Origin of the sequence: Psychrobacter sp. SCQQ22 (genome assembly GCF_015864605.1) — a bacterium.
GTDB lineage: Bacteria > Pseudomonadota > Gammaproteobacteria > Pseudomonadales > Moraxellaceae > Psychrobacter > Psychrobacter fozii.
The window spans coordinates 1-57,671 of record NZ_JADYWZ010000007.1; the positions used below are offsets into that span (position 1 = coordinate 1).

A 57,671-nucleotide genomic window follows, 5' to 3' on the forward strand; every position below is an offset into this window, starting at 1 on the left:
GGTTTTAATTAAGTAATTATCTCCTAATTACTGCCAGTTCTCCCTGTTGAGGGGCGTATTATAGACGCTTTAAATCTTGAGTCAAGAGGTAATTTAACTTAATTCAAATAAGCTTGGTTATCCACATCACTAATCTACTTCCCTTACGATTAAATGCATCCTACGAGATCTCAAATAGAAAACAAGGAAAGTTTTTCAGAAATCTTCTAACTTCATAGATTTAATTGATTGAGCTTACTATCAAAAACAATAGTAGGCTCAAGTATTTTTTGATTTCTTAACACTAAACGTTAGTCAAAAGTATAGCTTACGCCAACGTTACCACCATTTTGGCTGCCACTACCACCAAAAGCACTACTGATAGAAAACTGTCCGTCAGATGTGGTGTAACCGACACCAAATGCATAACCTGTCTCACCTTCCCATGTACCACCGCCCAGACCAACGCTGACTTTACCCGGTACATTGGGGTAACGTAAAGCACCGAAAGCAAGCGCGCCTGCAACTGCTGAGTAGGTCTCTCCTTCTAGATCATTTATTCTTCTATCTGTATAACCGAAGGCTTCAGCACGATTTTGATCAAGCTGAGAGACATTAACTGCATCAGTTGGACTGATACCAGCGGCGACATTGGTAATTCGGCGCTGGCTGTTTGCGTTGCCCACTGATACGGTATTGTCTGCACTGGTCTGCGACCCTGCTCCTAATGCTATAGCATTGCTATGAGTTACACTACTATTAGCACCGATAGCCACTGCATTAGCTGCTTGAATGTTCACCGACTCACCGATAGCGACGGAGTTTGAGGCATTAGTCTCGTTTTCAAAAGCTGGTGTACTATTGGTACCAACTGTTGCCGCTGTAGCACCAACAGTTGCATTGCTACCTAGTACTACAGAGTTACTAGTAGTATCACCAATGACATTGTCGTTACCAACTGCATAATTGGCGTTACCACCGACGATATTGGGATCTCCAAACGCACCTGAGCGATCACCTGAAACGACATTGCCATTACCCACGCTAGTAGATTGATCGCCAGTCACTGTATTATTAGTGCCTATAGCGACGCTGTCCTGACCTTTAGATTGAGCGTTAACCCCGATCGCTATCGCACCGTCAGCAGTAGCGCCATTACTGTTATAATTACCTGCATCTTCGCTGTTACTAGAATCATTAACGCTAAAGAAGCGAGCTTGGCTATCTTCGATTTTGTTTTCTAATTCAACTTTAGCTTCTTCACTGATACCTGAATCACCTTTATCTCCTTTAGCGCCGTCGATACCATTTGTACCATCAGCACCGTTCAAACCATCTGTTCCGTTCTGACCTGCTGGACCAACTGGACCTTGAGCACCATCAATGCCGTCTTTACCATTTGTACCATCAGCACCGTTTAAACCATCTATTCCGTTCTGACCTGCTGGACCAACTGGACCTTGAGCACCATCAATGCCGTCTTTACCATTTGTACCATCAGCACCGTTTAAACCATCTATTCCGTTCTGACCTGCTGCTGGGCCTTGAGCACCGACAGCACCATCTTGGCCGTTAATGCCATCCGTACCATTCTGACCGTCAATACCATTTGTTCCATTGATACCATCAGATCCTGCTGGACCCTGCGGACCAACCTCTCCTTTATCACCTTTAGGTCCAGGTGTTAGCTCAATCGTATTTATCTGTGTTTGTAAATCCGTTAACTTTCCGTCAACTGCGGTGAGCGCTGCACCTACATTGTTGTAGTCTGCATTGCTTATTCTATATGTGGGGGCTTGAAATACACCAGTACTGTTCACTTGCGCGCCCCCACCTAAAGCGGTTGCTACATTACTGAAATAAGAAATACCTGTTGTTTCTAATCTTTTTAATTGAGCAATATTAACTGCATCAGTATCAGATGTACCGGCCGCTACGCCTGTAATTTGACGGGTCTGCCAGTTGGCAGGATCAGCATCAGAGGTATCACCCACACTCACTGCCGCTAGCGTTGATTGCCATACTGGTGTGGTTCTGGTGTCCGCACCAAAGCCTGCTACGCCTGCATCAACTGTTGTGGTGCTCTGTGCGCCTAGAGCAATGCTGTTACGAATATCAGCCGTTGACCCTGTACCCATCGCTAGGCTGTCACGACCGCTTGCAACTGATGAGTTACCGATAGCGGTCGCGCGGATGCCGCTCGCGGTCGCGCCTGTGCCTAGAGCTTCATAGTTACTCACTGCAAACTCAAAGATCTGACCGCCATTTCCATCGTCTTTAAAGCGTCGATTGTAAGCGTCTGTCTGTATAGGCGTGGTCGCAGCGGTAAAATCAGCTTGCACCACTGCATCTACTACTGGAACTTGTGTAGAAGTACTGCCACTACCAACGGCAGTCGCGCCTGATTCTGAAGCTGTGTTACGAATACCCATCGCTGAGCTATTAAAACCTGAGGCTGTGTTACGGCTACCCATCGCTGAACTATCAATACCTGAGGCTTCATTTGCAAAACCCACTGCTGAGCTGGTAACTCCTGAGGCTCTGTTAAAATTACCTATCGCTGAACTGGTAAGTCCTAAGGCTGTATTACCACTACCCATCGCTGAGCTACCATTACCTGAGGATTCATTGTTAAAACCCACTGCCGAGCTGAAACCTCCTAAGGCTTCGTTGCCATAACCCAACGCTGAGCTGAAACTTCCTGAGGCTATGTTGCTACGACCCACTGCTGAGCTGTCATCACCCGAAGCAGTATTATCGCTACCTAGTGCTGAGCTACGGTCACCAGTTGCCTCATTGCTATAGCCCACCGCTGAACTATACAGCTTTGAGGCTGTGTTTAGACTACCTACCGCTGTACTACGTTCGTTGGCGGTTGAGTTGTCGCTACCTATTGCCAAGCTATAATCCCCTGCAGAGGTATTAATATAACCTACTGCTGAGCTAAAACGACCAGAAGCTACGTTCCTATGCCCTGCTCCCAAAGCCATTTGCCCATCTACTATATTGCTAGACCCTACCGCCGTACTATAAGTATTATCTACTTGGTTCAGTATGCCTAATGCGGAACTTCCTAGCTTATCAGCCCTATTTTGCGATCCTATAGCAGAACTGGCATTACCTAAAGCACTATTACCAGAACCTATCGAAGAGCTGCCTTCACCCGAGGCAATATTAGTGTTGCCTACCGCTGAGCTATATAGACTTGACGCTTCATTTTTATGGCCAATCGCTGAACTAGAAGAACCTGAAGCGGTATTGACATAACCTATTGCTGTTGAATTAGTATTCAAAGCTCTATTTTGAGAACCTACTGCTGAGCTAGAAAAATCTGAAGCGGTATTGACGTAACCTATTGCTGTTGAATTAGTATTCAAAGCTTGATTTCGAAAACCTACTGCTGAGCTGGATTCATTTTGCGCTTGGTTTTCAAATCCGCAAGCTATAGATGTATTTTGTGAAGCGATATTTCCACCTGGTCCATTGAATTGCGTTAAGCACACATCTGCCTGAGCAGTCATCGCTGTTAATCCTAACACTGAGCCAATTGCAGTGGCAATGGCATGTCGACGTAGTGATGCGCCTGTTTGGCTAGCTGGCACAGTACCAATTTGACCTGATGTGTTGCTAGACTTTCCACCCGACTTGCTGATTTCACTAACGGCTGTATAGCAACCCGTAGAACGATTAAAAACAACGCGGTAAACATGGTTTAACATGAGAATATCCTGTGTGTATAAAGTTGCTATCGAAGCGACCATATGATGGCTATAACAAATAGAGCAACAGTTGCACTGTCGATCAAAAATATAAACGTTAATTTGAATGAATAATTACCTGTAGAATTTGATATCCGTATCGTTTGATAAGTGATAAATCAAGCACTAGATTGACTTGCTCTTGACTTAAGCTACCTACTAAATCCGTTCTTCTGATTCTAAAAAATAATTTTATATGCAATACAGACATAAAAAGAAACGTTATAAGTACATTCTGGAATATTATGTTAAATTTGTAAAGTTCTTGTTTTTAATTTGTAACAGATGAACATATACTTTAAGGAATATATTGAAATGTTTGAATTAAAAGGTAAAAACAACTATTTGATAGCACGCATAAAAAAGCCGCTTATTAGAAAATAAGCGGCTCTCATTACATGTATTGAATAATTAGTCTAACGTGACTACTTTGATTTAGCTCCAGCCTGAAAACGACTAGTAATGGTATAAAGTAACATAAGACAGATATCTGTTTTAAATTTTAAATTTTATTTTGACCGTAGTAACAATACCAGACAACGCATAGATAATACCAATCGCTAAAAGGCCGACAGGGATATCATAGAGTATGATACTCATGACCAGCACACCGATGATAAGAACAACGAAAGGCACTTTCTTCTTATCAAATTCTTTGAAGCTATAGTACTTGACGTTACTGACCATTAGTAGACCACAAGTTACGACCCAAGCGGCAAACAAGAACATGACAGCTGTATCGTACTGACCAATCCACTCATTATGATCGACTGCGACCATGACAGCAGACGTCACTAAGATAGCGGCAAGTGGACTTGCTAGGCCAACAAAGTATTTTTTATCGACAATGCCAACCTGCACATTGAAACGTGCGAGGCGAAAAGCGGCACAAGCAGTAAAGACGAATGCACAGCCAATCCCGATACGACCTAACGGCTCTAAAGCAAAGCTATAAATCAAAATAGCAGGTGCAACACCAAACGCTAGCATATCTGCCAAAGAATCGTATTGCTCACCGAATGGGCTCTGTGCATTGAGCATACGTGCCACGCGCCCATCAGCCCCATCAAGAATAGCGGACAAAAATATAGCCAATGAGGCTTTATAAAACTCGCCTTGTGTACTGGCCAAAATTGAATAAAAGCCTGACAGTAGCGACAAAGTTGTAATTAAGTTGGGCGCTAAATACACACCGCGACTGACCACTCGCTGACCTTCTGTTACTTCAGCTTCAATCACTTCAAAGGTCAAACCGTCATAACTGTCATTTTCCGCTAGGCGGATATTGAACTCATGCTCATCGATAAATGGTGGCTGAGTTGCTGCACTGTCTTGTAGCAATCCATCATTTAGAGCCGTATCCTTTGAGGAAACGTGGTTTGATTGACCTGTAGATGATGGTGTATTGGTCATCTTAATATCCTTATTTGCCGACATTGCTACTCATTGAACCAGTTATTCACCGACTAACCAGCGCACATTGGTCGCGCTATCAGGTGTTAAGTCTGGCGCATCAGCTACTTTTAAAGCAGGCTGCAAGAAACGCACAATCTCACGCGCATGATTGTCAAACTGCCAAGGTGGATTGATAACCAGCAGACCTGTACCGTTAAGGCCAACCGCAACATCGTTTGGATAAATATTCAACTCACACACCAACTGACGGCGCATTTCAGTACGTTTCAGCTTTTTATAGAACAGTTCTACAGCTTCGACGTTCTTAATAGGGAACCAAAGCGCATAAGTGCCTTGTGGCCACTTATTATAAGAGTTAACCAACAAATTGATAAGGCGTGTAAAGTCTTTATGCTCTTGCTCATAAGGAGGATCAAGAAAAATTAGACCACGCTTCTCTTTTGGCGGAATAACTGCAGTGATACCTTCAAAGGCATCACGGTGATGGATACCGATTGGCAATTTATGTAGCTGATAGTTCAACGCATCATATTCGCTGGCTTTGGCTTCAAAAGCCTCGCCACGTACGCCCGCTTCCGGGTTTTTTTCGACATGATGGGCAATCCACCAAGGAGAACCAGGATAGACTTTACTGTCATAAGTGAATCTGGCTTGCTTGATGCCTTCCATATAATCTTTGACAGCAGCAGGTGCCTTTTCAGTATCGGCATTCAATAGGGCTTGAATACCACCTTTGGCCTCTCCAGTCTTGCGTGCTTCTTCACTGCTCAGTGAATAAAGTCCGCGACCGCCATAAGCGTCAAGCACATAAAAAGGTTTGTTTTTTTGCCCCAGTTGATTGAGCAGTTGTACCAATAAAATGTGTTTGACCACATCAGCAAAGTTACCAGCGTGGTAGGCGTGTTTATAGTTCATAATCTCAAAAGTTTAAATAAGAAAAATTGCATCTATGGTAGCATAGGCAGAGTAAAAGATAATGTGGTTTTGGTAAGTGCTTTCAATAAAAACGCATTGAATGACGGTATATCGACAGCTGATTGACAATAATGAGATGAAATGACGCAGATTATTAGCAACCTGAACGTGACAGAGTTGATAGCCGATCAGCCAATAGGTCCGGACAATCCACCATTACTGTTTCCAGACGGTCATAGTGACATCCCAGATATCCCAACCCAACATGTATTACAAGCCTCTGATTTTGCCGTGAGCTGGGAAGACAATCTGACTGAAATACAGCTTGATAAGTTCGTCAACGATGGTTGGATTATTATCGATGATGTCTTTAATAGTACCGCGTTGCTAGCCTTGCAAGCAGAAAGCGGTTTTATTGAATATCGTGATGCACAGCTCACTGCTGGTATTCGAATAAGCGATATTCGCGGTGATAAAATACGCTGGATCACCGAAAACTTCTTTGCAGGCTTTTTTTACTTAGAGAGCATTAACACCCTTGCTTCCTTATTCAATCGTAGCTTGTTCGCGGGTATTCGTCATAGTGAAGCGCATTATGCCTGCTATCCGGTAGGTTTTGGCTATCAATGGCACAGTGACAACCCTTCTGGGCGTGACGAACGTGTTATTTCAGCTGTGTTTTATCTGAATGATGAGTGGTCTACAGGCGATGGGGGTGCATTAGAAGTTGTCGATAAACATGGCGTTCATCATAATGTGATGCCTGTTGCCAATAGACTGGTGATATTTGACAGTGACTTACGACATCAGGTACAGATCGCTCATCGTCAGCGCTACTCTATCGCGACTTGGATGCGCCGAGATGGATTGGTACCGTTTGTTGAAGAAAACAATTAGAGTATCACTTATTCATAAACAATATAATTTGAGTCGTAAGCCACTATAAAAACAAACAAGTATTCCACTACTTTCGCAATATCAATCTTAAAAGTTAACTTTACACATAAAAGGTTCATTCATGTCTGACAACAATCACCAAACTACCAATAATCAATCAGCAAGCCACCAACAAGAAACCTTAGAGTTAAGCATCGAACTGCTAGAACGCCCTTCAGTGACGCCCGATGATGATGGCTGCCAAGATATATTGTCAGAGCGATTGGAACAGGCGGGCTTTAACTGTGAGTTTATGTATTATGGTGATAGACAGGCAAAGGGCGAACACGCTGAAGTCAAAAACTTGTGGGCGCGCCGCGGCACGACTGATCCAGTCATTTGCTTTGCAGGCCATACCGATGTCGTACCAACTGGGGACGAGAAAAACTGGACTTATCCTCCATTTACTCCCACCATCGCTGATGGGTATCTATGGGCGCGCGGCGCGGCTGATATGAAAACAGGTATTGCGGCTTTTACTGTCGCAGCCGAACGTTTTGTCGCCAATCACCCTGAACACAATGGTTCGATTGCTTTTTTAATCACCTCAGATGAAGAAGGCCCATCAATCAACGGCACAGTAAAAGTCATTGAAACCTTAGAAGCGCGTCAAGAAAAAATCACCTATTGCTTGGTTGGTGAACCATCAAGTACCGATACGCTAGGCGATATCATTAAAAATGGTCGTCGTGGCTCATTGGGTGCCGTGCTCACAGTGACTGGTAAACAAGGTCATGTCGCCTATCCGCATCTAGCATGCAATCCTATTCATGCTGCAATGTCAGCATTGGCTGAATTGACCTCGACTGCATGGGACAATGGCAATGACTATTTCCCAGCGACATCACTGCAAATCTCAAATATCAATGGTGGCACGGGCGCAACCAATGTCATTCCTGAAACGTTAGAAGTAGTGTTTAACTTCCGCTTTTCAACGGAAACCACTGAAGATGAGCTGAAGGCTAAAACGCATGCTATCTTTGACAAATACTTTGCCGATAGCAAGGCGAACTACGATATTCATTGGAAGTTATCTGGTCAGCCGTTTTTGACCCCTGAAGGTAAATTGGTTTCTGCCTGTCAAAAAGCAATCAAAAAGGTAACTGATACTGATACCACGCTATCTACTTCAGGCGGTACCTCTGATGGACGCTTTATCGCACCAACAGGTGCGCAAGTCGTTGAGCTAGGTGTGCGTAATGCGACAATTCATCAGGTTGACGAAAAGGTAGAAGTCGATGACTTGGGTAGATTGGCACAGATTTATGAAGGGATTTTAGAGAACTTGCTGCTAGACTAATTATTCATTGAAGAAAGCAAAAAAAGCGCTAAATCTTAATTAGATTTGGCGCTTTTTTATTATTTTTACTGATTTATTCAATACTAATTTTACTCGATACCGATATAGACATCAACTTGACCATACTCTAGATTGCCATCAATATAATGCTCAAAATCGACATCAAAAGTTCGGGTATGCTCACAGTTGCGATCATTAAAATAAGTCCAAGCTTTTTCCCAAGCGTTCATCACAGTGTAAGGCATTCTACCCTCTTCAGAGAATACCATGTACTTCCCTGCAGGAATATCTACTGTTACTAGGTTTGTAGATTTAGCAGTCTTTTCATTGTCTGATGGCTCCTGCTCACTGACTACTTTCCAACTGGCAACCACATCAAAAGCGCCGACCAAATCATCGCTCTCATAGTTATGATAGACACCATAAATATCTTCACCTTTAGGCAGATCACTGGCATGGTTTTGGTAAAACTTCTGCCATAAACGACCCAGTTTGGCAGTTTCTTCGCTAATCTCAGCGTTGTTGGTAGTACGAACGCTAATGCCACTGCAAGCTATCGCTTCTGGTAGCTCTTTAATTTGTGAAGTCATGATGCGGTATATCCTGTATATTTGTACGGTTTTTTATGTGAGATAGTATTGAAATGAGCGAGTATTAAAAAAGCCATTAACGTTGCAAAGTAACTCTAATCTGCTTCATCGATCCAATTCATCTGAATGGCTTCTAAAATGCCCTCATTTGATTTTTGTGGATCATCATCAAAGCCTTCAAGTTCAGTCACCCAACGATGCAAATCGGTAAAGCGTATATATTGTGGATCGGTCTCTGGAAACTTTTCATACAACTCAATAGCGATATCTAAGCTGTCTGTCCATTTTAATTTTTGCGGGATCATAGCGGCTCCTTATCTTTTAAACGATTTTGGTAAAATGATTTCGATAAAATAATTTTGACAATTTGATAGGTGCTATTTTACCAAAATTCATCAGATGATTATAGACAAGTTAATTTTATATGGTAGCTTATGCTATCTACGCCGACTTGGCAGACTTCAAAGCAGCTTGGTTACTATTCCATGTGGTAATAGTATCGGTCAAATGCTCTCCCACCATATCCAATACTTCTGGTGTACACTTGCCTTTTTTATCTGTAAAGATAAACTTGGTCATACCCATACTCATCAGCTGATTTTTCACAAAGAAACGATGCTCAAAATATACGTATTTCTGATCCCATCCTGCAACCTTGCTACTGAGTGTCACTTTATCCAAAAACTTGATTGGTTTCAGATAAACCATCTCTTGCATGGACATCACCCAATTCAGTTTCTTAATGCCTTTTTCATGACAGCATGCCATTACCCAGCGAGTGACATTTAATTCAATAAAAGACAGATAGCGGTAGTTAGGCAAGTGGTCACGAAACCCCATGTCATGCGGCAATACTCGATAGTTACGGACAGTCGGTGCGGTCAACGTCTCTATACTAATGCGCTCGCTCATTGATTGCTGTTTTAGTTGTTGTTTTAGCAAGCTAACCATAATAAAAAAACGGATCAACATATTCATAAGTAACTCCCTTAACTCTTATTTTGTATAGATATCGATGTCATATAAATGCTGCCTACTTTAACGCAAAAAAAGCCACCTCAGTGACTTTCTTTACTTAAAAATTTATAGGCAAAAGCTAATAGTTAAATACATATTTTAATGATTAGTGACCTGCGCCATTGATACTGCGAACCATCTCTTCGACCATTTTCTTGGCATCACCAAAGATCATCATGGTTTTGTCCATATAGAACAGACTGTTATCAAGCCCTGCATAACCCGTGTTCATTGAACGCTTGATGACCATAATCGTTTGCGCTTTGGTCACTTCTAGAATCGGCATACCAAAGATTGGCGAGGTTGGATCATCTTTCGCAGAAGGGTTTACCACGTCGTTGGCACCGATGACTAACACCACATCTGTACTCGCAAAGTCAGAGTTGATCTCATCCATCTCAAGAATATCATCATAAGGTACATCGGCTTCAGCCAATAAGACGTTCATATGTCCTGGCATACGACCCGCGACCGGATGAATGGCAAAACGCACATTCACACCTTCTTCTTTTAGCAGCTCATACAACTCTTTTACTGCATTCTGTGCACGGCCCTGTGCCATACCATAGCCCGGTACGATCACAACACTACTGGCATTGGCCATTAAGAAACCTGCATCTTCTGCCGAACCAGCTTTGTAGTTCTTCGGTGCGCCATCATCAGCGCCCGCTGCTACAGCGCCTGTACCCATACCGCCAAATAAGACGTTGAGTAATGAGCGGTTCATGGCTTTACACATGATGTAAGACAAAATTGCACCGGATGAGCCAACGAGCGACCCTGCAATAATCAGCATCGAGTTGCCAAGGGTGAAACCAATACCTGCTGCTGCCCAACCTGAGAATGAGTTCAATAGCGATACCACTACTGGCATATCACCGCCACCGATTGGCGCAATCCACATCCAACCGAAGATAACAGCAATCACAGCCATCGCATAAAATGCTGGTAATGAGTCAGTAACGAAATAAACGCCACCGAAACCAATCATCGCAATGAACAATAGTGCTTGGACAGGTTTTACCCAGCCGCCGACCAGTGTTTTCGCCCAGCTTTTAGCTGCTAATTTACCAAAGGCAAAGACCGAGGCTGAGAACGTAATCGCACCGATGAAACAACCAATAAACAGCTCAACTCGGGCAACAGCGCCATGCTGTTGTTCAGTGTGCAGTACCGTCGCTAGTGCAATGGCAACTGCTGCCAAACCGACAAAGGAGTGCATCAAGGCAACGGTTTCTGGCATTTGGGTCATCGCGACTGTTTTTGCCTTCCACATACCAACGAGGGCACCTAAAATCATCGCGCCAATAATTAACCAAAGGACAGGGCCTTCTGCTAAGAAGAACGTCGTGACGACAGCAATTGCCATCGCTACCATGCCAAAGCGGTTACCACGAATAGCCGTCTTTGGGCTGGATAAACCACGTAAGGTTAAAACGAAAAGAATCGCACCGACTAGGTAGAACCAATCTGCATTTGCCGCAATCATTGCTGAGAAATCATTCATGCGTCACCTCCGACATCAGTGGTTGCTACTGGTGCTTTTTTTACTTTCGGTTTAAACATCGCAAGCATACGCTCGGTCACGGCAAAGCCACCGAAGATATTGATACTGGCTAAAAATACCGCAAAAGCGCCAAGTATACTGGTCGGTGTAAAGATAGAACCATCAATGGTAACGGTCTGTAGCATGGCACCAACGATGACGATACTTGATAGTGCGTTGGTGACGGCCATCAATGGCGTGTGCAAGGCAGGCGTAACGCCCCAAACCACGTAGTATCCGACAAAAATAGCGAGTACAAATACGGTAAAAATCGCGACAAAGGGTGTACTGGCCATGGCGGCACCGGCGGGTGCTGACGCTAAAATAGTGGCAATCATCTAATCCTCCTAAAAATTTATTCGTGTCTGGCAAATGTGTGGTGACAACGTTAGTGGTGACAAAGTTGTAATGACAGGCTGTAAAAACTTAGCCCGTTAAAACTAGCGTTTGGCCAGTCGTACCTGACCCTCATGTGTCACTGCCAGCGCTCCTTGAATCTCGTCTTCCATGTCCAAGTTAAGTGCCAAGTTAGTTGCTGAAGCGTCATCGCCAGCAGGCGCAATTAATGTGGTGATAAAGTTGACTAAGTTATTGGCATACAAATCTGAAGACTGTGCGGCAAGCTGTGAGGGGATATTAGCTGCCCCAACGATACGTACGCCGTTGTCTGTAGTGATAGTTTCGTTGGGCACACTGCCCTCGACGTTACCGCCTGTGCCAGCAGCCATATCGATCAGCACTGAACCCGCTTTCATTTTGGCAAGGGTTGCACCGTGTACCAGACGCGGAGCATTACGACCAGGAATCTGTGCCGTGGTAATAACGATATCAGCATTGCTGAGCGCTTTATCTACGACAGCCGCTTGATCTTTGACATATTGCTCGGATGGCGTCCACGCATAACCACCAGTAGACTTAGCTGTCTCAGCTTCCTCTGCACTCATTGGCACATCAAGCCATTTACCACCGAGTGACTCCACTTGCTCACGAGCGGTCGGACGTAGATCACTGGCTTCAACGACAGCACCCAAACGCTTGGCGGTTGCAATTGCTTGCAGACCTGCCACGCCAACACCTAGGATGACCACTTTAGCGGGTTTAACCGTACCAGCTGAGGTCATAAACATCGGGAAAGGACGTGAATACTCATTGGCTGCCAGCAATACTGCTTTATAACCCGCAAGGTTGGCCTGTGATGACAGTACGTCCATATTCTGTGCGCGTGACAAGGTGCGGGGCAATAACTCCATGGCAAAGGCGGTTGCACCTTTAGCCGCATAACTATCAAGTTGAGTATTACGATAAGGGTCGAGCATGCCAATGACGATCTGACCAGAGGACAAGCCATCGATGGCTTCAGCTGATAGGTCATTGACGGTGGTAATAATCTGAGACTGGGTAATGACCTCGGCACTGCTACTGGCAATGTCGGCACCAGCAGCTTGATATAGCTCATCAGCGTAGTACGCTGCTTGACCTGCATTTGACTGAATGACAACTTCAAACCCAAGTTTACGCAACTTTTTGACTGCGTCTGGGGTTATGGCTACACGGCTCTCGCTCGCGCTATCTGCACTGATTACACCGATTTTCATACCGTCTCCTTACTTACGTCCAATGACTGTACTTATAATGACTATAATTACGTCTCACGACTACCTTTAATACCCTCAACGCACATCTAAAAAGCACAGGGGACAAAAAAACCTTTGGTTTTGATTGGATCAGTATTGCGACCAAAGGTTTATCAATTTAATAAATGATAGCGACTTTGCCATCATGCCTTTTTATTATAGGTACATCGTCCACCAACTTTCATTGTTTAATGATGACCCATAAGTAAATAAAAAGTTAATTATTTGTACCATCTATATAACTTTTATTGTTATATTAAAAAAATTTATTTTTTTAATACCCTTAATGCTTTGCAAAATATAACCTTGTATCACTAGGCCACCCCCATATCACAGACCATTACCTCAATAGACACACAGCTGATAGCTCCCTCGATATTATCTGTGCTGTTTCTCTTGTTTTGATGGTTATATTTGAACTGAAGGTAAGCTCTAACAGTCACAATTGATATATTTTAGAATCGTGTGAAAAAGCAACGAGCCGGTTAAGTTCAAACGATAGGTGTCGTATAATAGGTAAGCTTGACGTGGTAATTGGATCGTCAATGACTCACTATAATAAGGAATAACGATGTATTTTTTACTCTCCCCTGCTAAATCTTTGAACGAAGCAGACGCTATACCGTTAAATCTAGGCAACTACTATAGTCAGCCTGAACTGATTGAACACTCACAAGTATTGATGCAAGTACTGAAGTCTAAAGAACCGATTGATTTACAAGAGCTGATGGGCATTTCTAATGATTTGGCACAGCTCAATGCGACGCGTAATCAACAGTGGCACTGGAGTAAAGAACAGCCATTCACTGATAATACTAATGCGGCAAAACCTGCTGGGTATTTGTTCGATGGTGACGTTTATACTGGTCTTGATATGTATCACATGGATAAAGACACGACTATCTACGTCAATGAGCACTTAGGTATTTTGTCAGGACTCTATGGTGTGTTAAAACCTTTAGATTTAATCCAACCATATCGCTTAGAGATGGGTACCAAGCTGAAAAATGAGCGCGGTAATAACTTATATGAGTTTTGGGGCGAGGAAGTGACTGAGATTATCAATGCGCGGATGGCTGATAGCGACGATAAAACATTAGTCAATCTCGCTTCTAATGAATATTTTAAGTCTGTAAAGAAAAAAACATTAAAGGCTGACATCATCACACCACGATTTGAAGATGAGAAAAATGGTCAATATAAAGTGATTAGCTTTTATGCCAAAAAAGCACGTGGATTAATGGTCAAGTATGCGGCAGACAATAAGCTGACCAATGCTGAGCAGCTAAAGCAGTTTGATTTGGCAGGATATTATTATTGTGAAGCCGCTTCTGATGATAAGACGTGGACGTTTAGACGGGATAATGTGAATCAGTAAATTTGATTTTATTCTTAGTTGAAAGATACCAAACGATTATAAGAAAACCCCGATAAGCTTAGCCTATCGGGGTTTTTCAGTATGGGTTCAAACTAGAGGTTTATTCATATAGATAATTTGAGATTATGAAAGAATTTCTTTATTTAACTATTTTTTTTGAGCAAGTAAATATTACGCCCTCAGTATCATCTTTTAAAGTCAAATTTGATTGTGACAAAGATATAATTGAGGAAGATGCACTTATATTTTTTGGGAATATATCAGTCATGTTGAATGATTGATCCATGTATGGATGACTTATATTAGTCAACTTAATATCTTCTAATATTTCAACTAATTTTTTATTATTTATCTCCCAAGTACCTGTACCGAAATAATCGTATTCTAGCGTAATGTTTTCTTTAGGATAATCTATTATCATCGTACCAAATGTATTGCTTCGTTTATTAGTGAAATACGAAGCGCTTCCTTCCATAGTAACAGTTGCATCTTCAACTTCCATTTTGACAGAATCGCAGTTCCAAGTACCAACTAACTTAGAGCCATACATCTGATCAATACTCGCGAGATCGTTCATCTTATTACTTTGAGCAATACTTGAACTATATGGAACGAACATGATACTAAGTGAAACAAGGGCTGTGAATAATACTTTCTTCATTAATTTTCCAAAAATATAAATAAGATTATAATCTTATGTGTAAGTTTAACGACTATTTTGTTTCTATATTATGACTGTTAACTTTAGGAGTTTCAAACTAATGATCAACATTTATCTCTTAACCCTAAAAAACCTCGATAAGCTCAGCCTATCGAGGTTTTTCTATGTGACGACCACTACCCTATTAAACTAGATACAAAAAAGCCCTGCTATCTTGCGATAACAGAGCTTTCGGTAGGTCAAACGCCTTCACAAAAATACTTATAACTGCAGTGAAAAGCGCTTTATGGATTGACTAAAGCAGTACGACTAGGCGACCAAGTGAAGATTGTACTAATAGTACATCGAGCGAGGTTAACAACGTCGTACAAATTTAGTCGAGGCACAAATTACATCATACCGCCCATTCCACCCATACCGCCCATTCCACCGCCAGCACCCATGCCAGCCATACCGTCATCACCTTGCGGTAAATCAGTAATCATAACTTCAGTGGTAAGCATTAGGCCTGCAACAGATGCAGCATTTTCTAGTGCTGAACGTGCTACTTTAGCTGGGTCAAGAATACCCATCTCGATCATATCGCCATATTCACCAGAAGCAGCATTGTAACCATAGTTACCGCTACCGCTTTTCACTTCGTTTACCACAACTGACGCTTCTTCACCTGCGTTGGTTACGATTTGACGTAGTGGTGCTTCCATCGCACGACGTAAGATATTGATACCAGCGTTTTGATCGTCGTTATCGCCTGTTAGTTCAGACAATGCGTTCATTGCACGTACTAGTGCAACACCACCACCAGGTACAACACCTTCTTCAACCGCTGCACGAGTCGCATGTAGCGCATCGTCGACACGATCTTTCTTCTCTTTCATTTCAGTTTCGGTTGCTGCGCCGACTTTGATCACTGCTACGCCACCAGCTAGTTTAGCAACACGCTCTTGTAGCTTTTCTTTGTCATAGTCAGAAGTAGACTCTTCGATTTGACGGTTGATAGACTCAACACGGTTTTCGATATCAGCTTTGTTACCAGCGCCATCGACGATTACCGTGTTTTCTTTACCGACAGTCACTTTCTTAGCAGTACCAAGTTGCTCAAGAGTAGCAGTCTCAAGGCTCAGACCAATCTCTTCAGAGATAACCGTACCGCCAGTTAGCGTCGCGATATCTTCTAACATTGCTTTACGACGATCACCGAAACCAGGTGCTTTAACCGCACAAGTTTTCAAGCCACCACGCATGTTGTTCACAACCAATGTCGCTAGCGCTTCGTTTTCTACGTCTTCAGCGATGATAAGCAATGGTTTGCTTTGCTGCATTACTTGCTCAAGTAATGGCACGATTTCACGGATGTTGCTGATTTTTTTGTCAACTAGCAAGATATATGGGTTTTCAAACTCTGCCGTTAAGCTGTCTTGCTTATTAGCGAAGTACGGGCTGATATAACCACGGTCAAACTGCATACCTTCTACAACTTCTAGGGTATCTTCGAAGCTTGAACCTTCTTCAACCGTAATAACGCCTTGCTTGCCGACTTTCTGCATTGCTTGCGAAATCAATTCACCGATTTTGGTGTCTGAGTTAGCAGAGATAGAGCCTACTTGTGCAATGGCTTTTTCATCATCAGCGGGTGTAGATAACAAATGGATTTGCTCAACAGCAGCACGTACCGCTTTATCGATACCGCGTTTAAGATCCATTGGGTTCATGCCAGCAGCCACTGACTTCATGCCTTCTTGTAGGATTGACTGAGCCAATACCGTCGCAGTGGTCGTACCATCACCAGCAACATCATTAGTACGGCTAGCAACTTCACGTACTAGCTGTGCGCCCATGTTTTCAAACTTGTTTTCTAGTTCGATTTCTTTGGCAACGGATACACCATCTTTAGTGATGGTAGGTGCGCCAAATGATTTATCGATAACAACGTTACGACCTTTAGGGCCTAGCGTAACTTTTACTGCGTTTGCTAGAACGTTTACGCCGTCCATCATTTGTTTACGGGCATCAATGCCGAATTTTACGTCTTTTGCCATGTTAAATTACTCCACTATTATAAGTATGAGAATACGGTTGAATGATTCGATAGTATGGTTATAAATGCGCTTCGCTAACACTGACTTAGCCAATAGGCCTCGTGAGCAATTAGCCTTCTAGCACACCCAATACATCAGATTCTTTCATAATAAGCAGCTCTTCGCCGTCAACTTTTACCGTTTGACCAGCATATTGACCGAACAAAACTTTGTCGCCAGCTTTTACGTCTAACGCGCGAGTTTCGCCGTTGTCACGAATCTGACCGTTACCAGTAGCTAATACTTCACCTTGTGAAGGTTTTTCTTGAGCTGAACCAGGAAGCAAGATGCCACCAGCCGTTTTTGTTTCTTCTTCTATGCGGCGGACGACAATACGGTCATGTAAAGGACGAATGTTCATCGATATGACTCCAAAAGTTGATTATTAAAATTAAGGGTTTATTTGAATTAATAGTCTCAATGCCAGTATCTACAAGGACTACTACTCAAAAGCAATATTCTGAAGATAAGCATTAAGCTTGTATCAAAAAGTGGGGGCAAGGTGTGTTCGCTTCAAGTGTAAAGCCTAAAATTTTACAAGAATTATCTCGGGGAGCCGCTTACTGCTGTCGTGATTTCACATCGTTATGCTAATCACCTATTATTTATTCTTATATGGAGCATTTTTGTAGCAACATTGACTACAAGAGCAACACACCATAGACAGCAAACACTCTTGAAAATGTAACCAAGTATGACCATTATAGTGCTTGTAAATACAATAATAGTGTTAGATAGAATCTGATATACCAACACTATATTACTTAAGGAACATCTATGATTTTTTCATCATCGAATAAAAATTCTAATAATACAAAGCGTAGTAAGTCAAAAATTTTGACCGCCTTAACATCAGGCGCCAGTATTGCTGCTATCGGAGCATTAAGTATGACTGCACCTACCATCGCTAGTGCAAAGACCATCCAACCATCGAGCGCCAGCTATAGCTTTACGGTCGAAGACAAGTACAAAGGCACCGCTACTCGTACCTTAAACAAGTCAGGTGATACTTGGAAGTACAATGTCAATGCACGAGTTGCAGGTGTCGCTAGCGCCTCGCAGAATAGTACCTTTACCATCAACGGTAACAATGTCACGCCAACACAAGCCAGCACAACTTATAAGCTCCTAGGCGTAGGCCGTACACACAAACTGGATTTTAATCCAAGTAGTAAAAAAGTTGTGAGCAACTATCGAGGCAAATCAACGACAATGAACATGTCGCAACAAGCCTTTGATGACTTAAGCCTCGAAGTACAGATTCGTCAGGATTTATTGAACGGTAAATTCTCTGGCAACTACTACATGGCGAAGAAAGACAAAATCGAAAAGACCCCATTTAAGAAATCTGGCAACACCAAAATAACTGTACCAGCAGGCACCTTTGATACAGTACGTGTCGACCGTGTCCATGATGACGATAGCCGTTCTACCAGCTTTTGGTTAGCACCAAGCTTAGATTACCTACCAGTTAAGGTGAGTCAGATTAATGATGGCAAAAAAATGGATTTAGAATTGACCAAGGTGAACTAAACTATTTATTGAACCACTGAAAAAATATTAAAAAAAGCGGCGCTCTAATGTAGAGCGCCGCTTTTTTTGGTTTTATACTGATAGCTGACAAACATTACTTATTGAGAGTTACCTACCAAGCATTTGGTAAGTTAAGCGTCAGACAACTTAGATCACTGGCGAGGTTTCTTAACGACATTATTCATCGAAGGCAGACGTTTGAGCAAAATAAACAACCAAACATTAATAAGCAGCAACAGTAAAAAGTCCAGTAGGTAGACGACTATTTCCGCCCCACTACTGCCATAAACCCGCGTAAACAACACCACGCCACTCGCACCTAAATACACAAGTATAAACATACTACTAATTAACAACGCATAAGGCGAGCGTCCACGCAGTATTGATGGTGTCAGAATAAAGGCGGGTACCAACCACAACATTTGCCATGCGACACCGCCGACGATATCAGGGCTACTTGGATTGAATACGTTAATAAAGATAGGCAGTCCAAGCAATCTATAGACGAGCCAAATCAACCACGTAACCAGCAAACGCTGACGGATAGGCGCAATAGGTTTACTTGCTTTGGCAGGCTTACCAGTTTTCTTTACTGGTGGTGCAGCATTCATCTCACTATCGGAGCGGTTTGTAGCCATTAGATATATTTACTTCCTCATTAATAGCGTGAACAACGTTGTTGCATTTTAGGCTCAATGATTATTGTAGGCTCAACGATACAAAGGCCGCTTAGCGACTCCAGTTAGCTTGAGCCAATGCTGTCGCACTGATAGCCAAACGGCGACCTTGAGCGATGCCTAGCTCACGCTCATCAGGTGAGATAGGCTGATCATGTGATGCCCCACTGACATGGCTAGCACCATAAGGTGAGCCGCCACGTTGGGTGCGATTTAACGCAGGCTCCGCATAAGGCACACCAACGATAATCATACCGTGATGCATCAATGGCAACATCATCGTCAGCAACGTCGTCTCTTGACCACCATGCATCGAACCCGTTACCGTAAATACGGAGGCAGGTTTGTTTTGCAAATTACCTGCCAGCCATAATGTCACTGTATTGTCCCAAAAGTATTTCATGGGTGCGGCCATATTACCAAAGTGCGTTGGGCTACCAAGCGCCAGACCGCTGCAGTTTTTGAGATCTTCCATGGTGCAATACAGATCACCCTCATCAGGTATCGCAGGCTTGCTCGATGTCGTCTCAGGAGCAACCGTTGGTACCGTACGAATACGTGCTGTCATGCCAGCGTCTTCGATGCCTTGCGCGATAGCGTATGCCAATGTCTTGGTTGTACCATGATTAGAATAATAGAGTACCAATACATAAGGGGCAGTCTGACTCATTAGCAACACTTCCTTAAATCATTCACGTGGTTAATGATAGCAATATGTAGCCAACAGCTGACACTATCAATATATGTGCACATTATGCCCGAGTCATTCACTGACATGCAAACAACCTAGCTGTGCATTATCGTCAGAACACTCTATCGCGTTGACTACTGTGCATTTTGACACAATTAAAGGGCAGATGATAACCGCCTATGTTTGTTACACTATTGTCACTCTAATACCTGCTAGATGGTCGATATGGAAAAGTTAGCAAAGAAAATCCCGTTTTTACACCAGCGCTGGTTTCAGTTTTTACGATTTTTGGTTCGGCATTTTTTTGAAGACAACTGCCAGCAAAAATCAGCCTCGCTGACCTATACGACCATGCTATCGATCGTACCCATGCTGACCGTACTCTTGATGATTTTGTCTTCAGTACCAGCACTTTCATCGGTCAGAGCACAAATATATGAAGTCATTTATAACAACTTACTACCTCAATCTAGCATGCAGGTTAGTGAGTACATCAACAACTTCGCTGAAAAATCATCCAACCTGACCATTATTGGTGCGATGGTGCTGTTTTTTACAACGATTATGACATTGACGACCATTGAGCGAGCTTTTAACCAAATATGGCGGGTAGAGAATCGGTCCGGTGGCATCAAAAGCATGCTGCGCTATTGGACGATGGTGACCTTAGGGCCATTAGTGTTGGGCACAGCTTTTATCGCCTCAAGTGCGATACAAAGCATTAGTTTTTTAAATCAGCAAGTCGCTGGTTACGGTATTGATTGGTCTATCTGGATACAAGCCGTCACGATTGGCATCACTGTCTCAGGCTTCATCGGTATGTACTGGTTCATTCCAAAAGCACGCGTGCCGGCCAAAAATGCGGCCATCGCTGGCATATTCGTGGCCATCGTCTTTGAGATGATGAAGCATCTTTTTGGTACCGTGATGGCAAACTTTACCAGTTATGAAGCTATTTACGGAGCCTTTGCTGCCTTACCAATATTTTTGCTATGGATTTATTTGTCGTGGAATTTAATTCTACTGGGCGTTGAAATTAGCTATACCCTGACCATCTTTGGGACAGAAGAGGTGGAGCCACGCCATCCGTTACTGAGCTTGTTAGACATGCTCAACTTAGTATATACACACCATTTAAAAGGTGAGGCCGTCAGCGAACAAGCGCTTCGCAACATGCTAGGACGCAAAGAGCTGCCGAAATGGTATACCTATATTAACTATTTACAAGACAGCAACCTCATCACTATGACTGAAGATGACGACTATGTACTCAAAAGAGATTTGAGCAAGATGACATTATGGGATTTTTACCGCACCCTACCTTACCCATTACCCATCAAAGATGAATTCGATGAGGTAAGAATAGAAGAGCAAACGCCCTGGATTAGGCTACTGATAGAGCGTTTTGAACATACTGAAGCTTATGCTAAACAACAACTAAATCTACCGTTAAGCGCTATATTTACCAATACGGAACCACGTAAAAAGGCCGCTTCTGATAAAAAAGGTAGCCATAAAAATAATGATGCCCATTTATTTAGAAAGACCTCAGCATCGACGATGAAACCATTGGCAAAGGATGACTCAAATAAACAAAATACACCGCACTTTGAGCCCATGTCGTATGACAAAGACAGTGATATAGAATGGGATGACCGTAATAATGAAATCATCATTCCCCAAGATATAAACGACGATAAGGAACAAACTCAGACCAATAATAAGGGCGATATTATTACTGAAGCGGACAATCCCAAAGTGAGCTAACCAAAATAAAAAGAACTAGGGCGTGTCCTCATTTTAAAAATGGCGATAAAAATGAGATAAATTGCCGTCAAACGAGGAAAATAGTGCAGATAATATCGAGATATTGACCAACTATTTGACGATGTTTGGCAAAATTTAGCTATTTTTAGCCCATTTAGAGAACACTCGTTTGAATTGAGGACACGCCCTAATATGACAGTCAAAGCCCTGTCGTATATTTATGAATAAGCTATGACACTATAAGTTTAATATAATGATTTTTGGATACCTCAAAGCTGATGACAGTGAATAAAGATGACAAAAAAAGCTTATGGATACGTACACTTGACATAAGCCAAAACAAGCTAAAACAGTTTGCCCAGTTATGGTCATTGCAAACCCTCACTGACCTGCCCGATCGTCTTCGAAACTTATGGCAACAGCTGATTGGCTCTTACTGGTTTATCCCAACGGCTTGCGTCATCGTGGGTATACTACTTGCGCCTTTATTAGTGACGATTGATCAGCACTTTGACCGTGCAACAGTCAGAGATATTACCTTTGCCTTTACGGGTGATGATGATGCGGCGCGCGCTATTATGACAGCGATAGCAGGGGCTGTATTAGGGGTCGCTGGCACGACCTTTTCAATTACGATTGCCGTATTGTCGATGGCCTCATCACAATTTGGGCCACGATTGTTACGCAATTTTCTGACAGACACACCCAATCAATTGGTATTAGGTGCATTCATTGGTACCTTTAGTTATAGCTTGTTGGTACTCAAGTCTATCCATAAATACGACGTCGCTTTCGGTGTACCACAGCTGGCTGTAACCTTTGCCATTATCATGGCCATTGTCTGCGCACTATTGCTCGTTTACTTCGTACAGCATATGGTACATGCCATCCAAGCATCGCATGTCATTCAGAATGCAAGCAACGATGCCATTCATAATATTCACTATTGGTATGGCAGTCATTGTGACATCCAACATCAACGTGATATCGAGCATCATGATGTCGAACAGTTTCACAAATGGCCATCAATGCCCATCTATCCACCACGCTCAGGTTATATCCAACAGATTTACCTTGAGTCGCTGATTACTCTGACACAAGATTATGGTGGCGTGATACAGATTCATGTCAATCTGGGTGATTATGTGACTGATAAAAACGTCATTGGCTATTTTTACCAGCGTCCAACAGAGCATCCAAACAACCGACAGAAAACATCAACATCGCAGTTGGCCGTTGTACCACGTGCACCTGATGGTGTTTTTTGGCAACGCTTTGCAAGCTGTATCCGTATCGAACAGCGATTGGTGCACTCTAATGATATTGCTTATAGCTTAGGACAAATGACTGAAATCGCTGTGCGCGCATTGTCTCCTGGTATCAATGACCCAAAAACAGCGGTCAACTGCGTACAATCACTGACGAGCTGCTTGAGTATTATGATGCGCTGTCAACCACCCAGCCCTTATCACTTTTATGTACCGGCACCAAATGATGATGCATCAAATGCCGAAGTTAAGCAGCAACGACTGGCCATATTAGCCGTGGTCACTCATACGCCAAAAATTTCTGACTTTATTAATACATCGCTTGGCGAAATACGTCGTTATGCAGCCGCTGATTTGATGGTCTTAAAAGCACTGTGTCAGGCAATGGTCAATCTCAATTATGCGCAAGTCAATAGCGCACAGCAGCAGACACTATTGCATGAACTGACATTAATTGAGCGTGCAGGTGAAGAAAACCTAAACTATCAAGAATTGATCGATGATTTAATCGCCATGTCCAAGCAAGCCAAGCAATTTATTCTGAGTAATGATGCTCAGCATCGATATTTTGACTACGTGAGTGAGTTTGATGCTCATATCCGTAAAGCCCTGCAAACACAATCGAGATAATAATATCAAGACCCATAAATTGACATTCATCACTGGTGCCAAAGCAAGAATATAACTACAATCGAAACCATTTAATTCTTATTAGCTCTACGTTTAAGAATACTTTTCATCATTATTTGAGACTTCTTTCATGGCCCCCACAAGCAGCCTGACCATACTTGAAATCAGCGCGATATTTTTATCCATCACAGCCTTACTCACCTACGTCAATCATCGCTTTATTGGTCTGCCGACCACAATTGGCGTAATGGTTATCTCCATCTTATTGTCTATTGGCGCCATATTTTTAGGATTTTTAGGCTTTGATCAGCTTATTGATTACGAAGTAAGCTTATTAGCACAGCTCGATTTTACCGAAGTCTTATTGGATGGCATGCTTTCTATGCTGTTATTCGCAGGTGCTTTACATGTCAATATTAGCGACTTAAAACGCTATAAATTGCCTATTGGCATCCTTGCCTGTATTGGCACTATTGTATCAGCGATGCTTATTGCCACTGCCCTGTACTTTATGTTGCCGCTGCTCGGTTTTGGCTTGCCATTTCTGTGGTGCCTATTATTTGGTGCGTTGATATCACCGACCGATCCCATTGCGGTGATGGGTATTCTCTCATCAGCGGGCGCCCCAAAGAGCATCGAAACTGTTATTGCCGGTGAATCATTATTCAATGACGGTATCGGCGTGGTTATCTTTGTGCTGCTACTTGGTATTTTATCGAGCGGCGACATTCCGACAGCCAATTATGTGGCGCATACTTTGGCCGTGGAAGCAGGTGGCGGCATTGTCTTTGGTTTGGTACTTGGGGCAATTTTGTATTATATGCTCAAAAGCATCGACAGCTACCAAGAGGAAGTGTTGTTAACGCTTGCAGGGGTAATAGGCGGTTATGCGTTGGCCAGCCATTGGCACCTATCAGGACCACTCGCGATGGTGATGATGGGACTAATGGTTGGTAATCGTGGGCGCGCACTAGCGATGAGCGATAAGACTCGTCATTACATTGATTTATTTTGGGAGTTAATCGATGAGATCTTAAACGCTATTTTGTTCGTGTTAATTGGTCTAGAAGTGGTCATGATTGCTTACTCAGGTAACCTGTTTATCGCCGCTGGGCTGACGATTATAATAGCACTGCTTGCTCGATTTATTGTCGTGGGTATGACCACTAAGACCTTTAGCCGTCAGCTAGATTTACCAACTGGCGCATGGAAGGTGCTGACATGGGGTGGATTGCGTGGTGGTATCTCCGTTGCCCTAGTGTTGCAACTACCTATGGGCACTGAGCGTGATATCTTATTGGCACTCACTTATGCTGTCGTCATATTCTCTATATTGGTACAAGGCTTGAGCGTTGGTAAAGTGGCGAAAAGCATTCGTACGGATGCCACAGAGATATAAACGGTAGATGTACTAAGTGACATAAAGGCCAGCATAAGAAGATGTCTTATGCTGGCCTTTTTTATGCCTATATATTTTGTCGTACGTTTTTATATCAGACCTTTTCGTTTCATATTGCGATAAACCACAATGACGATGAAAATATTTAAGATCAATATGCCCAATTTAAACCAGTCAAATGGGCGTGCAATTAAATAGTAAATCTCAATAGGGATGAATATCCCATAGCCAAGCACACCAAACCAATAAGCCCATGTTCTGTCTTGCCATAGGCCATATGCTTCAAGAAAGCGCAGACTGGCATAGGCAAAAATCAATAATAAAAACAACGGCCAGTTTTTGCTAGCCTGTTGGGCAATTCGTACCACACTATCAAATTGCGGTGCAAACAAGTGACCAAAGCTATGTTGCCAAGAGGCTGTTGCCGTCGTCAGCCAACGCGCAAGATTGGTATGCCATGACCATAACGCAACAGCACCGAGCAATGCGCCCAACCCTTTTACCATCTCATAGATTGCCACTGCTTTGATAGATTCACTAGAAGTGCTTCGTGGCTTTTGTTTCCGGCCAATTAAGTCCATAGCATTATCTTTTGTAGATGGTGGTGGACTGTCATTCTGTCGGGGCAAATTAGCCAAAGAATGTCTCCACAACGCGACCTTGCAACTGCTGATTAAAAAACGGTGTGTTCTTACCGTTTGATAGCATAGATTGCGCTGTCACCTGCCACTCTAGATTAGGATCGACTAATACCACACCGCCGATACTTTCATACTGCTCACCGATACCAGCGATTTTTGCAGGATTAAGACAGATTTTATCGACGAGTTGCTCCAAAGTTAACACCTCATCATGTACTAGCTGACATGCCAGCGCCATAAAGGTATCGAAGTTTGAGATGCCTGGGGTGCTCTCAGCAAACGGCGCTTTTTTGGCCGTACTGTTTAGCGGTTCATGATGACTACAGATTGCATCAATCGTGCCGTCTTTCAATCCACGGCGAATGGCCTGCTGATCAGTGTTACTACGCAGTGGCGGTAACACATAGGCTTGGGCGTTAAAGCCTTCTAAGTTATCATCGGTTAGGTACAATTGATGCATCGCTACATCGCAAGTCACTGGTAGACCTTTGTCTTTTGCCCAGCGCATCAGCTCAACTGATGATTTGCAAGATAACTGGCTAAAGTGAGCCGCGATACCTGTTTCTTCGACCATCAATAGCTGAGTAGATAGAGCTACCGTCTCAGCGATCCAAGGGATGCCTTGTAAGCCATGATATGAAGCAATATAGCCTTCATGTGCTACCCCATCTCCGGACAGACTTGGCTCATCAGGATAAAAGAATACTTTCATACCAAAAGTTGCAGCGTACTCTAACGTACGCAATAAGACCAAATCATTGCGAAAAGGTCTACGAGCGTTAGATACTGCAATACAGCCACCTTTTTTCAATCCCGCAATGTTAGAAGGACGCTCTCCTTCTAACCCTGCGGTCAACGCACCCAATACATGCAAATAAATTCCGCCATCATCAAGCGCGCGCTCACGCAACCCTTTGAGCAGTGAGCCGTTTTCTAGAATAGGATTGGTATCAGGTGGAATCACAACATGCAAAAAACCATTACCGCGAGCAGCAAGTCCTTCTGACTCCAACGTACCATGCTGCTGCTGGCCTGGTTCACGTAGGCGTGCGCACAAATCAACCAGCGGTGGTAGCAGCCACATTTCACGACCAGCTTCAAGCGACGCCAGTTTGTCTGTTACTGCGGTTGGCAATGTATTTTTAATAGCTTTAGGAAGATGGTCAAATATCGGTGCATCAGTGTTTATCGTATTAGACATGAGCGTTATTACCGTATCAATAAATGAAATAATGAAGAACAAAACAGCGTGGCGACAGGTTAATTACCAGCCGCTTGATGAGCGCGCTGCCCTTCCATCGCAAGAGACAGTACAGCCATACGAATGGCAATACCGTTATTTACCTGCTTTAAGATGACAGACTGCGCGCCATCAGCCACGCTCGAAGCAATCTCAACACCGCGGTTCATCGGTCCCGGATGCATAACCAATGCGTCAGGCTTTGCAAGTGCCACGCGCTCTGGCGTAATACCATAGTGTTTGTAGTATTCACTCGATGACGCTAGCAATGGCGATCCGATACGCTCGTTTTGAATTCTTAGTCCCATGATGACATCACATTCCGTGACACACTCATTCATATTTTCATAAACTCGCACACCATAACGCTCAATACCTTTAGGTAATAAAGTGCGCGGTGCACAGACACGGATGTCTTTGACCCCTAAGGTTTGTAGCGCATTGATATCAGAGCGTGCCACCCGTGAGTGCTTAATATCACCCACGATAGCCACTGATAACTCTTCAAAAGGACGCGGCGCTTCACGATGAATGGTCAGCATGTCGAGCATGCCTTGCGTTGGATGCGCATGCCAGCCATCACCGCCATTGATAATGGCAATATTAGGTGTGACTTCCGTTGCCATAAAATGCGCAGCACCTGATGCTGAATGACGCACCACAAAGATATCTGCTGTCATGGCTTGCAAATTCCACAGTGTATCGCGTAGACTTTCGCCCTTTTTAGCGCTAGAGCGCTCGATATCGATATTGAGTACATTGGCACCCAGACGTTTCTCGGCTACTTCAAATGTCGTACGTGTACGCGTTGACGGCTCAAAAAACAAGTTCATCACCGTATAGCCTTCGAGCTCAGGCCGATTGATTAATTGTCCGTTTTTATCAAAGAACGTTTCTGCTTTTGCGATAATCGCCTGTAATTGCTGTTTATTGAGGCCTTCTACACCCAAAAAATGACGGATACTGCCATCGGTATTGAGCTGTGGACGACTCAATGATGTATTGAGCCTTTGATGAATAGTACTGGGGTCGAATTTTGCGTAGTCAGTCGGCGAGATCGTATGTAGTGAGCTGCTATCGAGAGAATTTGACATAATGGCAAGTCTTCATTGTGGGTTGGTATGTGTCTATATTAATCATTTATTCATCTTTGTTCGAGCATTTATCGTAGATATACATAGATACAAGGACATTTTGGCGCTTATTTGATACAATTTACCCCAATGACACCAGTCCTATAAATACACTCAGCCACCTGCTAGGCAATATTCGCGTAGCGACTGTGCAATATCAGTGTAGCGATCATGAGCGAAAACAAGCTTACCAAAGATATTAACGAATAATAATACATATAGTGTAGCTGATTTTACGGTCAGGACAAAGACACGGTATCGCTATTTAAAAATTTGCCCGCCTAGAGTGCGCTTATCACTGCTTATTCTTTTACTCTCAATACGACTTATCAATACCATTTATTAGGAAGCTTTATGACGACTCTAACCAGTTATCTAGACCAACATTCAACCAACACTGAACTGAACGACGTGATTACTACTGTTACTAACGTTGGCAAAACCATTTCACAGCTACTTAGAAAAGGTGCTTTAGCCGATATCCTAGGCGAAGCTGGTAATCAAAATGTGCAAGGCGAAGATCAGAAGAAATTGGATGTACTGGCTAATGACTTATTGTTAGATGCATTGGCAGAAAATACGCATTGTGCAGGTGTTGCGTCAGAAGAGTTAGACAATGCTACCCCTGCCAACGCTGATGGCAGTCTACTGGTATTGTTTGATCCACTGGATGGGTCATCAAACATCGATATCAATATGGCCGTCGGTACTATTTTTTCTATCTTGCCGTACCAACGCCAAGGTCAAACAAGCAAAAACAGCGATTTCTTGCAAGCAGGCAATCAGCAATTGGCAGCAGGCTATTTGTTATATGGCACCTCTACTGTACTTGCACTAACGATAACTGAAAATGTTGTGATGTTCAGCCTAGATCCAGATACGGGTGATTATGTACTCATAGAAGACAATGTACAAATTGATGCTGATACCAGTGAATATGCTATCAATAGCTCAAACTATCGCTACTGGCGCGCACCAATGCAACAATACATCGACGAGCTGATCGCTGGTGAAGCTGGTATACGTGGTCGCGATTTTAATACACGCTGGGTCGCTGCCATGGTTGGTGATGTGCATCGCATCTTATGCCGCGGTGGTCTATTTACCTATCCGTTTGATACCAAATACGCTCACAAAGCGGGCAAGTTACGTTTGATGTATGAAGCCAACCCAATGAGCTTATTGATTGAGCGTGCTGGCGGCGGAGCCACGGATGCTGTCAACCGTATCTTAGATATCGAACCGACTGATATTCATCAACGTGTCCCTGTCGTACTGGGAAGCAAAAACGAAGTCAATTACGTTAAAGACTTGCACGAAAATTATTCTGAAAAATAATTGATTTGAGCACATGTTAAAGATAATCAGTAGAATGCTAAATCAATAATAAGCATTCTGCTAATTGTCCAAACGATTCCTTCAGTCTACTCTAAGCGATCCACTATGGTAACAAATCCCACCGAGCTGATTACTTCAGATAAAAATACAACGGTCAAGTTGGTGAAAGCCCTGTTGACACAGTCTCGCCAGCGTAACAAGCATGGTCAGACGGTCATTGAAGGCATACATCTTATCGATGCTGCCCTACGTAGTGACTATCCGTTCGCCCAAATGCTACTAGCAGAGTCAGCGCACAACCATCCTGAAGTTCAGCAAGTATTGTCTCGCCTGCCGACCTATACACCTATTATGACGCTTTCAGATTCGCTCTATGAGAGCATTCGAAGCTTAGGTACAGGCATCGACATTATGGCGGTTATTAAAGTACCAATGCCGGGTCTATCGATGATCAATGAGGACTGCCTAATTCTCAATGACGTACAAGATAGCGGTAATGTTGGTACGTTACTACGTACGGCAGCAGCAGTCGGTATCAATAACATCTTATGCACCAGTGCGACTGCACAAGCTTGGTCTCCGAAGACGCTACGAGCAGGTATGGGTGCACAGTTTGCACTCACTATTTATGAGGGTTTAAGCACACAAGACATCTTAGATTATGTACAAGTGCCACTTTTAGCCACCAGCTCACATACCGACACTTTAATTTACGATCACAACCTAACCACTCCAACGGCTTGGATTATGGGTCATGAAGGTCAAGGTGTCAGCGATGAATTGATGCAATGTGCCACGCCTATAGCCTTACCACAGCCGAACGGTCAAGAAAGTCTAAATGTAGCGATTGCAGGCTCATTATGTCTATATGAGACTTTGCGTCAAAGAAATTACTCTTAGCTTTGGTTTATAACTGCAATTAAAAGCTTATCTATAAAGCATAAAAAACCCACTATCATTTAATAGTGGGTTTTTTATTATCTATCTACTACTGATATAGTCCAAGAAATCTAAAACGGATACAAGGCCGCCAACTGCAGATTGTACAAGTCGTACATCTAAGGAGGGTAACGCCGTAGCCGTTTAGTAGTTCTGTGACTATATATTAAACCTTGCTGGTTAACTCAGGTAGCGCTTCAAACAAATCCGCTTCTAGGAAGTAATCAGCAACGCTAGCGATAGGTGCTTCTGGGTCATTGTTGATAGCAACGATAACTTTAGAATCTTTCATACCTGCTAGATGCTGAATCGCGCCTGAAATACCTGCGGCGATATATAAGTCTGGTGCAACAATTTTACCTGTTTGACCAACTTGCATATCGTTTGGTACATAGCCTGCATCTACTGCAGCACGTGATGCCCCAACAGCAGCGCCCAATTTATCAGCCAATGGTTCGATATATTTAGTGAAGTTTTCACCGTTTGCTAACGCACGACCACCAGATACTACGATACTTGCTGACGTTAACTCTGGACGATCAGATTTAGCCATCTCTTCATTAACGAAGCTTGCTTTACCAGTCTCTTGTACATTGTCGATAGTCTCAACAGCTGCTGATCCACCTTCGCTCGCCACTGGATCAAATGCAGTAGTACGTACAGTCAACACTATTTTGTCTTCTGAAGTTTTAACCGTTGCCGTCGCGTTACCTGCATAGATAGGACGCTCAAACGTTTGAGCATCTACTACAGCAGAAACTTCTGACAACATGCTAACATCAAGTAATGCTGCAACACGTGGCATAAAGTTCTTACCGGTCGTTGTTGCTGGTGCGATGATATGGCTGTAGTCTTTAGCGACATCCGCAACGAGTAACGCAACGTTACCCGCCAATTGATGCTCATAAGCTGCGTTGTCTGCTAGCAATACTTTAGATACGCCTTCAGCTTTAGCGGCTTCATCAGCAACTGCTTGTGCACCACTACCAGCGACCAATACATGAATATCATCGCCCATTTGCTTAGCAGCAGCGATAGTATTCAAAGTTGCCTTTTTTAGACTGGCATTGTCATGTTCTGCATATACCAAAATTGCCATGGTTCTAATCCTTTATTTATTCGTATCGTCTATTCATGTCATGAGGTTGTCTGTGTACAAAGTTACTGGTGTGGCGAATACTGAATCAGCCAAATTAAACATGTAACTTTGTACATGATATGCCGTAGCGAAGTCTTAGATTACTTTAGCTTCGTTCTTTAGCTTATCAACCAACTCATCCACTGAACCTACTGTAATACCAGCTTTGCGTTCAGCAGGTGGCACAACTTTAATAATCTCTTGCTTAGATGCCATATCAACACCGAAATCAGCTGGTGTCTTTTCATCAAGCGGTTTTTTCTTCGCTTTCATGATGTTAGGCAGTTTTGCATAACGTGGCTCATTCAAACGCAAATCAGTCGTGATGACTGCTGGCAAATCAAGCGCAACTGTTTGTAATCCACCATCGATTTCACGAGTTACATTTACTTTATCGCCTTCAACTTTTACTTCTGATGCAAACGTACCCTGACCGATACCCATCAATGCTGCTAGCATCTGACCAGTTTGGTTGTTGTCATCATCAATCGCTTGCTTACCCAATAGGATAATGTCTGTAGCTTCAGACTCAGCGATACTTTTTAGTATCTTAGCGATTTGTAGTGGATACGGTTTTTCATCAGTCAAAACTAACACACCACGATCAGCACCCAATGCTAGTGCAGCACGAATCTGCTCTTGTGATTCTTTTGGACCGATTGACGCAACAATGATTTCATCAATCACACCAGCTTCTTTTAGACGAACCGCTTCTTCTACTGCGATTTCATCAAAAGGGTTGATTGACATTTTGGTGTTTGATAGATCAACGCCAGAGTTATCGGCTTTTACACGAACTTTTACGTTATAATCAATGACACGCTTGACCGCTACTAATGCTTTCATACGTTCCTCGTTTATTAATGTTATGAATTAAAAATTATCAATTAAGAACCAAAGGTTCATTGTTGTTCAAAATAGCATTGAAGGTTGTTAGTGCATCAACAGACAGTCAATAATCGAAAAAATGAAACAATACTAAAAAATATATTTATATCATATTCTCTATCGACAAAATCCGTTAAAGCTAAGCCAACCGTTATTATCAGACCTATGTATCTTGCGTGAGCACGAGCATAAGGTCAAGACAACGCCGTGAATAATGCGTCATAAATTTATCACTATTCTATTACAAATAGTTTATAAGCGAACAAGTTTACGGCTAGCTTTCACCTATATTTTAAATATCTTCAACCTTTATAGCATTGTAGGTACTTTAATTACTTAACATTTTGTTATTACTTATTTCTTTAAAAGAAGATCTCATAATGAATGTAAATATTTTCCCATTTCTTTACAAGATAAATGAGCCCTGCTAACAGTGCTTAGCTAAAGATACTTCCCTCATACTATATGATGACAAGAAAAATTTATATAAAAAAAGCAACCTGATGAGAGGTTGCTTTTTTTTAAAGTTGAAACAGTATTTTTATTGTTTTAACAAACAAAGTAATCAATGCGTATTGATAATTTCATTGCAATCAAGCTTACTGACAAGCAGTCTACTCAATCACTAGTAGAAATTAGATAGCTTCGATTTGCTCAGCTTGTGGGCCTTTTTTGCCATCACCTAAGATGAAAGACACTTTTTGGCCTTCAGCTAGGGTTTTGAAACCGCCACCTTGGATAGCGCTGTAGTGAGCGAATACGTCTTGTCCGCCATTGTCTTGAGCGATAAAACCAAAACCTTTAGCTTCATTAAACCACTTTACAGTGCCTTCAACTTTATCTGACATAAATTTTCCTAACTCTTTAACTGTTGGCGAGACGTGTGTCATCACCGATTAATTGATATATACCCAAATATTTTTTTGCAGAATGCGGCAGTAAAATCTACTAAATCATCCTCGGATGACTTGAATTTTTTACCTAAAATATTGTAAGTACAGCTTGATTATAGCAGCTTTTCATAATGACAACAGTTTAAATTGATGGTTTTTGTAAATAATTAAAACCAATTTTTTGAAGTTAGTTCAAGCACTCATTAACCACATAACATATTGATATAAATAATATTTTTTATTCAATACTATCTACAATCAAAGGCAATAATCCAGATAAGTTTATAAATCGCAAGGTCAAAAATTGTTAGCAAGCTATAATTTAGACTGGCCTTTACTGAGCTATTGGTAGCCACTGTGAGCTTAATACTAGCAAGCATAATGCAAAGAATACCAATGAAAATGACTGGCTATAAGCGATATATTTAGCTGGTATTACTAAGTCTTTCGGAGAGTCAGGAATACCCTTACGTTTCAGTAGACGCGTTCCGTATACCCAACCAAAAGTAGTATAGAGACCATAGGCTGCAGGTACCGCAACTGCCAATGGTGTTAGATCAATCACATATAACATGACCACGGAAATAAAGAACCATGAGGTATCCAAAAGTGAACTGATTTTAAAAAACTTAGATTGAGGCAATTTGCCATCTGTTGTTTTGAGCATCTCCCCTTCTATCCAAATTAAAACAGCGATCACAGCACTAAGAAGAACATATATGAATTGCGGCGTTAGCCAGTCAGAATAAGATATTTGCACAACATACAACCTGTAATCTATAGGAAAAGAAGAACGGAAATTATTTGATTTGTTTGATAGCTCAAAGACGAACGGAAATAACAATAATCGCCTAACCGAACAAACCGTTAGTTAATGTAATAATGCCTGTCTATATTGGGGGCTACCATGGGTTTTCAACCCGTAGATAGCCTACCATAAAAGCATTGAGCAAACAGAGTGCATTAAAAAACCCATGCTATCAGTCGATAACATGGGATTCTTTAAAACTAAACAGTCTTTCTATAACTTAATACTGTTTTAGTTCTTTTCTTTATCGATGATTTTATTACCACCGATCCATGGCATCATACCACGCAGCTTAGCACCAGTAATTTCGATCTCGTGCTCAGCATTGTTACGACGACGCGCGGTCATTGATGGATAGTTGGTTGCGCCTTCAGAGATAAACATCTTCGCGTATTCACCAGACTGGATGCGTTTTAGCGCATTACGCATCGCTTCACGTGATTGCTCGTTGATGACTTCAGGGCCTGTAACGTATTCGCCGTACTCAGCGTTGTTACTGATTGAGTAGTTCATGTCAGCGATGCCGCCTTCATACATCAAGTCAACGATAAGCTTAAGCTCATGCAAACACTCAAAGTAAGCCATTTCTGGTGCATAGCCCGCTTCCGTTAGCGTCTCAAAGCCCATTTTAACCAGCTCTACTGCGCCGCCACAAAGTACTGCTTGCTCGCCAAATAGATCCGTTTCAGTTTCATCTTTAAACGTTGTTTCGATGATACCTGAACGACCACCACCAACGCCAGCAGCATACGATAGTGCTAAGTTTTTGGCTTGACCTGAAGCGTCTTGATAGATAGCGATCAAATCTGGAATACCGCCGCCTTTAGCAAACTCTGAACGTACAGTATGACCTGGTGCTTTTGGTGCCACCATGATGACATCAAGATCGCCACGTGGCACGACTTGGTTATAATGAATCGCAAAACCATGAGCAAAAGCTAATGTAGCGCCTTCTTTGATGTTTGGTTCGATTACATCGTTATAAAGCTCTTTTTGAAACTCATCAGGCGTCAAAATCATGATAACGTCAGCAGCTTTTACCGCTTCTTCTACTTCAGCAACTTTTAGGCCCGCATTTTCAGCTTTTTTCCATGAACCTGAATTGGCACGTAGGCCAACAGTCACATCGACGTCTGAATCTTGTAGATTAAGCGCATGGGCATGGCCTTGTGAACCGTAACCAATAATAGCAACTTTCTTACCTTGGATAATTGATAAATCACAATCTTTGTCATAATAAACGTTCATAAATACAGTCCTTTTTCTCAATCATGGTTTGCCATGGATAGTAAACGCTTATGCAATAGCCACTATCGTAAAATGGTCACTAAGATAAGCGTTTTGTTGATTTTAAATCAATATGATTTAACTAAAATATTCTGTTATTAGACACTCAACCGATTAAAGGCTAAGCGTCTTTTCACCGCGTGAAATACCGATGACGCCCGAGCGTACCACTTCCATGATACGTTCGCGACCAATCACATCAATAAAGCCATCAAGCTTGGCTTTATCACCGACGATTTGAATCGTATATAAGTTAGAATTGACGTCAACGATTTGTGCGCGGAAAATGTCTGCACTGCGTTTAATCTCTTCACGTACACTACCAGACGCTCGAACTTTTACTAGCATTAATTCGCGTTCAACGTGTACGTTTTCTGATAGGTTCAGCACTTTAACCACTTCAATCAATTTATGCAATTGCTTGGTGATCTGCTCAATTCTTTCAGGTGAAGTAATAGTCGTCACAGTCAGACGTGAAATACTTGGGTCATCAGTTGGTGCGACGTTTAGCGTTTCGATATTATAACCACGTTGTGAGAACAAACCGACTAAACGCGACAACGAACCCGCTTCGTTTTCCATTAATACCGAAATCAGATGTTGTTGTTGCATTAGGTACGCTCCCCTTTTGTTAACCACATATCACGCATTGTCTGTCCAGCAATTTGCATCGGATATACATGCTCATTACGATCGACATAAACGTCAATAAATACTAGCTTGTCTTTCATTGCCATCGCTTCTGCTATCTGTGCTTCCATAGTTGCAGGGTCAGTAATTTTGATACCGACGTGACCATAGCTTTCGGCCAATTTAACGAAGTCTGGCAGTGAATTCATATATGACTGTGCGTGACGACCTTCATATAGCATGTCTTGCCACTGCTTAACCATACCCAATTGAGCATTGTTAATGTTCAGAATTTTAACTGGTAAGTTATATTGCAAGCAGGTCGATAGCTCTTGGATATTCATCTGAATAGAGCCTTCGCCAGTAATACAAACCACATCACGCTCAGGGTTGGCAAGTTTAGCAGCCATTGCATACGGCAGACCAACACCCATGGTACCAAGACCACCTGAGTTCAGCCATTGACGTGGCTCATTATAGGTATAGTAAAGCGCGGCAAACATCTGATGCTGACCGACGTCACTCGTGATAATAGCGTTACTATTAGTCACTTTATCTAGAGCTTGTACGACGCTCTGTGGCTTGATGCCATTGTCGGTACTGGTGTCATAACGCAAACCATGACGCTTACGCCATTCGTTAATCTGCGACCACCAGTCAAGCAATGCATGTTGCTCAAGTTGTTTGTCTTCACCGATAATATCTAACATATCAGTCAATACTGACTTCACATCACCCACGATTGGAATGTGAGCAAGAATCGTTTTTGAAATTGACGCAGGATCGATATCAATATGGATAATAGTCGCGTTAGGGCAGAATTTTTTGACATTGTTGGTCACACGATCATCGAAACGCGCGCCCACTGCCAAAATCACATCAGCATGATGCATACTCATGTTGGCTTCGTAGGTACCATGCATGCCAAGCATTCCCAAGAACTGATTATCAGAACCGGGGAACGTACCAAGGCCCATCAATGTATTGGTCACTGGTAGGTTTAGACGATGAGCAATATCTCTCAGCTCTTCGTGAGCCTTACTCCAAATCACACCACCACCAGCGTAGATGATAGGACGCTGTGCGGCTAGTAGCGTCTCTACTGCTTTCTTAATTTGACCACTATGGCCTTTTAGAGATGGCTGATATGAGCGTATAAATACTTCTTTTGGATATTCATAAGCAAACTTTTCGCTAGGTGCCGTCATGTCTTTTGGCACATCGATTACGACAGGGCCTGGACGTCCAGACTGTGCAATGTGAAAGGCTTTTTTAACAATCATTGGAATTTCGCTAGCATGGCGTACTTGGAAGCTATGCTTAACGATAGGACGTGATACACCGACCATATCTGTTTCTTGGAAAGCATCTTCACCGATGAGGCTGCTTGGCACCTGACCTGCGATGACAACCATTGGCACAGAGTCCATAAAGGCAGTAGCAATAGCGGTCACAGTATTGGTCGCACCAGGGCCTGATGTTGCCAGCACGACGCCAGTATTACCAGTCACTCGCGAATAAGCATCTGCCATGTGGCCTGCTGCTTGCTCATGACGCACCAAGATGTGCTCAATATTCTCTTGTTGAAACAAGGCATCATAGATATGAAGAACTGCACCGCCTGGATAGCCAAAGATATATTTGACACCTTCATCCGTCAGCGATTGCACCAGCATCTCAGCACCAGACAGCATTACAGGCTGTGCACTACCTTCAGCAAGGCGTTGTTGCTTTTCTTCAAAATTTTTGGCAGCATTACCCGTTTGGGTATGTCCAGTCATATTCGGACTTTGCGTGGTTTGCGTCACTGTCATCACCTTTTTTTTTGGTAAGCAGTAGCAGTATTTTATAAAAGAAAACAACGACGTTTGCACATGGTTATTCAGCTCGTAAAAATGAGTGCTAATACTTATCCATATCAAGAATGTGTGCCCGCTATATTTCAGTCATGCTGTTTTATAAGACAACATAGTACTTAAACACAGCAATATATGTAGGGTCAGCTCTGTGATAGGAGTTTATCGATGTACAGTGACAAGATGCGAATGCATCTATAAAAGAGGCTTATTATTGATCATTAACACGAACCAGTATCTATACTCGATTGATATATACGTAGGCATTAGAATAGGTGGAAAAATAACTTTGATAGCCAGTAACACATCGCAATATCATTAGATATTACAATAGGCTGATTGAAGATATCTCTTCCCTAAATCTTGAGCCGTGTTTAATACAATCGCTAAAACGATACTTAGCGCATTTCAAATAACAAGTTTATCTTAGTCATTGTAGACAGATAAGTCCGGAGACAATGTATACAGTTATCAATAGCTGTCATTCATAACGACTACTACCGTTGCTATATCATTATCACAAAGAAAAAAGAACGGTATAAGCCACTGATAAGTAACCCGTAGTTCTCGTTTTCAAGTGCCACGGCAATATCATAAAAGCCGCTCACTGACCAATCAACTCCTATTATATTCGGCGGTTTACGAGCCATTGTCAAGAAAAACTTCTAAAGCCCATCCCTAACTATTAGTTATTAAATAATATACATTCATAAGAATTATTTGCTAAAATCAAACGCTGGTACATTTTTAGTACCATTCAAACACTAAAATGTTATATTGACACATATATAAACATCTGTTTTTTTACCAATTAAGAGGATTGCTACAATGGCATATGCATCTAAGATAAATACTGCTGCCAAACTGCTTGTGAGTATGAGTACGGCGTGTATGCTAATGCTGTCCATGAATGCCAGTCATGCTATTCAGGTTTATAAGTCTGTTGGTGCACACGGCGAAGTAAAATATAGCCAACATTCTCCACAGAATGGCAAAAATATCGAACTGATTGAGTTCCGTAGTGACGGTAGACAGAACAACGCAGGAAATTTAGCTGGCAAAACAGATGCCAATCAGAGTAATGCCCCTAGTGCAGAAGAACAAAGAGTGGCAGCACTTGAGACACGTATTAAAGAGCAAGAGGCACAAGCCAATGCACAGCGTTGCCAATCATTACGCAGCAACTTGACCAATCTAAATGTTGGCGGCCGTATCTATGAAATGGATGCCAGTGGCAAACGTCAGTATCTAGATGGCCGCGAGATTGAGCTTAAGCGTGAGCGCGTACAGCAAGCGATTGACCAGTATTGTGGCAATCCTACTACCTAGTCTCAACGCTAGTTTTAGGAATCAACCAGCAACTGCATAACATGACGAATGGCTACTGGCATATCTTGAGCTTGTAGCCCTCGTTGTCCTATCAAGAGATGACCGCGATCACTCTTGCCACTATTATATTGATTCGTCTGACTAACCAATATATCCCCTGCTAACCCATGTATGATAACCGCTTGATGCAAACTGCGCATCTCCGGCTCCAAATCCTGTTGTGCTAACAACCCAGCAATGACACCAGACAACACATCGCCCATACCAGCGGTTGCCATGCCAGCATTACCAACACCACAAACATAGATCTGCTGTTGATCTAAGCCACTCTCTAAAACCAAAGACCCTGCACCTTTGAGCACCCAATTGCCACCATACGTCTTCGCACATAGTTTGATGGCTGATAATCTATCTGACTCTATCTCATGTATTTTTTTATTCAGCAACTTAGCAGCTTCACCACTGTGCGGTGTTAAAAAAACCTCATTATCAGTACTATACTCTCGCAATTGGGTGATGAATTTATCACTTTTCAACTGTAACGATGCCAAGTGATAAAGCCCGTCAGCATCTATAACTATTGGCTTTTTCGCTGTCATAGCAGCTTGTATATAATTTACGAATAATGCCTGTGCTTTATCGTCACGGCCCAACCCCATACCAATAGCTACCACACTGGCTGCCTTGATTAAGTGCTGCACACCTTGAGTATCATGCAAATTGATAGTCATGGCATCTGGTAGTGACGTCAACAGTGCGTTATGAAAGGCTTCGTGGCAGGCAACAGTGATTTTACCCGCTCCTGCCGCCATCGAACTTGAGGCAGACAGTATCGCTGCCCCGCCCATACCTTGTGAGCCATCAACACGATTACCACCGATGACCAGTACGTGGCCGTAGCTCCCTTTGTAGCTATTTTGACGCCGTGGACTGAGAGCATATCCAGTAGTAATCAATTTGGCTACTGGCTCAAACGCTACATTGCCTACCTGATAAGGTATCAGCGGTATATCGGTTACCTGCCCGCTATAATCTACCCCGTCTTTAGTATGCAATCCAAATTTCCGCGCAATCAAACATAAAGTTGCATCCGCCTGTATCGCTATACGGTCGAACACTTCACCAGTCGAAGCAACCACACCACTTGGAATATCAACCGCAATGGCCAGCCCATTATTTTGCTCCGTTAATTCATTAAAAGCTCTAATTACCTGCTTATAGATACCTTCAGGTTTACGATCCAGCCCTATACCAAATAGTGCATCGATATAGACATCAGTTTGTAGCGCTGTTGCTCTCAAATCATTTTGGCTATCTTCAAAGCGCTCATACTTGCAATTAGCAGATCGTGCTACCTGTAAAGCCTTTTGGGCATCTGTTATTGAATTTTTGCTATTAGAATTTTTCGTTATATCACTTTTATCAAAACTAACTTGATCAGAGTCGCTATTGCTAAAATCACTATCCTCAAAACCCACTGTGACTACCTGTACCTGCCAGCCAGCTTGCTTGAGATAGTATGCAATCAGCCAACCATCACCGCCATTGTTGCCTTTTCCTACCCAGATACTCACCCGATACTGAACGTTATGACGATGAAAAAAATTAGCAGATTCTGATGAATGATGGTTTGAATATTTTTTCTCATAAAGCTGCTCGATATGCTTCGCCATTTGCCAAGCTGCTTGTTGCATTAGTCCGAAACTATCATGACCTTCATCAAACCATGCTTGCTCCATTGCGTAGAGCTGTTTACTACTATATAGCGCTACAGGGTGTTTCTTATTGATGAATGAATGACCGTGTATTCGCATGACTTGCCCTCAACTGTTTTTATTAGATTGTTTTATATTATTCTGACGCTTAATATTGCCTCATTGATATGAAGACATATCCTAGCTTAGCAAAAGCCAGCTTTGACTTGTGTATCAATATGAATGCGAGTTTATTGTCTTTTATGCTTGCGCTATTGGCTCACTCGCTTATCATAACGGTACTCACATCAACGCTTACTATTACACATGAATAACTCATCTACACCAAGCCTACCAATATCTTCTACCAAACAAGTAGCTGGCCAACAACGAACCGCTACTATTGATGATGCACTCGCAAACAAGATTGCGCTCAATAACACATCAACATTTTCTACCACAACAGACGTCAAACAATGGATCAAGACTCAAGCACAGGCGCTAGGGTTTGCTGACTGCGGCTTTCTATCCGTGCACCACCCTTTGTTTGCTAAACAAATTGTACAACTGCAGCAATGGTTAGAGAAAGGTTACGAGGGACAGCTACAGTTTATGCACAGCAATCATGAGCTACGGGCGAACCCTGAGCAATTGGTCGATGGTGCAAGAACTATCATCAGCGTTCGTATGGATTACCTGACTCAAGCACCGAAACCCCGTGCTGTCACTGACAATGATCTTCCCAACCAAGGTATCATTGCGCGTTATGCCAGAGGACGTGATTATCACAAAACAATGCGTAGTCGTTTAAAGCAATTGGCATTAAAAATAGAAACAATGCTTCCTGAATGGCAACATCTCAATATTGGGTCAGAGCGAGATTTTATCTTTCGACCATTTAGCGACTCTGCACCTATCTTTGAGCGCCCTATTGCCGACGCTGCGGGTCTTGGCTGGACAGGTAAGCACACGCTACTCATTAATAAACAAGCAGGCTCATTTTTTGTGTTGGGCGAGCTATTTATTAGCCTTGAGTTGCCAGATGACCAACCTATCAAAGAGCATTGTGGTAGCTGTAGCGCCTGTATTGATATTTGCCCTACCCAAGCAATTGTTGCACCCTATGAGCTCAACGCTTCAGCCTGCATCTCCTACCTCACTATCGAGCATAAAGGTACCATTGATACCAAGTACCGCCGAGCGATTGGTAATCGCGTCTTTGGTTGTGATGACTGTCAGCTTATCTGTCCTTGGAATCGCTATGCCAATATCACACCTGTAGAAGACTTCGCACCACGGCACAACCTTGATAGTAGTAGCCTACTTGAACTATGGCAGTGGCAAGAAGCTGACTTTATGAAAAAGACTGAAGGCAGTCCACTAAGGCGCACAGGTTATGTTAGCTTTTTACGCAATATTGCAATTGGACTTGGAAATGCCAATGCCAGTACAGATACTGTTGCTCAGTTACAGTCAAAACTGGGTGTACACAATGAGATATTAGATGAACATATCCTTTGGGCAATAACTGAGCAGCAAGATAAATTAAAGGCTATTGAGTCTTAAGCTTGTATTTGTCTAAACAAAAAAATACCTCTTATAAATAAGAGGCATTTTTATTAGCGCATATTTTTGTGCTATTAGTTACGAATATTATGGCTTAGGAATACGTAATACTTGGCCTGGATAAATTTTATCAGGATCAGAAAGCATTGGCTTGTTTGCTTCAAAAATCTTCATGTAGTCACTTGCTGAACCATAAACATCTTTGGCAATCTTAGATAAGTTATCGCCAGACTTAACCGTATACATGGTTGACTCAGGAGCATCTTCTTCGATATCAATATTATCGATGACTTTTGCAACATTCTGTACGTTACCAATTGCGATGATTGCTTTTTCGCGGTCTGCTTGTGTTTTGGCTTTACCACTGATCTCAGCAGTATCCGTTGAGCCATTATATTTAATCTTTAGATCGCTGATATTTAGATTTTGCTGCTGAACACGACGAAGCAAGATATTAGCGACTGACTGCGCTGAAGGCTCACTACTCTGTACTGGTGTATTAGCATCTGCTTTGGTTTCTGATTTAGCATTATGCTCGGCTTCATCACGATTAAAAATTTTATCACCGATGTCTTTTGCAAAACTGAACATACCCATATAACTGCTCCTTAAAATATTATTATTAATCATTATTTTCGATGACGCATAAAATCAAATAGTGAGGTAAACACCTGAATTTCGTCATACCTTATTACTGCTTACCAAGATGAGTATAGACAAAGGTAGTTGAACTGGCTAGTAATAGTATGTTGAATAATGTTGAATCGACGTAGCTTATGTTAATAAATACAATTTACTCATATGGAAAGCTCATTTTACAAGACATAAAAAAACCGCTTATCAATTAAGATAAGCGGCAATACAAAACTTGCTAAGCTAATATAGAATTATAGCTGTGCTTGTACGTAATCAATTGCTTTTTGAACAGTCGTTAGTTCTGCTGAATCTTCATCAGGAATAGTGATGCCAAAATCGCTTTCGAATGACATAACCAATTCAACTAGATCCAATGAATCTGCACCTAAGTCTTCCATAAATGAAGCATCATTGCTGATTTCTTCAACGTTCATACCCAATTGCTCAGCTACTGCAGCTTTAACTCTTAGCTCGGTATCATTACTCATGTAGATTTCTCCTTTTTGATCTATTATTTTGACAAACCACTATAGTTCTATTATTAGATTCTATAGCATTGTATATAAGTGAGACTTTCAGATTAGTATCGCTATCTGAATGCTTTATAACGGATTATACGTTTTGACTAATGTCTGGTAAAGCTCTGCTATCATACAGTGCTTTGGCCTAAAAGTGTCCGTCATTATAGCACCCTTTATTATAGTTTACACTCGTTCACACAGTTTTTTATTATCACTATGTAACACTTGTGCGTCACTTACATATACATGCCGCCATTGACAGGAATAACAGCGCCTGTGATATAGCTGGCCTCATCGCTGGCCAAGAAATGCACTGCTGCGGCGATGTCTTCTGGCTGCCCTAAACGGCTAATAGGGACAGCATCTAACATCGAGTTTAGCAGACGCTCATCAAGCTCATCCGTCATATCTGTTTCAATCAAACCCGGAGCGACACAGTTAATAGTCACTTGACGTGAGCCAATTTCACGCGCTAAGGTACGGCTAAACCCTTCTACACCTGCTTTGGTTGCAGCATAGTTAGATTGACCTGCATTACCCATCTGCGCGACTACAGAGGTAATATTAATGATGCGGCCACGGCGGGCTTTCATCATGCCGCGTACAGCACGTTTGCTCATGCGATATACTGACGTTAAGTTAGTGTCTATGACATTGCCCCAGTCATCATCTTTCATGCGCATTAGCAAGCCGTCTTGCGTGATACCAGCATTATTGACCAGTACCTGTACCGCACCATAGACGCTTTCGATCTCTTCAAACAATTTATCAATTTGCGCCGTATCACGTACATCTAAGACTCGACCAATACCACCACTGTCATGAAGATAGTCATCGATAAGCTCAGCGCCTTTTTCAGTCGTCGCTGTACCAATGACAAAATGACCTTCTTTAGCAAAACGTTTGGCAACAGCTTTGCCAATGCCACGGCTCGCGCCTGTTACTAATGTAATCGTACGGCTCATGATAATAACTCCATTAATTTCTCAAGGCGGGCAGGTTTGTCAGTAGGATAGCTGGCAATTGGCTGGGCTTGACGCTTCGCCAAATTACTCAATACATTACCACTGCCACACTCGATTAAAATATTAATTTGCTTGTCAGCCAGCTCTTGCATGGTTTTTGACCATAATACAGGTTGGCTTAGCTGTTCAGTCAATGCTTGCTTGATACCCAACGCACTGGTTTCGACACGTGCATGACGATTTTGAATAACAGGAATCGTGGCTTGCTCAAATTTGATGTCTGCCAAAATTTCAGCCAAAGCACTACTCGCTGGCTCCATTAGTGCGCAATGCGATGGAACACTAACCTTTAGCGGAACAGATTTCTTACCGGTATTTTTTACTTTATCAATAACAGCATTAACGCCATCGGCATTACCTGATATAACGACTTGGCCTGGGCTATTAAAGTTGGCTGCACCAACAATCGCGCCATCAACATGTTCAGTCGCTTGCTCACATAAATTTTCGACCCGATTGTCTTCAAGACCTAATACTGCTGCCATCGCTGTATCAATTCCTACAACAGCCTCTTGCATTAACTGACCACGTTTATGAACCAGTCTTACTGCATCAGCAAGCGATATCACATCAGCTGCACAGAGCGCGCTATACTCACCTAGAGAGTGCCCTGCTAAATAACAAGGCTCTGTGACTACTTTCTGTTTCAAGATTCGCCAGATAGCTATGCTAGCCGTCAATAATGCTGGCTGAGTATAGTGGGTTTGATTGAGCTTTTCTTCATCCTGACAGATTGCCCATAAGTCTTCACCAAGTGCATCACTTGCTTCAGCGAAAGTATCACGAATCTCTGGATAGGTTTCAGCAAGCTCACTCGTCATACCAACGACTTGTGATCCTTGACCAGGGAAAATTACCGCGATCCGCGAAGGCTTCTTTTTTGCCATATCGGGTACAGAGGCCATAACCAATATTCCTTATTCAATTGGAAACATCCCTAAAAATAATGGGAGTTGTTATATTATTAGGTACTACACAGAGCCGTTGCGTTCGTTATTTTTCGAAAAATTAGCTGTTAGTGAACTATACACTGACAGGCTCTATTATCATAGTGAGTGCCACCTAAACTGGTGTAGCAGAGAATATCACTAAAATTGTAATAATAGATTGTATCAGTTCACTTTCATATTTACTAAAGGCTAAAAATAAAATATTTATTTTAAAAAACCATAGCAAAAAGCCAAGTTATCTAGCCACATAATATATGATAGCGAAATAACTTGGCTTTCTTTAGCTCAAAACTCATTGCTTGATACAGCTATGCAAAAGCAATAATAGTCACCAGTACTATGACTACTTTTGCATTAGCTAACAAACAACTTAGGCGTCTTGACTTACCTTGAACAACTGACGACCACGGTAAAAACCATCTTTAGTCATGTGATGACGACGATGTTTTTCACCAGTAGTAGCATCAATGCTCAGCTCAGCCACTTCCATACGATGGTGTGAACGGCGCATGTCACGACGAGAACGGCTTTTACGACTTTTTTGAACAGCCATGATATAGCTCCTATACTTAAAAGGGATAAGCTTGAAATTCAGCTTTAATCGATACTGACAGAGGCCATATAATCACAACAACCTAAGTCTTACGCATCATTAGTTAAATAGATTGCCACTCACATAAAATGCTAACTATGTCTAAAATCTATAGTAAATTTGCATAGTCAGCTTCTATCAGCAAGCAACTTGTTGCTAGAATGCAATAAACCGGACATTATACGCATGTTTAATGGATTAATAAAGCCCTGCATCTCACTCTTCTGTAGAAAGCTGATGAAAGGTATCACAAATTCATTAAGTAGTACATTTATATGTGAATTGCTTTTAATGAAACTACAACTTGCCTTTTAGCGAGGCTAAAGCGGCAAAAGGATTTTCTGTTTCTTCTTCTTCTGGAATCTCACCAAATTGCTCTACCGTCATCTCACAGTCATCATGCTTTGGTGACATTGGCGTCTTGAGTAGTATCTCGTCTTCAACCAATTTCTTGAATGGCAATAGCTTCTCTGGTGATTGCTCTGTAATGATTTCATCAAGTAATAAATAATCTTGCTCTTCATTCACTAAGCGTACTTGGCTCTCTTTTTCAAGCAAAGCAATATTAAAATCATCAGACAAATCGATAGACACTGGCTGCAGACAGCGCTGACAAGTTAGCCAAACCTGACCAGTTAATGTAAATGTCAAATGTAAGACATTATTACGGCGATACAAGCTAGCACTGAGCTGTATTTTTTCTTGCTCGTGTTCAGTAGCTAAAATAAGCGCCAGACGTTTGAACGCACTTGGCTCTACTTCTCCTGACCATTCATAACCAGTATCTGCCCACTTATCTAAAGAAATAGAATCGGGCATGCTGGTAGGTAACGGCACTTTTTTGTTATCAGTATGCATTGCTGACGGTTTACTTTCTGGAGTGCTTGACATGCGCGGCCTCATTCATCAAAACGGTGTATAATATTGCCTGCCATACTAACGGAAAGCATTGAATGACGCTAGCGCTAGTATGTTAATATTTTTGATATTGGCACGATTTAACATGACCTGTTCTTCGCCTTTATACTAAGGTGATAGTTTTCATTTTTACCATTTATCTGACCAGTATTTCACTTATGAATTCGTTTAACAATAAAATTGACTTTGCTAACTTACTCTCATCCTCTAAAGCAAAAATACTACTGAAATGTCTTACCGAGTTGGCCAGTGATATGAACTCCACTTCTACCGATTCATTATATCTTGAGAGGAATAGAGCGTTAGAGCGCCTGAGAAATGAATGGCAAGGCCTAGCTACTACCGAAACTGACGATAACGACCAACAATTAGCTGATAATAATGAGCGAGTAGCTACCGACTGGCTCATTCAATTATTCAATACTTTATTTGCTGATCAAAAAGTCATATTGGTGCGTAGTGAAGGTGAACCCGAATACTTTCCTGCCCAAAACAATGAACCCGCAAGAATTGAATTTGCTCATGGGTTTTTTGCCAGTGCATTGCATGAAGTCCACACACCTCTTTATAGGTTGACATGCTAGAAACCTCCTAACCTAATAGTGTACATCGCAATATTACTCATAAGCATCTAAATCGAAACTATCATTTTTTAGGTGATATAATATTGGATAATTAGAGGTGAAAAGAATATTGTCTATATTTTGTAACTACAACCTTTTTTATGCAAATATTAGTATTACTTGTACTCACTCTTGCAAAACATAATAGTGCTTTATCTACCCTACAATTTATTAAATAGGAAATTTGAATTAGCAATTCTTGAATAGATAAACTGATTAATAAACGTAACTGAACAACAACATTGATCATTGATCAGCTTTGTAGCTTGAAGAGCGACATATAATAGTTTAACTTTGTCAGGTATCGTTACTTGACTCAAATAGCTCAACCTCCGATAAAATCAAAGTAGTTCAAAATCATAGCTGTAGTTACAGTTATACAGAATCTAGAAGAGTTTCATAAATCAGGGCGTAATTTAATGAGGAGTGTTGAGCATTCGCAAATAGGCACTGTAGGACGCTAAAACTATTCTAGACATAGTGGCAATGCATATGCTTTAACAAGGTTCATAGCGCAGTACAGAGCCGTTTTAACATCAGATCGCAAAGACAGTAATCCTTTTTGCCATTTCATTGCTAAGAAAGGTGATTGGAATGACTAAAATTACTATTTTTAACACCTGATTGTCTCTATCAGTACCATAGTCAAATGTTCAACACGCCTTAATTTCTTCAAGTTAACCTTTTAGCTGTATTTTCGTTCCCTTGCTACCTGTTGCATAAGTCCAACTCAATCCTGTACCAAAGCCACCTGCCTTTAACGCTCCATTAGCCGTATACCTTATAGAATATATATATTCATCTATGCTGTAGACTTCTACTAAATTAAAACAGTACCTTTGATTTGGAAATTTACTTGGGTGGTTTAAACTAAATCTAATAAGGTATTCTGGGTGAAGAATATCTTGCACTGTTCGATTTGGGTTGAGTGTAAGACACCATCTAATGAGACTATCTGCATGAGGTGCTAAGAGAGCTGTCAGTTGAAGCTTCTCAGCAAGACTAAAGTTTATTGCGCTTGCATCTCTTTGATGTTTTATTAAAAGCTGGATAAGAGTAGGGTCTTGGATATTTAGTGCAGTTACAATATCCTCTACTCTATATTCTGCAATAGCTACTTTTCTCACTGTAGATTGCTTGACACTTATGGGAGTTAAGTGAGTGCTTCCATCTGTTAAATCGAATGTAAGATATACATCGGTTTTTGGTGTTCCATTTCTAGCGGTAAGAGGTATACCGTCATTAGAAGCTTTTAACCCTACTATGTCATTAAATGTAAAGCCTAGCTTAAATAGCAAAGCGTCTACTATGTATCTTTCAACCGTCCCTACCGCCCATGACATTGCTACTCTTTTATCTTCAAATATTTTCAATACAAAATGTTCATATACATCACCCAGTTTATCCGTCAGGTGTCCTGCACCAGCTATCATTGTTAAATCATATTGATTATATAATTGATTTAACAAATGACTATTATTCTGTACGTCTATCAAGCTCATAAAATTAACCTTATTTAAATTAGAAAGGTTAATTCATATTGACTTACTTTGCTTAAACACGGAGAATGTTAACTTTTTTAGGTAAAAATCCGTATGATTATAGTTTCTCCCACTCACTTGAAGTTAATTCGCAAAAAGGTAGGGCTAACACAGAAGAAAATTTCTGAAATGCTCAATGTAAGTAGTAAAACATGGCAACAGTGGGAGTCAGGAAAAACTCAAATGCATGAGGCCTATTATTTTTCTTTGAAGGAAAACCTGAAAGATGAGTTAGATATAGACTCCCTTATTTTGGAAGTTAACAACCAGACTGATAATGAATCTATTACATTACGTCAAATTGAAAAGAATGGTGAACAGTTAGCTAAAGACACTCACGTGATGGAACTAGCTAAAGCTAAGGACGCAAAGTTTACTTTTATCGATCTGTTCGCTGGTATTGGAGGAATTAGACAAGGATTTGAGAGAAATGGAGGTTGTTGCGTATTTTCATCTGAAAAAGATAAATTTGCTCAATTTACATACTACTCTAATTTCGGCATTGTTCCTTTTGGAGACATTACTACGCTAGATATAGATGCAGTTCCTGATCATGATGTGCTCTGTGCTGGTTTTCCATGCCAACCTTTTAGTAGTATTGGGAAAAGAGAAGGGTTTGAACATCCAACTCAAGGCACTATGTTTCATGAAATAGTTAGAATTTTAGAACGAAAAAAGCCCTCGGTAGTTTTTCTAGAAAACGTTCCTGGAATAGTTAATCATGAAGGTGGAGAAACTTTAGATATTATAATTAAGACATTAGGAACACTTGGCTATAAAGTCGATTATAAAATATTAAATGCAAGTGATTTTGGTGTCCCTCAAAGTAGAAAGCGCTTTTATTTAGTAGCTTACTTAGATCATACAAGAGAATTTACTTTTCCGAAACCGCCGATGATTGAGTCAAATATCGGGGATTTTGTAGAAAAAGACATACAGGGATATACCATCTCTAAGCATCTTCAAAAAAGTTATCTATTCAAAATAGATGATGGTAAGCCCACCTTGATAGATCAGCAAACAAGAGGCAGTACTAAAACGCTAGTAGCGAGTTACCACAAAATTCAGAGGCTGACAGGAACTTTTGTTAAAGATGGCGAAACGGGTATTCGTTTGCTCAGTGAAAATGAATGTAAAGCTCTAATGGGATTTCCAAAAGACTTCAAAATACCTGTTTCTAGAACTCAAATGTATAGGCAGATGGGTAACTCAGTCGTTATTCCTGTTATTGAGGAAATGGCTGCTTCAATAGTGCCATTACTGAGTGGCAAGTAAATTGATTTATTAAAAGATTTTTCTAAACTTTAGACCTCTTGCAAAAGTATCAGTTTATTGACTTCCACTGACGGAGTTACAAGGGCTAGCGATGACTTATGCAAGAGGTCTTTTATATAACTAATATTAAAATCTTGATCTAAAACTTGTATTATAAATTTCTGCAGGAGCTGGTGCAGCCGTTCCCAGCTTTTGCTTAATTTATTTAGTAGATACCAATTGCTTGGACTCAGCTGAACTCTTGCATCTCTATCAGTTGGATTAATTAAATGCTTAGTAAGCACAGGATCCCCGTACAATACTTTTGAGACACTTTAGGTATAAGAGATCGCCTTTACCCCTCTTCTTTTTCAGTAGATAGTTTAAAACGCCACTCGCTTTGCCTTTACTATAGTCAGAGAATTTAACGGTCATCACTATCGCTCGCGACTACCTTTGAGTATTCAATACTGTTCTTTATCAGTATGTGCAATTGTGCCTTAATTTTAGCAAGCTCATACTTATCGCTACGAATAGCGATCTCTTTATTGAGCTTTGCCCTTTTATAAAGAACGATAAGTTTTGATTAAATACTTAGTTTAAACAAAGTCACTGTACAATTATTTTAGATAATCGCTCACTCTCACGGATGTAGAATGCATTAGACATACACATCTCATGCCATCCTTTCCAATAGTTATTACTTTTCTTTGAATACATTGAACTGTCCCACATATCTTCGATCCAAGGGTTGTGGTGATATTTATCAATAATTTTAATTGGATTCTCTTTTGCCCAAATAAGTTCGTTATAGTCTAGCTCTGAAATCAATGCTCCTTTGATTTTTTGAAGATGATGCTTGCATAAATATTTTAGGGTTAAAGATAATAAGGCTCTGTCCTCAGAACCGCCTATACCAACCTTATTACTGACATGTACACGAGTGTCTAAAATCAAGCCACGCCAACTGTCGCAGTGCTTGATAATAACTAACTCACCATTTTCTGTATTATTACGGGCAAACCAAAGCGATTTAACATCATTATCATCATTCCCTTTTAGTAGACGATTTACATTGTCTTCAATATCAAGACCAAATTCAAATTGCTCTTTCACAAAGGGTTTATTTTCATCATGCAGTAGCCAGTCTGATTGGCAGCCAAAATAATCTGCTAGCCTTTTTAATTCTTCAAATGATGGCTCCTTGCGACCTTCAAACCAATCTTCGATCATACCAACTCTATCATATCCGAATGCTTCAGCAATCCTTGAAATACTTGGCGTATAAAAGCTGTTAGCTGCTTGAGACTCACTCAAAAGAAATTTCAGCTTGTTAGCCAGAAGCTTTAAACGATCGTTACGCAAATGAGCATCAAAAAAGTCTTTTAACTCATCAATAGCCTCAATGTAACTTCCACCTTGACTCTCAAAGGATTGCTCTAAACGATATTGAGCTTCAGCATTGATTGAGCGCCCACTATTTTTTGAAGCTTCAGAGATGAGAGCTTTTAATTCGTTAGGAACTCTTAAGTTGAACTGTACATTTTTTGACATTCATAAGTTCCAGATAAAAGTTGTAAGCAGCAAACTTAATGATTTTATCATATAGGTATTGTAGCATTGTTAGCATTATGCTAACATTATTTGTAACTAAAATACTAAGAGACGCTAATGTCTAAACATACTGTACAGATGAACGTCCGAATACCAAAAAACTTAAAAGATTTTGCTGTCAACGATGCAAAGAATCAATTCCATTCACTCTCCAAATATGTAGAGAAGTTGATCTCGAAAGAAAAGGAGCGTAATGAGCTATTAGCAAAAAGAAAACATTAAATTGCTACGAAAGTTAATGAGATTAAACCAATTTTTGCAAAGCACTAGTGAATAATAATATGAGACCTTCTCTTAAAGACCTTTTTGACTCTAATGCTAAAGTAATTTACTTAAGTCGCTTCAAATTGAAGAAAGTAAATTGGTCAAAAACTACATATAGTTTTAGCTCTTTAAGCAGATCTGACTACTTCTTCAAAATGCCTGTCATTATTCAATCAGATGGTTTGCCTTGGAAGATAGCCAACCTGTATTTAATAGGTCAACTAGATACCCCTAATCTTTCAAACATGAAGACCTTATCTGCTAGAGCTATTCATTTAAAATACTACCTTCGGTATTTAGAGCATAGCAACCAACATTTTTTAGACTTACCCACTCAATATCAGCAAAGAGTCCCACACAAGTTCAGATCTTTCCTGCAGTCTGTAATAGAACAGCATGACTTTAGTGCTGAGTACATTAATACCATTTTATCCTCTGTTGTTCATTTCTATAACTATATACAGAATCAAGCTTTGATACCTTCATCTGATATTGAAAATAAACCTTTCACAGAAAGAAGTATTTCAATAGCTATTAACAACAATGTTGGTCTCTCTAAACGCATCAGCGTTATGACAAATGACCTTAAATTAAAAAGCAGTAGACAACCTATTCCATCACTAGGCAGGCTAAGGGATGGCGGTAGTTTGCGTCCTCTAAGTCCTGAAGAACAAGAAATTATTTTCAAGGCATTTGATAATGATTATGCATCAATAGAACTAGAGCTAATGATAAGAATAGCTCTTGAAACAGGAGCTAGACAACAAAGCGTATGCACCCTTTCTGTAGCCTGTATTAAAACCGCTCTTGATTATCTGGAACGACATTCGGAGTCAGAACATGCCGTGATAAAAACTGGATACAGACACAAAACGGACTCAAAAGGTGGGAGGCTAAACCGCTTAATATTTACACGTAGTCTAATTTATCGTTTAGCAACATATATAGATTGTGAAAGAGCTGAAAATAGAAGGAATAAAATAAATAGTTTTTATAGTGGAACTGAAGATAACTATGTATTTCTGACTAACACTGGTAATCCTTATTTGACGGCTGAAAGAGAACTTATAGATCGTAATAATCCTCAATCAATTTGGAACACTAAAGCTCCAGTCATGGTTCCTAAGAATGGTCAATCTTTGAGAAACGAGATAAAGAGATTTATTGATAAAGCTCAAAAATTTGAACCTAATCTTCAAGACTTCTCATTCCATGATTTGCGTGCTACCTATGGGATGAATATAGTTAGAAACCTTAGAACTAAGGGCTACCCCGACTCTAAAATATTTGATCATGTCAGACAAAGGTTAAATCATAGAAGCTTAACAACCACTGAAGCCTATCTAAAATTTGACTCTGAAATAAATGAGTTTAACGATATACAAGATACTTTTGGCGTAACATTTGATAAAGGTAAATATTATGTCTAATTCTTTTTGTGACCGACAGCTCATCGAGATAAATACAAAACAAGCAGATGATATTATTCATCCTCAATATACAGTGATTGTAGGCTCGAGATCTGACGGTGTTATCTTTAAAGTTGATGTTGGTAGAATCTGTTATATAAAAAGAGAAAATAGTTCTGGTAATTTGCGTCACAGAACTAAACGTTACATAACTGGTTTAGTTGACAAATCAACATTATCTTTAGAGCGAGTTGAATGGTTGAGGAAATATCTTAAGGAAATACTTCAAAAAGGCTTGAGAGATGAGACTGTGCGAGGACACCTTCACACACTAAGATATTTCTTTGATTTTTGTGATTTTAAAGGCTCTAAGCCTCTTACTCTAGATGACTTAATATCTAATTATAAGTATTATCAAATTACTCTTTACCAAAAGGCGCGTTTAAGTGAAAATTCTATAAGTGCTACAACTCTTTATGGCAAACTCAATACTGCAAGAGATTTTATAAAAATAGCTTATGAATTATCTGATAATGATATGCTTAGTATTATTCCAAAGCACCGTTATATGGGATATAGCGGTAAAGAAAGAGAAGCTTCATTGGAAGACTTTAAATGTTATTTACAGACCTGCATTACTTACTTTAATGAATTTTCGGACGCTATACTAAATAAAATCTACCCTATACCTATCTCTTTAGAGAAATCGTCAAGTAAAAATTATTATTGGGACTCAACTCAACCATCCGGCATAAAAAAACTACCTAATTGTTTCGATAACAATGGAAAACCTTTACCTTTTGATGAAATCAAAACTATTTTATCGCATTATTATGCTAACGAATATTCCCAAAAATACTTTTATAGAGATACCTTAATAAATCATAGAAATAAATGGATCAGTGAGAAATTAGACTGCAGAAAAACTTATGCTTACAATCTATGTACATACTGCTTCTATTACATATACCTCACTTTTACTGCTGCCAACATACAACCCACACTTGATTTAAAAATATTTGATTTAAATATAGAAAATCTTGGTTTATCAACTTTTGCTAGAAAACATAAATATCGAGCAGGTAGACAGATTGAATTTTCCGCTCCTCCTCAGTTAAAACGTTATCTTATACAGTACTTAAAACTTAGAGAATGGGTCGATAGCTTTGGCCTTTCTGGAGATTGTGGAGAATACTTATTTGTGCGTATTGGCGAACACGGTCAATTAAAACGTTTTTCACGTAGTTCTACTGTCGAGAATTCTCCTCTTTTTAAAGGATTGAAACGAATTACTGCTAGAAACATTAGAAACCTATGTGCGGAATATTATATAAAGCACTCTAATGGAAACCTATCCTTAGTAGCTAGAAAGCTTAATAACTCTTTAGCTATAGTAGCCAAATCTTACTCTTCGATTGATATCGAATCGCAAGCTATGGAAATGAATCAGTATCATGAAGAAATGAGTAATACAATTCTTAGGTCTAATAGAACCAATAGACAAGTTATATCAATTAAGACTTCTACTGAATACGATACAGAACGGATACCAACAGGCTCTTGTTCTAACTTATCAGATAACAACCCTGTTAGGGCAGTAGGTTTCAATAACGAAGCCCCTGCTCCCTCTTGTGCGACTTTTGAGAGTTGTTTGTTCTGTGAATACTTTGTAGTCCACATAGATTTTGAAGACATACATAAGTTATTAAGTCTAAGAGAAGCCTTACTGAAATCTTCTGAAATTCGTGACGATCCTGAGCATCATCTCACTGCTATAGAGCCATCACTATATAGAATTGAGGAGATTATTAATGTTCTTCAAGAAAAGAACAATGAAGTCATTACCCTAATTGATGATGCTAAACAGAATATAGATATGCAAATTTATGATAAATATTGGAGCAATCATATAGAGTTTTTGACATTAGTATCTCAAAAAAATGACAAGGGAATGAAATTATGACCAAAATAATGATGCGTGAATCGCTTGTCAAAGAAATACAACCTACATCCAAAGATTTGATCAAAACACCTGTATCAGATTTAGTTGTAACCCTCTCTAAAAATGGAGAAGCATTATCAGTGTTCTCTGATGATATTTGGGACTATAGTACTACTAGCAATTCCCCTAAAACTATTAACTTTAAATATAAAATTCAGAGCCTATGCACATTTAATACTATCGATAGCAATAAATTTAACTCAGCAGTTAAGTTTTTGAAAATATTTGCTTTGAATTGGATTTGTGAGGTGAATGGATGTTCTATGTCAAAATTAAATGGTGATTTAGTCGCTATCTCTTTCTTAGTTAGCTATTGTGTAAACAATAATATTGACTTCGACGATATATTTACTGACGCTAATGCAATTAATTTTCTAGTTACCAACCTCTCTTCAGAAAAACAAATAGGTTTACACTTAGGTAAGATACAAAGGTTCATTGATACAGCATCTGTTTTAAATCAGGATAAATTTTGGTGTAATCTAAAACCTTCAGAAGGATTTTTACACAAGCTAAAAAAAACTAGAAAGTCTTTTCCTGAGACCTCTCAAACTCTTCAAACTATGATTATTCCTTCACGCATTTACCAGAATCTTCTAAAAGATACCATTCAGAGTTTGCAAGTTTTTAATAAATATGCTGAAAAGATATCATATGTTTTTTCAGCACGTACTAAAGCAAGAGACGAAACATTAAGACCAGATGAGTGTATGTTTGTAAGCAAGCTCAATGATTCACAAAGGAGTTTGGTTAGTGTTCGTTGGAAAACTGCTATAGAAGCAGATACGGAGCTGGCCAACATTTTACTGGAATTAGAAGATCTAGATATTATCAAGGATGCTAGTTGGTCAGGTTTGACAATCAGCTTAGGTCAAATACAAATGAAATGCGCTTTTATCATAGCTGCGTTTACAGGTATGCGAAAAAGCGAAATATTAGCCATTCCTTTCGATGGGCTAAAATATATCCATTCCGACAATGGGAACATACCTGTAATATGGTCAACTACGACAAAACTTGAAAGCAATGGAGTACCGAAATTTACAAAGTGGGTGACAGGCTCAATTGTTGAAGAAGCCTTTAACGCAGCTAAACTCATCGTAAAAGGTGCTTTGAAATGGTCTGGTAATAAGAGCCAAATAGAAACAGATGATAGCAAATTACCTTTATTTCTATCGATTGAAAATGGAAAGTTTGGCAAACATCATCCGCATTTTGATTATGCAACGACTGCATTCAATACACACCTTATTCAAAGAATTATGTCATCAGAGCACCTATTAGTTTCAGAACAGGACTTAGAGGAAATCAGTAACTTTTTATACGGTGATGAATTATCTAATAAGGTTAAATTAGGTGAGCCTTGGCCTTTAGGTTTTCATCAGTTTAGGCGCTCTTTAGCTGTATATGCTGCCTCTAGTGGTTATGTTTCATATCCTACTCTCAAATCTCAGCTAAAGCATATAAGCATGATAATGACAGTCTATTACACTGACTCAAACTCCAGAGCAATAAATATTTTAGGAAATGGTCCTGAAGTTATCGCTATGAAAAAGGAGTGGCAGGAAGCCAAAGCAAGAGTAGAGTCAGATAATTTACATGAGTTGTTAGATAGCGGTGTAACTCTAGCGGGTGCGGCTGGCAAAAATCTACAAAAAAAACGAGCAGAGAATAAACTCCCTAAATTCTTAGACGATAGAAATAGCACTAAGAAGGCGGTTAAAAACGGAAAAATTCGCTATCGAACTACTTTAGTTAGCGGATGCATG

General features: G+C 40.9%; 48 protein-coding genes and 1 pseudogene (1 of these 49 running past the window's edge). 16 read left to right on the plus strand and 33 right to left on the minus strand.

Annotation, left to right across the window (positions count from 1 at the left end; genetic code table 11):
• Nucleotides 1–290 precede the first annotated feature (290 nt).
• From I6E84_RS10040 to I6E84_RS10050, 3 genes are all read right to left on the minus strand, one after another.
• A complete protein-coding gene (locus I6E84_RS10040) occupies nt 291–3,698 on the minus strand; it encodes an ESPR-type extended signal peptide-containing protein (RefSeq protein WP_197217829.1) in 3,408 nt (1,135 codons plus the stop codon).
• A 534-nt stretch (nt 3,699–4,232) separates the two neighbouring features.
• The gene (pssA, locus tag I6E84_RS10045) at nt 4,233–5,150 is read right to left on the minus strand and encodes a CDP-diacylglycerol--serine O-phosphatidyltransferase (protein ID WP_227680941.1); all 918 of its coding nucleotides are present in this window, start codon (nt 5,148–5,150) and stop codon (nt 4,233–4,235) included.
• A 42-nt stretch (nt 5,151–5,192) separates the two neighbouring features.
• Nucleotides 5,193–6,068: a 23S rRNA (adenine(2030)-N(6))-methyltransferase RlmJ gene (locus tag I6E84_RS10050; RefSeq protein ID WP_110923987.1), complete on the minus strand. Its 876-nt coding sequence runs from the start codon at nt 6,066–6,068 to the stop codon at nt 5,193–5,195.
• A gap of 141 nt (nt 6,069–6,209) precedes the next feature.
• Between I6E84_RS10050 and I6E84_RS10055 the strand changes: the two genes are divergently transcribed.
• A complete protein-coding gene (locus I6E84_RS10055; protein WP_197217830.1) occupies nt 6,210–6,965 on the plus strand; it encodes a 2OG-Fe(II) oxygenase in 756 nt (251 codons plus the stop codon).
• Between the two features lie 121 nt (nt 6,966–7,086).
• Nucleotides 7,087–8,304, plus strand: coding sequence for a succinyl-diaminopimelate desuccinylase (gene dapE, locus I6E84_RS10060; protein ID WP_197217831.1), 1,218 nt, complete (start codon nt 7,087–7,089; stop codon nt 8,302–8,304).
• 89 nt (nt 8,305–8,393) lie between these two features.
• Here the strand turns inward: dapE and I6E84_RS10065 are convergent, their stop codons facing one another.
• The 6 genes from I6E84_RS10065 to I6E84_RS10090 form a co-directional block, all read right to left on the minus strand.
• Nucleotides 8,394–8,894, minus strand: a complete 501-nt coding sequence (locus tag I6E84_RS10065; RefSeq protein ID WP_110923984.1) for a GyrI-like domain-containing protein — start codon at nt 8,892–8,894, stop codon at nt 8,394–8,396.
• A gap of 95 nt (nt 8,895–8,989) precedes the next feature.
• The gene (gene iscX, locus I6E84_RS10070) at nt 8,990–9,199 is read right to left on the minus strand and encodes a Fe-S cluster assembly protein IscX (protein ID WP_010196865.1); all 210 of its coding nucleotides are present in this window, start codon (nt 9,197–9,199) and stop codon (nt 8,990–8,992) included.
• A gap of 136 nt (nt 9,200–9,335) precedes the next feature.
• Nucleotides 9,336–9,872: an acyl-CoA thioesterase gene (locus tag I6E84_RS10075; protein WP_197217832.1), complete on the minus strand. Its 537-nt coding sequence runs from the start codon at nt 9,870–9,872 to the stop codon at nt 9,336–9,338.
• Nucleotides 9,873–10,017: 145 nt separating this feature from the next.
• Nucleotides 10,018–11,418 carry an NAD(P)(+) transhydrogenase (Re/Si-specific) subunit beta gene (locus I6E84_RS10080; RefSeq protein WP_413786950.1) on the minus strand — a complete coding sequence of 467 codons (1,401 nt, stop codon included), beginning with the start codon at nt 11,416–11,418 and terminating at the stop codon, nt 10,018–10,020.
• On the minus strand, nt 11,415–11,753 hold the full coding sequence (locus I6E84_RS10085) for a proton-translocating transhydrogenase family protein (RefSeq protein WP_197177695.1): 339 nt from the start codon (nt 11,751–11,753) through the stop codon (nt 11,415–11,417). The genes I6E84_RS10080 and I6E84_RS10085 overlap by 4 nt, the downstream gene beginning before the upstream one ends.
• A 144-nt stretch (nt 11,754–11,897) precedes the next feature.
• Nucleotides 11,898–13,052, minus strand: coding sequence for a Re/Si-specific NAD(P)(+) transhydrogenase subunit alpha (locus I6E84_RS10090; RefSeq protein ID WP_197217833.1), 1,155 nt, complete (start codon nt 13,050–13,052; stop codon nt 11,898–11,900).
• A gap of 610 nt (nt 13,053–13,662) precedes the next feature.
• Between I6E84_RS10090 and yaaA the strand changes: the two genes are divergently transcribed.
• Nucleotides 13,663–14,469 (plus strand): peroxide stress protein YaaA, encoded by an 807-nt coding sequence (yaaA, locus tag I6E84_RS10095; RefSeq protein WP_197217834.1) that lies wholly within the window; start codon nt 13,663–13,665, stop codon nt 14,467–14,469.
• A gap of 139 nt (nt 14,470–14,608) precedes the next feature.
• On the opposite strand, the gene I6E84_RS10100 is transcribed toward yaaA, so the two are convergent.
• The 3 genes from I6E84_RS10100 to I6E84_RS10110 form a co-directional block, all read right to left on the minus strand.
• Nucleotides 14,609–15,130, minus strand: coding sequence for a hypothetical protein (locus I6E84_RS10100; protein ID WP_197217836.1), 522 nt, complete (start codon nt 15,128–15,130; stop codon nt 14,609–14,611).
• A gap of 389 nt (nt 15,131–15,519) precedes the next feature.
• Entirely contained in the window at nt 15,520–17,169 is a 1,650-nt protein-coding gene (gene groL / locus I6E84_RS10105) for a chaperonin GroEL (protein WP_110923978.1), read from the minus strand.
• Between the two features lie 109 nt (nt 17,170–17,278).
• The gene (locus I6E84_RS10110; RefSeq protein WP_010196840.1) at nt 17,279–17,569 is read right to left on the minus strand and encodes a co-chaperone GroES; all 291 of its coding nucleotides are present in this window, start codon (nt 17,567–17,569) and stop codon (nt 17,279–17,281) included.
• 416 nt (nt 17,570–17,985) lie between these two features.
• Between I6E84_RS10110 and I6E84_RS10115 the strand changes: the two genes are divergently transcribed.
• Entirely contained in the window at nt 17,986–18,741 is a 756-nt protein-coding gene (locus I6E84_RS10115; RefSeq protein WP_197217838.1) for a DUF3108 domain-containing protein, read from the plus strand.
• A gap of 152 nt (nt 18,742–18,893) precedes the next feature.
• Here I6E84_RS10115 and I6E84_RS10120 read toward each other — a convergent pair whose 3' ends face one another.
• Nucleotides 18,894–19,379: a hypothetical protein gene (locus tag I6E84_RS10120; protein ID WP_197217840.1), complete on the minus strand. Its 486-nt coding sequence runs from the start codon at nt 19,377–19,379 to the stop codon at nt 18,894–18,896.
• Between the two features lie 91 nt (nt 19,380–19,470).
• Nucleotides 19,471–20,088: an NAD(P)H:quinone oxidoreductase gene (gene wrbA, locus I6E84_RS10125; protein WP_197217841.1), complete on the minus strand. Its 618-nt coding sequence runs from the start codon at nt 20,086–20,088 to the stop codon at nt 19,471–19,473.
• A gap of 246 nt (nt 20,089–20,334) precedes the next feature.
• On the opposite strand from wrbA, the gene I6E84_RS10130 reads away from it, so the two are divergent.
• The 3 genes from I6E84_RS10130 (at nt 20,335) to I6E84_RS10140 (ending at nt 25,173) form a co-directional block, all read left to right on the plus strand.
• Complete coding sequence (locus I6E84_RS10130; protein WP_197217843.1) at nt 20,335–21,876, plus strand: YihY/virulence factor BrkB family protein; 1,542 nt, start codon at nt 20,335–20,337, stop codon at nt 21,874–21,876.
• Nucleotides 21,877–22,154: 278 nt separating this feature from the next.
• Nucleotides 22,155–23,774, plus strand: coding sequence for a DUF2254 domain-containing protein (locus I6E84_RS10135; protein ID WP_197217845.1), 1,620 nt, complete (start codon nt 22,155–22,157; stop codon nt 23,772–23,774).
• Nucleotides 23,775–23,904: 130 nt separating this feature from the next.
• Nucleotides 23,905–25,173, plus strand: a complete 1,269-nt coding sequence (locus I6E84_RS10140) for a cation:proton antiporter (protein WP_197217846.1) — start codon at nt 23,905–23,907, stop codon at nt 25,171–25,173.
• 89 nt (nt 25,174–25,262) lie between these two features.
• On the opposite strand, the gene I6E84_RS10145 is transcribed toward I6E84_RS10140, so the two are convergent.
• The 3 genes from I6E84_RS10145 to I6E84_RS10155 form a co-directional block, all read right to left on the minus strand.
• Complete coding sequence (locus tag I6E84_RS10145) at nt 25,263–25,811, minus strand: DUF2127 domain-containing protein (protein ID WP_197217847.1); 549 nt, start codon at nt 25,809–25,811, stop codon at nt 25,263–25,265.
• On the minus strand, nt 25,804–26,961 hold the full coding sequence (locus I6E84_RS10150; RefSeq protein WP_197217972.1) for a dihydroorotase: 1,158 nt from the start codon (nt 26,959–26,961) through the stop codon (nt 25,804–25,806). The genes I6E84_RS10145 and I6E84_RS10150 overlap by 8 nt, the downstream gene beginning before the upstream one ends.
• A 113-nt stretch (nt 26,962–27,074) precedes the next feature.
• Entirely contained in the window at nt 27,075–28,148 is a 1,074-nt protein-coding gene (locus I6E84_RS10155) for an aspartate carbamoyltransferase catalytic subunit (RefSeq protein WP_197217848.1), read from the minus strand.
• A 393-nt stretch (nt 28,149–28,541) separates the two neighbouring features.
• On the opposite strand from I6E84_RS10155, the gene I6E84_RS10160 reads away from it, so the two are divergent.
• Together I6E84_RS10160 and I6E84_RS10165 are read left to right on the plus strand one after the other, a co-directional pair.
• Nucleotides 28,542–29,525 (plus strand): class 1 fructose-bisphosphatase, encoded by a 984-nt coding sequence (locus tag I6E84_RS10160; RefSeq protein WP_197217849.1) that lies wholly within the window; start codon nt 28,542–28,544, stop codon nt 29,523–29,525.
• Nucleotides 29,526–29,630: 105 nt separating this feature from the next.
• On the plus strand, nt 29,631–30,425 hold the full coding sequence (locus I6E84_RS10165) for a TrmH family RNA methyltransferase (protein ID WP_197217850.1): 795 nt from the start codon (nt 29,631–29,633) through the stop codon (nt 30,423–30,425).
• Between the two features lie 205 nt (nt 30,426–30,630).
• Here I6E84_RS10165 and I6E84_RS10170 read toward each other — a convergent pair whose 3' ends face one another.
• The 7 genes from I6E84_RS10170 to I6E84_RS10200 all read right to left on the minus strand — a co-directional run bounded on the left by I6E84_RS10170 (nt 30,631) and on the right by I6E84_RS10200 (nt 37,802).
• Nucleotides 30,631–31,563: an electron transfer flavoprotein subunit alpha/FixB family protein gene (locus I6E84_RS10170; RefSeq protein ID WP_197217851.1), complete on the minus strand. Its 933-nt coding sequence runs from the start codon at nt 31,561–31,563 to the stop codon at nt 30,631–30,633.
• 135 nt (nt 31,564–31,698) lie between these two features.
• Nucleotides 31,699–32,448 carry an electron transfer flavoprotein subunit beta/FixA family protein gene (locus I6E84_RS10175; protein ID WP_110923967.1) on the minus strand — a complete coding sequence of 250 codons (750 nt, stop codon included), beginning with the start codon at nt 32,446–32,448 and terminating at the stop codon, nt 31,699–31,701.
• A 677-nt stretch (nt 32,449–33,125) separates the two neighbouring features.
• Nucleotides 33,126–33,338 carry a cold-shock protein gene (locus tag I6E84_RS10180; protein WP_010196799.1) on the minus strand — a complete coding sequence of 71 codons (213 nt, stop codon included), beginning with the start codon at nt 33,336–33,338 and terminating at the stop codon, nt 33,126–33,128.
• A gap of 379 nt (nt 33,339–33,717) precedes the next feature.
• Nucleotides 33,718–34,143: a hypothetical protein gene (locus I6E84_RS10185; protein WP_197217852.1), complete on the minus strand. Its 426-nt coding sequence runs from the start codon at nt 34,141–34,143 to the stop codon at nt 33,718–33,720.
• Between the two features lie 279 nt (nt 34,144–34,422).
• Nucleotides 34,423–35,439, minus strand: coding sequence for a ketol-acid reductoisomerase (gene ilvC, locus I6E84_RS10190; protein ID WP_110923966.1), 1,017 nt, complete (start codon nt 35,437–35,439; stop codon nt 34,423–34,425).
• 153 nt (nt 35,440–35,592) lie between these two features.
• Nucleotides 35,593–36,090: an acetolactate synthase small subunit gene (gene ilvN, locus I6E84_RS10195; RefSeq protein WP_110923965.1), complete on the minus strand. Its 498-nt coding sequence runs from the start codon at nt 36,088–36,090 to the stop codon at nt 35,593–35,595.
• A complete protein-coding gene (locus I6E84_RS10200; RefSeq protein WP_197217974.1) occupies nt 36,090–37,802 on the minus strand; it encodes an acetolactate synthase 3 large subunit in 1,713 nt (570 codons plus the stop codon). Before I6E84_RS10200 ends, ilvN begins: the two co-directional genes overlap by 1 nt.
• Before the next feature lie 990 nt (nt 37,803–38,792).
• Here I6E84_RS10200 and I6E84_RS10205 point away from each other — a divergent pair.
• On the plus strand, nt 38,793–39,293 hold the full coding sequence (locus I6E84_RS10205; RefSeq protein ID WP_110923963.1) for a DUF4124 domain-containing protein: 501 nt from the start codon (nt 38,793–38,795) through the stop codon (nt 39,291–39,293).
• A gap of 14 nt (nt 39,294–39,307) precedes the next feature.
• On the opposite strand, the gene I6E84_RS10210 is transcribed toward I6E84_RS10205, so the two are convergent.
• Nucleotides 39,308–41,107 (minus strand): NAD(P)H-hydrate dehydratase, encoded by a 1,800-nt coding sequence (locus tag I6E84_RS10210; RefSeq protein WP_197217854.1) that lies wholly within the window; start codon nt 41,105–41,107, stop codon nt 39,308–39,310.
• A 207-nt stretch (nt 41,108–41,314) separates the two neighbouring features.
• On the opposite strand from I6E84_RS10210, the gene queG reads away from it, so the two are divergent.
• The gene (gene queG / locus I6E84_RS10215) at nt 41,315–42,553 is read left to right on the plus strand and encodes a tRNA epoxyqueuosine(34) reductase QueG (RefSeq protein WP_197217856.1); all 1,239 of its coding nucleotides are present in this window, start codon (nt 41,315–41,317) and stop codon (nt 42,551–42,553) included.
• Between the two features lie 87 nt (nt 42,554–42,640).
• On the opposite strand, the gene lysM is transcribed toward queG, so the two are convergent.
• The 6 genes from lysM to I6E84_RS10245 all read right to left on the minus strand — a co-directional run bounded on the left by lysM (nt 42,641) and on the right by I6E84_RS10245 (nt 47,168).
• The gene (gene lysM, locus I6E84_RS10220) at nt 42,641–43,150 is read right to left on the minus strand and encodes a peptidoglycan-binding protein LysM (RefSeq protein ID WP_197217858.1); all 510 of its coding nucleotides are present in this window, start codon (nt 43,148–43,150) and stop codon (nt 42,641–42,643) included.
• Nucleotides 43,151–43,440: 290 nt separating this feature from the next.
• Nucleotides 43,441–43,677, minus strand: coding sequence for an acyl carrier protein (gene acpP, locus I6E84_RS10225; protein WP_010196746.1), 237 nt, complete (start codon nt 43,675–43,677; stop codon nt 43,441–43,443).
• 269 nt (nt 43,678–43,946) lie between these two features.
• Complete coding sequence (fabG, locus tag I6E84_RS10230) at nt 43,947–44,675, minus strand: 3-oxoacyl-ACP reductase FabG (protein WP_110923959.1); 729 nt, start codon at nt 44,673–44,675, stop codon at nt 43,947–43,949.
• Complete coding sequence (gene fabD / locus I6E84_RS10235; protein WP_197217860.1) at nt 44,672–45,640, minus strand: ACP S-malonyltransferase; 969 nt, start codon at nt 45,638–45,640, stop codon at nt 44,672–44,674. Before fabD ends, fabG begins: the two co-directional genes overlap by 4 nt.
• A 415-nt stretch (nt 45,641–46,055) precedes the next feature.
• Nucleotides 46,056–46,238 (minus strand): 50S ribosomal protein L32, encoded by a 183-nt coding sequence (gene rpmF / locus I6E84_RS10240; RefSeq protein WP_068408434.1) that lies wholly within the window; start codon nt 46,236–46,238, stop codon nt 46,056–46,058.
• A 336-nt stretch (nt 46,239–46,574) separates the two neighbouring features.
• Nucleotides 46,575–47,168: a YceD family protein gene (locus I6E84_RS10245; protein ID WP_197102316.1), complete on the minus strand. Its 594-nt coding sequence runs from the start codon at nt 47,166–47,168 to the stop codon at nt 46,575–46,577.
• 338 nt (nt 47,169–47,506) lie between these two features.
• Between I6E84_RS10245 and I6E84_RS14290 the strand changes: the two are divergent.
• Nucleotides 47,507–47,749, plus strand: a pseudogene (locus I6E84_RS14290) (elongation factor P hydroxylase); the annotation flags it as partial.
• 746 nt (nt 47,750–48,495) lie between these two features.
• Here the strand turns inward: I6E84_RS14290 and I6E84_RS10255 are convergent.
• Nucleotides 48,496–49,320, minus strand: coding sequence for an MspI family type II restriction endonuclease (locus tag I6E84_RS10255; protein ID WP_197217862.1), 825 nt, complete (start codon nt 49,318–49,320; stop codon nt 48,496–48,498).
• 93 nt (nt 49,321–49,413) lie between these two features.
• Between I6E84_RS10255 and dcm the strand changes: the two genes are divergently transcribed.
• Nucleotides 49,414–50,634, plus strand: coding sequence for a DNA (cytosine-5-)-methyltransferase (dcm, locus tag I6E84_RS10260; RefSeq protein ID WP_197217864.1), 1,221 nt, complete (start codon nt 49,414–49,416; stop codon nt 50,632–50,634).
• A gap of 588 nt (nt 50,635–51,222) precedes the next feature.
• Here dcm and I6E84_RS10265 read toward each other — a convergent pair.
• The gene (locus I6E84_RS10265) at nt 51,223–52,167 is read right to left on the minus strand and encodes an Arc family DNA-binding protein (protein WP_197217866.1); all 945 of its coding nucleotides are present in this window, start codon (nt 52,165–52,167) and stop codon (nt 51,223–51,225) included.
• Nucleotides 52,168–52,508: 341 nt separating this feature from the next.
• Here I6E84_RS10265 and I6E84_RS10270 point away from each other — a divergent pair, with 341 nt between their 5' ends.
• The 3 genes in view from I6E84_RS10270 to I6E84_RS10280 are tightly spaced (each overlapping or abutting the next) and all read left to right on the plus strand, a layout consistent with a single transcriptional unit that may run on beyond the window.
• Nucleotides 52,509–53,921, plus strand: a complete 1,413-nt coding sequence (locus I6E84_RS10270; RefSeq protein ID WP_197217868.1) for a site-specific integrase — start codon at nt 52,509–52,511, stop codon at nt 53,919–53,921.
• Complete coding sequence (locus I6E84_RS10275; RefSeq protein ID WP_197217870.1) at nt 53,914–55,863, plus strand: hypothetical protein; 1,950 nt, start codon at nt 53,914–53,916, stop codon at nt 55,861–55,863. Before I6E84_RS10270 ends, I6E84_RS10275 begins: the two co-directional genes overlap by 8 nt.
• On the plus strand, nt 55,860–57,671 hold the 5' portion of the coding sequence (locus I6E84_RS10280) for a hypothetical protein (protein ID WP_197217872.1). Its footprint extends 69 nt past the window's final position; only the first 1,812 of its 1,881 coding nucleotides appear in the window; it begins with the start codon at nt 55,860–55,862; its stop codon lies off the right edge, out of view. The genes I6E84_RS10275 and I6E84_RS10280 overlap by 4 nt, the downstream gene beginning before the upstream one ends.

Coding starts and splice junctions, on each gene's coding strand:
- I6E84_RS10040 (WP_197217829.1), bottom strand. CDS start 3,698: ATGTTAAACCATGTTTACCGCGTTGTTTTTAATCGTTCTACGGGTTGC.
- I6E84_RS10075 (WP_197217832.1), bottom strand. CDS start 9,872: ATGAATATGTTGATCCGTTTTTTTATTATGGTTAGCTTGCTAAAACAA.
- I6E84_RS10100 (WP_197217836.1), bottom strand. CDS start 15,130: ATGAAGAAAGTATTATTCACAGCCCTTGTTTCACTTAGTATCATGTTC.
- I6E84_RS10205 (WP_110923963.1), top strand. CDS start 38,793: ATGGCATATGCATCTAAGATAAATACTGCTGCCAAACTGCTTGTGAGT.
- queG (WP_197217856.1), top strand. CDS start 41,315: ATGAATAACTCATCTACACCAAGCCTACCAATATCTTCTACCAAACAA.
- I6E84_RS10085 (WP_197177695.1), bottom strand. CDS start 11,753: ATGGCCAGTACACCCTTTGTCGCGATTTTTACCGTATTTGTACTCGCT.
- I6E84_RS10155 (WP_197217848.1), bottom strand. CDS start 28,148: ATGTCAAATTCTCTCGATAGCAGCTCACTACATACGATCTCGCCGACT.
- I6E84_RS10275 (WP_197217870.1), top strand. CDS start 53,914: ATGTCTAATTCTTTTTGTGACCGACAGCTCATCGAGATAAATACAAAA.
- I6E84_RS10270 (WP_197217868.1), top strand. CDS start 52,509: ATGAGACCTTCTCTTAAAGACCTTTTTGACTCTAATGCTAAAGTAATT.
- I6E84_RS10165 (WP_197217850.1), top strand. CDS start 29,631: ATGGTAACAAATCCCACCGAGCTGATTACTTCAGATAAAAATACAACG.
- fabD (WP_197217860.1), bottom strand. CDS start 45,640: ATGGCCTCTGTACCCGATATGGCAAAAAAGAAGCCTTCGCGGATCGCG.
- I6E84_RS10200 (WP_197217974.1), bottom strand. CDS start 37,802: ATGCTGTCTGGTGCTGAGATGCTGGTGCAATCGCTGACGGATGAAGGT.
- I6E84_RS10160 (WP_197217849.1), top strand. CDS start 28,542: ATGACGACTCTAACCAGTTATCTAGACCAACATTCAACCAACACTGAA.
- I6E84_RS10255 (WP_197217862.1), bottom strand. CDS start 49,320: ATGAGCTTGATAGACGTACAGAATAATAGTCATTTGTTAAATCAATTA.
- I6E84_RS10175 (WP_110923967.1), bottom strand. CDS start 32,448: ATGAAAGCATTAGTAGCGGTCAAGCGTGTCATTGATTATAACGTAAAA.
- I6E84_RS10140 (WP_197217846.1), top strand. CDS start 23,905: ATGGCCCCCACAAGCAGCCTGACCATACTTGAAATCAGCGCGATATTT.
- fabG (WP_110923959.1), bottom strand. CDS start 44,675: ATGAGCCGTACGATTACATTAGTAACAGGCGCGAGCCGTGGCATTGGC.
- wrbA (WP_197217841.1), bottom strand. CDS start 20,088: ATGAGTCAGACTGCCCCTTATGTATTGGTACTCTATTATTCTAATCAT.
- I6E84_RS10115 (WP_197217838.1), top strand. CDS start 17,986: ATGATTTTTTCATCATCGAATAAAAATTCTAATAATACAAAGCGTAGT.
- acpP (WP_010196746.1), bottom strand. CDS start 43,677: ATGAGTAATGATACCGAGCTAAGAGTTAAAGCTGCAGTAGCTGAGCAA.
- I6E84_RS10065 (WP_110923984.1), bottom strand. CDS start 8,894: ATGACTTCACAAATTAAAGAGCTACCAGAAGCGATAGCTTGCAGTGGC.
- groL (WP_110923978.1), bottom strand. CDS start 17,169: ATGGCAAAAGACGTAAAATTCGGCATTGATGCCCGTAAACAAATGATG.
- I6E84_RS10180 (WP_010196799.1), bottom strand. CDS start 33,338: ATGTCAGATAAAGTTGAAGGCACTGTAAAGTGGTTTAATGAAGCTAAA.
- I6E84_RS10050 (WP_110923987.1), bottom strand. CDS start 6,068: ATGAACTATAAACACGCCTACCACGCTGGTAACTTTGCTGATGTGGTC.
- I6E84_RS10055 (WP_197217830.1), top strand. CDS start 6,210: ATGACGCAGATTATTAGCAACCTGAACGTGACAGAGTTGATAGCCGAT.
- yaaA (WP_197217834.1), top strand. CDS start 13,663: ATGTATTTTTTACTCTCCCCTGCTAAATCTTTGAACGAAGCAGACGCT.
- rpmF (WP_068408434.1), bottom strand. CDS start 46,238: ATGGCTGTTCAAAAAAGTCGTAAAAGCCGTTCTCGTCGTGACATGCGC.
- dcm (WP_197217864.1), top strand. CDS start 49,414: ATGATTATAGTTTCTCCCACTCACTTGAAGTTAATTCGCAAAAAGGTA.
- I6E84_RS10245 (WP_197102316.1), bottom strand. CDS start 47,168: ATGTCAAGCACTCCAGAAAGTAAACCGTCAGCAATGCATACTGATAAC.
- I6E84_RS10110 (WP_010196840.1), bottom strand. CDS start 17,569: ATGAACATTCGTCCTTTACATGACCGTATTGTCGTCCGCCGCATAGAA.
- I6E84_RS10120 (WP_197217840.1), bottom strand. CDS start 19,379: ATGGCTACAAACCGCTCCGATAGTGAGATGAATGCTGCACCACCAGTA.
- I6E84_RS10080 (WP_413786950.1), bottom strand. CDS start 11,418: ATGAATGATTTCTCAGCAATGATTGCGGCAAATGCAGATTGGTTCTAC.
- dapE (WP_197217831.1), top strand. CDS start 7,087: ATGTCTGACAACAATCACCAAACTACCAATAATCAATCAGCAAGCCAC.
- iscX (WP_010196865.1), bottom strand. CDS start 9,199: ATGATCCCGCAAAAATTAAAATGGACAGACAGCTTAGATATCGCTATT.
- lysM (WP_197217858.1), bottom strand. CDS start 43,150: ATGGGTATGTTCAGTTTTGCAAAAGACATCGGTGATAAAATTTTTAAT.
- I6E84_RS10210 (WP_197217854.1), bottom strand. CDS start 41,107: ATGCGAATACACGGTCATTCATTCATCAATAAGAAACACCCTGTAGCG.
- ilvN (WP_110923965.1), bottom strand. CDS start 36,090: ATGCAACAACAACATCTGATTTCGGTATTAATGGAAAACGAAGCGGGT.
- I6E84_RS10090 (WP_197217833.1), bottom strand. CDS start 13,052: ATGAAAATCGGTGTAATCAGTGCAGATAGCGCGAGCGAGAGCCGTGTA.
- I6E84_RS10265 (WP_197217866.1), bottom strand. CDS start 52,167: ATGTCAAAAAATGTACAGTTCAACTTAAGAGTTCCTAACGAATTAAAA.
- I6E84_RS10135 (WP_197217845.1), top strand. CDS start 22,155: ATGACAGTGAATAAAGATGACAAAAAAAGCTTATGGATACGTACACTT.
- I6E84_RS10170 (WP_197217851.1), bottom strand. CDS start 31,563: ATGGCAATTTTGGTATATGCAGAACATGACAATGCCAGTCTAAAAAAG.
- ilvC (WP_110923966.1), bottom strand. CDS start 35,439: ATGAACGTTTATTATGACAAAGATTGTGATTTATCAATTATCCAAGGT.
- I6E84_RS10130 (WP_197217843.1), top strand. CDS start 20,335: ATGGAAAAGTTAGCAAAGAAAATCCCGTTTTTACACCAGCGCTGGTTT.
- pssA (WP_227680941.1), bottom strand. CDS start 5,150: ATGACCAATACACCATCATCTACAGGTCAATCAAACCACGTTTCCTCA.